54 protein-coding genes and 1 riboswitch (1 of these 55 running past the window's edge) are annotated in these 55,572 nt (G+C 68.9%); of the genes, 24 read left to right on the forward strand and 30 right to left on the reverse strand.

Annotated features, from left to right (window positions below):
- Positions 1-206 precede the first annotated feature (206 nt).
- Positions 207-1,157, reverse strand: a complete 951-nt coding sequence (locus ACFRAQ_RS21435) for an NAD-dependent epimerase/dehydratase family protein (protein ID WP_379102254.1) — start codon at positions 1,155-1,157, stop codon at positions 207-209.
- Between the two features lie 148 nt (positions 1,158-1,305).
- On the opposite strand from ACFRAQ_RS21435, the gene ACFRAQ_RS21440 reads away from it, so the two are divergent.
- On the forward strand, positions 1,306-2,007 hold the full coding sequence (locus tag ACFRAQ_RS21440; protein WP_379102256.1) for a TetR/AcrR family transcriptional regulator: 702 nt from the start codon (positions 1,306-1,308) through the stop codon (positions 2,005-2,007).
- Positions 2,008-2,371: 364 nt separating this feature from the next.
- Here ACFRAQ_RS21440 and groL read toward each other — a convergent pair whose 3' ends face one another.
- The 10 genes from groL to ACFRAQ_RS21490 form a co-directional block, all read right to left on the reverse strand.
- Positions 2,372-3,994, reverse strand: a complete 1,623-nt coding sequence (gene groL, locus ACFRAQ_RS21445; RefSeq protein WP_379102259.1) for a chaperonin GroEL — start codon at positions 3,992-3,994, stop codon at positions 2,372-2,374.
- Between the two features lie 242 nt (positions 3,995-4,236).
- Complete coding sequence (locus tag ACFRAQ_RS21450) at positions 4,237-4,539, reverse strand: hypothetical protein (protein WP_357284604.1); 303 nt, start codon at positions 4,537-4,539, stop codon at positions 4,237-4,239.
- A gap of 107 nt (positions 4,540-4,646) precedes the next feature.
- The gene (locus ACFRAQ_RS21455; RefSeq protein WP_376963869.1) at positions 4,647-5,402 is read right to left on the reverse strand and encodes a Clp protease N-terminal domain-containing protein; all 756 of its coding nucleotides are present in this window, start codon (positions 5,400-5,402) and stop codon (positions 4,647-4,649) included.
- 66 nt (positions 5,403-5,468) lie between these two features.
- A complete protein-coding gene (locus tag ACFRAQ_RS21460; RefSeq protein WP_376963866.1) occupies positions 5,469-6,551 on the reverse strand; it encodes an NAD(P)/FAD-dependent oxidoreductase in 1,083 nt (360 codons plus the stop codon).
- Positions 6,552-6,643: 92 nt separating this feature from the next.
- Positions 6,644-7,522, reverse strand: coding sequence for an RNA polymerase sigma-70 factor (locus ACFRAQ_RS21465; RefSeq protein WP_379102262.1), 879 nt, complete (start codon positions 7,520-7,522; stop codon positions 6,644-6,646).
- Between the two features lie 32 nt (positions 7,523-7,554).
- The gene (locus ACFRAQ_RS21470; RefSeq protein WP_376963860.1) at positions 7,555-8,010 is read right to left on the reverse strand and encodes a hypothetical protein; all 456 of its coding nucleotides are present in this window, start codon (positions 8,008-8,010) and stop codon (positions 7,555-7,557) included.
- A gap of 132 nt (positions 8,011-8,142) precedes the next feature.
- Positions 8,143-8,496, reverse strand: coding sequence for a UBP-type zinc finger domain-containing protein (locus ACFRAQ_RS21475; RefSeq protein ID WP_376963857.1), 354 nt, complete (start codon positions 8,494-8,496; stop codon positions 8,143-8,145).
- Entirely contained in the window at positions 8,496-9,977 is a 1,482-nt protein-coding gene (locus tag ACFRAQ_RS21480; RefSeq protein ID WP_379102265.1) for an ATP-binding protein, read from the reverse strand. The genes ACFRAQ_RS21475 and ACFRAQ_RS21480 overlap by 1 nt, the downstream gene beginning before the upstream one ends.
- A gap of 12 nt (positions 9,978-9,989) precedes the next feature.
- Positions 9,990-11,663 (reverse strand): FAD-dependent oxidoreductase, encoded by a 1,674-nt coding sequence (locus ACFRAQ_RS21485; RefSeq protein ID WP_376963851.1) that lies wholly within the window; start codon positions 11,661-11,663, stop codon positions 9,990-9,992.
- An 18-nt stretch (positions 11,664-11,681) separates the two neighbouring features.
- Positions 11,682-11,882, reverse strand: a complete 201-nt coding sequence (locus ACFRAQ_RS21490; RefSeq protein WP_379102268.1) for a hypothetical protein — start codon at positions 11,880-11,882, stop codon at positions 11,682-11,684.
- A 261-nt stretch (positions 11,883-12,143) separates the two neighbouring features.
- Between ACFRAQ_RS21490 and ACFRAQ_RS21495 the strand changes: the two genes are divergently transcribed.
- A complete protein-coding gene (locus ACFRAQ_RS21495) occupies positions 12,144-12,602 on the forward strand; it encodes an SRPBCC family protein (protein ID WP_376963845.1) in 459 nt (152 codons plus the stop codon).
- 15 nt (positions 12,603-12,617) lie between these two features.
- Positions 12,618-13,316 carry an SIMPL domain-containing protein gene (locus ACFRAQ_RS21500; protein ID WP_376963842.1) on the forward strand — a complete coding sequence of 233 codons (699 nt, stop codon included), beginning with the start codon at positions 12,618-12,620 and terminating at the stop codon, positions 13,314-13,316.
- A 4-nt stretch (positions 13,317-13,320) separates the two neighbouring features.
- Here the strand turns inward: ACFRAQ_RS21500 and ACFRAQ_RS21505 are convergent, their stop codons facing one another.
- Positions 13,321-14,349, reverse strand: a complete 1,029-nt coding sequence (locus ACFRAQ_RS21505) for a beta-ketoacyl-ACP synthase III (protein ID WP_379102271.1) — start codon at positions 14,347-14,349, stop codon at positions 13,321-13,323.
- Between the two features lie 288 nt (positions 14,350-14,637).
- Between ACFRAQ_RS21505 and ACFRAQ_RS21510 the strand changes: the two genes are divergently transcribed.
- From ACFRAQ_RS21510 to ACFRAQ_RS21525, 4 genes are all read left to right on the forward strand, one after another.
- On the forward strand, positions 14,638-15,354 hold the full coding sequence (locus tag ACFRAQ_RS21510; protein WP_379103678.1) for a phosphatidylserine decarboxylase: 717 nt from the start codon (positions 14,638-14,640) through the stop codon (positions 15,352-15,354).
- Positions 15,351-16,241 (forward strand): CDP-diacylglycerol--serine O-phosphatidyltransferase, encoded by an 891-nt coding sequence (gene pssA / locus ACFRAQ_RS21515; protein ID WP_376963833.1) that lies wholly within the window; start codon positions 15,351-15,353, stop codon positions 16,239-16,241. Before ACFRAQ_RS21510 ends, pssA begins: the two co-directional genes overlap by 4 nt.
- Positions 16,242-16,294: 53 nt before the next feature.
- Positions 16,295-18,565 carry an AAA family ATPase gene (locus tag ACFRAQ_RS21520; RefSeq protein ID WP_379102273.1) on the forward strand — a complete coding sequence of 757 codons (2,271 nt, stop codon included), beginning with the start codon at positions 16,295-16,297 and terminating at the stop codon, positions 18,563-18,565.
- A 140-nt stretch (positions 18,566-18,705) separates the two neighbouring features.
- Positions 18,706-20,046, forward strand: a complete 1,341-nt coding sequence (locus ACFRAQ_RS21525; protein WP_379102276.1) for a hypothetical protein — start codon at positions 18,706-18,708, stop codon at positions 20,044-20,046.
- Between the two features lie 12 nt (positions 20,047-20,058).
- On the opposite strand, the gene ACFRAQ_RS21530 is transcribed toward ACFRAQ_RS21525, so the two are convergent.
- The 5 genes from ACFRAQ_RS21530 to ACFRAQ_RS21550 all read right to left on the reverse strand — a co-directional run bounded on the left by ACFRAQ_RS21530 (position 20,059) and on the right by ACFRAQ_RS21550 (position 24,580).
- Positions 20,059-21,423, reverse strand: a complete 1,365-nt coding sequence (locus ACFRAQ_RS21530; RefSeq protein ID WP_379102278.1) for a DUF5933 domain-containing protein — start codon at positions 21,421-21,423, stop codon at positions 20,059-20,061.
- Between the two features lie 185 nt (positions 21,424-21,608).
- Positions 21,609-22,757 (reverse strand): glutamate--cysteine ligase, encoded by a 1,149-nt coding sequence (locus ACFRAQ_RS21535; protein WP_379102281.1) that lies wholly within the window; start codon positions 22,755-22,757, stop codon positions 21,609-21,611.
- A gap of 16 nt (positions 22,758-22,773) precedes the next feature.
- Complete coding sequence (locus ACFRAQ_RS21540; protein ID WP_379102284.1) at positions 22,774-23,451, reverse strand: superoxide dismutase family protein; 678 nt, start codon at positions 23,449-23,451, stop codon at positions 22,774-22,776.
- A gap of 150 nt (positions 23,452-23,601) precedes the next feature.
- Complete coding sequence (locus tag ACFRAQ_RS21545) at positions 23,602-24,171, reverse strand: LytR C-terminal domain-containing protein (RefSeq protein WP_379102286.1); 570 nt, start codon at positions 24,169-24,171, stop codon at positions 23,602-23,604.
- 91 nt (positions 24,172-24,262) lie between these two features.
- Positions 24,263-24,580: a DUF3263 domain-containing protein gene (locus ACFRAQ_RS21550; protein ID WP_379102288.1), complete on the reverse strand. Its 318-nt coding sequence runs from the start codon at positions 24,578-24,580 to the stop codon at positions 24,263-24,265.
- A gap of 205 nt (positions 24,581-24,785) precedes the next feature.
- Between ACFRAQ_RS21550 and ACFRAQ_RS21555 the strand changes: the two genes are divergently transcribed.
- From ACFRAQ_RS21555 to ACFRAQ_RS21565, 3 genes are read left to right on the forward strand one after another with little or no spacing between them, the layout of a single operon-like run.
- Positions 24,786-25,412, forward strand: coding sequence for a peptide deformylase (locus tag ACFRAQ_RS21555; protein WP_379102290.1), 627 nt, complete (start codon positions 24,786-24,788; stop codon positions 25,410-25,412).
- 6 nt (positions 25,413-25,418) lie between these two features.
- A complete protein-coding gene (locus ACFRAQ_RS21560; RefSeq protein ID WP_379102293.1) occupies positions 25,419-26,393 on the forward strand; it encodes a GNAT family N-acetyltransferase in 975 nt (324 codons plus the stop codon).
- A gap of 50 nt (positions 26,394-26,443) precedes the next feature.
- Entirely contained in the window at positions 26,444-27,259 is an 816-nt protein-coding gene (locus tag ACFRAQ_RS21565) for an exodeoxyribonuclease III (RefSeq protein ID WP_379102295.1), read from the forward strand.
- A 17-nt stretch (positions 27,260-27,276) separates the two neighbouring features.
- Here the strand turns inward: ACFRAQ_RS21565 and ACFRAQ_RS21570 are convergent, their stop codons facing one another.
- From ACFRAQ_RS21570 to ACFRAQ_RS21585, 4 genes are all read right to left on the reverse strand, one after another.
- Complete coding sequence (locus ACFRAQ_RS21570; RefSeq protein ID WP_357284658.1) at positions 27,277-27,915, reverse strand: hypothetical protein; 639 nt, start codon at positions 27,913-27,915, stop codon at positions 27,277-27,279.
- A gap of 138 nt (positions 27,916-28,053) precedes the next feature.
- The gene (locus ACFRAQ_RS21575; protein ID WP_379102298.1) at positions 28,054-29,880 is read right to left on the reverse strand and encodes an acyl-CoA dehydrogenase; all 1,827 of its coding nucleotides are present in this window, start codon (positions 29,878-29,880) and stop codon (positions 28,054-28,056) included.
- A 164-nt stretch (positions 29,881-30,044) separates the two neighbouring features.
- Positions 30,045-30,221 carry a hypothetical protein gene (locus tag ACFRAQ_RS21580; RefSeq protein WP_379102300.1) on the reverse strand — a complete coding sequence of 59 codons (177 nt, stop codon included), beginning with the start codon at positions 30,219-30,221 and terminating at the stop codon, positions 30,045-30,047.
- 164 nt (positions 30,222-30,385) lie between these two features.
- A complete protein-coding gene (locus ACFRAQ_RS21585; RefSeq protein ID WP_379102302.1) occupies positions 30,386-32,305 on the reverse strand; it encodes an acyl-CoA dehydrogenase family protein in 1,920 nt (639 codons plus the stop codon).
- A gap of 124 nt (positions 32,306-32,429) precedes the next feature.
- Here ACFRAQ_RS21585 and ACFRAQ_RS21590 point away from each other — a divergent pair, with 124 nt between their 5' ends.
- The 4 genes from ACFRAQ_RS21590 (at position 32,430) to ACFRAQ_RS21605 (ending at position 37,848) form a co-directional block, all read left to right on the forward strand.
- Entirely contained in the window at positions 32,430-33,056 is a 627-nt protein-coding gene (locus ACFRAQ_RS21590) for a TetR/AcrR family transcriptional regulator (protein WP_379102304.1), read from the forward strand.
- Between the two features lie 39 nt (positions 33,057-33,095).
- Positions 33,096-34,301, forward strand: coding sequence for a homogentisate 1,2-dioxygenase (locus tag ACFRAQ_RS21595; protein ID WP_379102306.1), 1,206 nt, complete (start codon positions 33,096-33,098; stop codon positions 34,299-34,301).
- Position 34,302: 1 nt separating this feature from the next.
- On the forward strand, positions 34,303-35,481 hold the full coding sequence (gene fahA / locus ACFRAQ_RS21600; protein WP_379102308.1) for a fumarylacetoacetase: 1,179 nt from the start codon (positions 34,303-34,305) through the stop codon (positions 35,479-35,481).
- A 102-nt stretch (positions 35,482-35,583) separates the two neighbouring features.
- On the forward strand, positions 35,584-37,848 hold the full coding sequence (locus ACFRAQ_RS21605) for an MMPL family transporter (RefSeq protein WP_379102310.1): 2,265 nt from the start codon (positions 35,584-35,586) through the stop codon (positions 37,846-37,848).
- Here ACFRAQ_RS21605 and ACFRAQ_RS21610 read toward each other — a convergent pair.
- Positions 37,845-38,519, reverse strand: a complete 675-nt coding sequence (locus ACFRAQ_RS21610) for a TetR/AcrR family transcriptional regulator (protein WP_379102312.1) — start codon at positions 38,517-38,519, stop codon at positions 37,845-37,847. The genes ACFRAQ_RS21605 and ACFRAQ_RS21610 overlap by 4 nt on opposite strands.
- A gap of 333 nt (positions 38,520-38,852) precedes the next feature.
- Positions 38,853-38,963, forward strand: a riboswitch (TPP riboswitch).
- Between ACFRAQ_RS21610 and thiC the strand changes: the two genes are divergently transcribed.
- Positions 38,956-40,617, forward strand: a complete 1,662-nt coding sequence (gene thiC / locus ACFRAQ_RS21615) for a phosphomethylpyrimidine synthase ThiC (protein WP_379102314.1) — start codon at positions 38,956-38,958, stop codon at positions 40,615-40,617. Its footprint overlaps the riboswitch before it by 8 nt.
- Positions 40,618-40,671: 54 nt before the next feature.
- Here the strand turns inward: thiC and ACFRAQ_RS21620 are convergent, their stop codons facing one another.
- The 3 genes from ACFRAQ_RS21620 to ACFRAQ_RS21630 form a co-directional block, all read right to left on the reverse strand.
- Positions 40,672-41,076: a VOC family protein gene (locus ACFRAQ_RS21620; protein ID WP_379102316.1), complete on the reverse strand. Its 405-nt coding sequence runs from the start codon at positions 41,074-41,076 to the stop codon at positions 40,672-40,674.
- Positions 41,077-41,170: 94 nt separating this feature from the next.
- On the reverse strand, positions 41,171-41,626 hold the full coding sequence (locus ACFRAQ_RS21625; RefSeq protein ID WP_379102318.1) for a hypothetical protein: 456 nt from the start codon (positions 41,624-41,626) through the stop codon (positions 41,171-41,173).
- An 87-nt stretch (positions 41,627-41,713) separates the two neighbouring features.
- The gene (locus ACFRAQ_RS21630) at positions 41,714-42,364 is read right to left on the reverse strand and encodes a TetR/AcrR family transcriptional regulator (protein ID WP_379102320.1); all 651 of its coding nucleotides are present in this window, start codon (positions 42,362-42,364) and stop codon (positions 41,714-41,716) included.
- A gap of 86 nt (positions 42,365-42,450) precedes the next feature.
- Here ACFRAQ_RS21630 and ACFRAQ_RS21635 point away from each other — a divergent pair, with 86 nt between their 5' ends.
- Positions 42,451-43,602 (forward strand): epoxide hydrolase family protein, encoded by a 1,152-nt coding sequence (locus ACFRAQ_RS21635; RefSeq protein ID WP_379102322.1) that lies wholly within the window; start codon positions 42,451-42,453, stop codon positions 43,600-43,602.
- 154 nt (positions 43,603-43,756) lie between these two features.
- Complete coding sequence (locus tag ACFRAQ_RS21640; protein ID WP_379102324.1) at positions 43,757-44,380, forward strand: NAD(P)-dependent oxidoreductase; 624 nt, start codon at positions 43,757-43,759, stop codon at positions 44,378-44,380.
- 5 nt (positions 44,381-44,385) lie between these two features.
- Here ACFRAQ_RS21640 and ACFRAQ_RS21645 read toward each other — a convergent pair whose 3' ends face one another.
- Both ACFRAQ_RS21645 and ACFRAQ_RS21650 read right to left on the reverse strand, forming a co-directional pair.
- Positions 44,386-45,534, reverse strand: a complete 1,149-nt coding sequence (locus ACFRAQ_RS21645) for a GTP-binding protein (protein WP_379102326.1) — start codon at positions 45,532-45,534, stop codon at positions 44,386-44,388.
- A 132-nt stretch (positions 45,535-45,666) separates the two neighbouring features.
- On the reverse strand, positions 45,667-47,418 hold the full coding sequence (locus tag ACFRAQ_RS21650) for an Ig-like domain repeat protein (RefSeq protein ID WP_379102327.1): 1,752 nt from the start codon (positions 47,416-47,418) through the stop codon (positions 45,667-45,669).
- 190 nt (positions 47,419-47,608) lie between these two features.
- On the opposite strand from ACFRAQ_RS21650, the gene thiD reads away from it, so the two are divergent.
- The 6 genes from thiD (at position 47,609) to ACFRAQ_RS21680 (ending at position 53,046) form a co-directional block, all read left to right on the forward strand.
- Positions 47,609-48,451 (forward strand): bifunctional hydroxymethylpyrimidine kinase/phosphomethylpyrimidine kinase, encoded by an 843-nt coding sequence (gene thiD, locus ACFRAQ_RS21655; protein WP_379102329.1) that lies wholly within the window; start codon positions 47,609-47,611, stop codon positions 48,449-48,451.
- Between the two features lie 86 nt (positions 48,452-48,537).
- Positions 48,538-49,782 carry a glycosyltransferase gene (locus tag ACFRAQ_RS21660; protein ID WP_379102331.1) on the forward strand — a complete coding sequence of 415 codons (1,245 nt, stop codon included), beginning with the start codon at positions 48,538-48,540 and terminating at the stop codon, positions 49,780-49,782.
- On the forward strand, positions 49,779-49,940 hold the full coding sequence (locus ACFRAQ_RS21665; protein ID WP_379102333.1) for a hypothetical protein: 162 nt from the start codon (positions 49,779-49,781) through the stop codon (positions 49,938-49,940). The genes ACFRAQ_RS21660 and ACFRAQ_RS21665 overlap by 4 nt, the downstream gene beginning before the upstream one ends.
- Positions 49,937-52,027, forward strand: coding sequence for a glycosyltransferase family 39 protein (locus tag ACFRAQ_RS21670; RefSeq protein ID WP_379102335.1), 2,091 nt, complete (start codon positions 49,937-49,939; stop codon positions 52,025-52,027). Before ACFRAQ_RS21665 ends, ACFRAQ_RS21670 begins: the two co-directional genes overlap by 4 nt.
- Before the next feature lie 133 nt (positions 52,028-52,160).
- Positions 52,161-52,313 carry a hypothetical protein gene (locus ACFRAQ_RS21675; protein WP_379102337.1) on the forward strand — a complete coding sequence of 51 codons (153 nt, stop codon included), beginning with the start codon at positions 52,161-52,163 and terminating at the stop codon, positions 52,311-52,313.
- A gap of 316 nt (positions 52,314-52,629) precedes the next feature.
- The gene (locus ACFRAQ_RS21680) at positions 52,630-53,046 is read left to right on the forward strand and encodes a hypothetical protein (RefSeq protein ID WP_379102339.1); all 417 of its coding nucleotides are present in this window, start codon (positions 52,630-52,632) and stop codon (positions 53,044-53,046) included.
- Positions 53,047-53,095: 49 nt separating this feature from the next.
- On the opposite strand, the gene ACFRAQ_RS21685 is transcribed toward ACFRAQ_RS21680, so the two are convergent.
- A complete protein-coding gene (locus tag ACFRAQ_RS21685; protein WP_379102341.1) occupies positions 53,096-53,959 on the reverse strand; it encodes an alpha/beta fold hydrolase in 864 nt (287 codons plus the stop codon).
- A 211-nt stretch (positions 53,960-54,170) separates the two neighbouring features.
- Between ACFRAQ_RS21685 and ACFRAQ_RS21690 the strand changes: the two genes are divergently transcribed.
- Positions 54,171-54,458 (forward strand): hypothetical protein, encoded by a 288-nt coding sequence (locus ACFRAQ_RS21690; RefSeq protein WP_379102343.1) that lies wholly within the window; start codon positions 54,171-54,173, stop codon positions 54,456-54,458.
- A 38-nt stretch (positions 54,459-54,496) separates the two neighbouring features.
- Here ACFRAQ_RS21690 and ACFRAQ_RS21695 read toward each other — a convergent pair whose 3' ends face one another.
- The gene (locus tag ACFRAQ_RS21695; protein ID WP_357284725.1) at positions 54,497-55,111 is read right to left on the reverse strand and encodes a TetR/AcrR family transcriptional regulator; all 615 of its coding nucleotides are present in this window, start codon (positions 55,109-55,111) and stop codon (positions 54,497-54,499) included.
- 6 nt (positions 55,112-55,117) lie between these two features.
- Positions 55,118-55,572, reverse strand: the 3' portion of a protein-coding gene (locus ACFRAQ_RS21700; RefSeq protein WP_379102346.1) for an enoyl-CoA hydratase family protein. It continues 340 nt past the right edge of the window; only the last 455 of its 795 coding nucleotides appear in the window; its start codon lies beyond the right edge, outside the window — the gene reads right to left on this strand; it ends in the stop codon at positions 55,118-55,120.

A 55,572-nucleotide genomic window follows, 5' to 3' on the forward strand; every position in this document is an offset into this window, starting at 1 on the left:
CTCAGTGCTCGCGATCCGGGCGGTAGCGGGCACACCGTCAGTGCTCGCGATCCGGGCGGTAGCGGGCACACCGTCAGTGCTCGCGATCCGGGCGGTAGCGGGCACACCGTCAGTGCTCGCGATCCGGGCGGTGGCGGACGCAGAGGTGCTCGTCGGGTCGGGAGCGCCGGGCGAGACGGAATCGCGCATCGGAGACATGGCGGGGACTACCTTTTCGCGGCGGTATGGGCGGGAACGCCGCCGGGAAGTCCGTCGAGCGTGGCGCGCAGGGTGTCCTCGAGCGGCGTAGGCGCGAGCCCGAAACGGCTGGTGGCGGCGGAGGAGTCCAGGACGAAGGGGCGGTCGAACTGATAGCGCAGCTCACGCATTTCGCGGGCGTCGCGGTTGAACACGCCCGCCGCCCAGAGCAGTGCGGCGGGCAGGTGGCCGATGCGGGCGGGCGGCGCGCCGGCCACCGACGCGGTCAGGTCGGCGAGGGCTCGGATCGACAGCGGCGGCGCGGTGGGCACGTGCCAGGCTCGGCCCCAGGCGGTTTCGTCGCCGGCGACCGCGACCAGCAGGCGGGCGACGTCCGCGGTCGCGGTCCAGCTGTGCGGGGCATCCAGGTCCGCGGGGGCCAGGGCCCGCTTGCCCGCGAGCACGGCGGGCAACACCATGACGGTGAAAGCCGAGGTCGCGGCCGGGCCGAGGTAGTCCGAGCCGCGCACCTCGGCGGTGCGGATGCGCTCGGATCGGTGGGCGGCCAACTGCTCGGACCACATGTCCGCGCGAACTCTGCCCTTCACCGAGTTCGGGCGCAGCGGGTGGGACTCGGACACCGGGCCGTCGAATTCGCCGTAGGCGTACAGGTTTCCGACAGTGATCAGGGGCGCGCCGGAGCGTTCGGCCACCGTCAGGACGGCGTGGTGCAGGGTCGGGAAATCCTGTGACCAGCGGTGATAGGCGGGCTGGGCGCACTGGTAGAGAGCCGCCGCGCCCTGGCAGTGGGTGAGCAGCGCCCGCAGGTCGGTGGCGTCGGCGGTGATCCGGTCGATGTTCGGGTGCTCGGGGCCGGAGCCGCTGCGGGTGACGATGCGGACGTGGTCGCCCCGGGCGGCGAGCAGCCGCGCGGTGGCCGTGCCCACCGGACCCGCTCCTATGACGACGTGCAGGGACATGAGGTCCTCGATCCTGTCGGATGGGTATTCCGAGAACACTGTTCTCGCACTCTCGACGGTAGGAGTGCACACCGTTTCCTGTCAAGAACACTGTTCTCTCAGTCGCCTACCGTTCTCTCAACGGTTTCCTGTTCTCTACACTGCGACCATGTCCGCCGGATCCCTGCGCGCCCGCGTCCGCACCGAGATGATCGAGGAGATCAAGGCCACCGCCCGCACGCGGCTGGCCACCGACGGCGCCAATCTGTCGCTGCGCGGCGTCGCCCGCGACCTCGGCATCGTCGCCTCCGCGCTGTACCGCTACTTCCCCAGCCGCGACGACCTGCTCACCGCGCTCATCCTGGACGGCTACCGCTCCCTCGGCGCGGCCGCCACCGCCGCCCACGACGCTGCTGATGCGAATGACACACGCGCGCAATGGCTTTCGGTCTGCACCGCCGTCCGCGACTGGGCTCTCGCCAACCCCACCGAATACGGCCTGCTCTACGGCAGTCCCATCCCCGGCTACGACGCGCCGAAGGACACCGTCGGCCCCGCCGCCACCGTCGTCCTGCTGCTCGCGGGCATCGCCACCCGGGCCGCCGCCGCCGGCCAACTCACCCCCGCCGCTCTGCCCACTCCCCTACCGGCCCCCGTCCGCGCGGACCTCCGCGCTCTCATCGAACAACAGTCCGCCGACCTGCCCGAAGAGGCCCTCGATCGCGTATTCGTCGGCTGGACACAGCTTTTCGGCCTGGTCACCTTCGAGATCTTCGGCCGCCTCGACGGCACCATCGAAGCCGTCGCCGACTACTTCCACCACCACATGAATCTGATGGCCGATCTCGTCGGCCTCCCCACGACCGACTGACTCCAACCCGCCACCCGACCGGCCTCGGCCCGCCACCCGACGATCTCGGCCCACACCCGACGATCTCCGAGTTCAACACCGGCGTGGACGAGCGCCCGGACCTGCCGGTCATGCTGCCGCCTGTGCCCAGCGCCGTCGACCTACCGGCGCCACCGTGCTGGTCACATGCGATGCCCGCCCGCCTCGGAGCGGCTCACCAGGTGGGCCCGCCGCTCGCCGATTCCGGCCCGGCATCCGCGGTTTCCCACCGGGGCCCGGGGTCAGAGTGTTTTCGGCGCCGAACCTCACCACACACAGCACTGAGCCCGGTCACCGTGAGGTGACCGGGCTCAGCTCGATCAAATTCCGTTGCCGGAACGGCGGACTAGAAGTCCATGCCGCCCATGCCGCCGGTCGGGTCGCCCGCGGGGGCGGCCTTCTCCGGCTTGTCGGCGACGACGGCCTCAGTGGTCAGGAACAGGGCCGCGATGGAGGCCGCGTTCTGCAGGGCCGAGCGGGTGACCTTGACCGGGTCGGCAACGCCGGCGGCCAGCAGGTCGACGTACTCGCCGGAGTCGGCGTTCAGGCCGTGGCCGTCGGGGAGGTTCGAGACCTTCTCGGCGACGACGCCGGGCTCCAGGCCCGCGTTGAAGGCGATCTGCTTCAGCGGCGCGGACAGCGCGACGCGAACGATGTTCGCACCGGTGGCCTCGTCACCCGACAGGGTCAGCGCTTCCAGGGCCGGAGCCGACTGCAGCAGGGCCACGCCACCACCGGCGACGATGCCCTCTTCGACGGCGGCCTTCGCGTTGCGGACGGCGTCCTCGATGCGGTGCTTGCGCTCCTTGAGCTCGACCTCGGTGGCCGCGCCCGCCTTGATGACCGCGACACCGCCGGCCAGCTTGGCCAGACGCTCCTGCAGCTTCTCACGGTCGTAGTCCGAGTCCGAGTTCTCGATCTCGGTGCGGATCTGCTGCACGCGGCCCTTGATGGCCTCCGCGTCGCCCGCGCCCTCGACGATGGTGGTCTCGTCCTTGGTGATGACGACCTTGCGGGCCTGGCCCAGCAGCTCGAGGCCGGCGGTCTCCAGCGAGAGGCCGACCTCTTCGCTGATGACCTCGCCACCGGTCAGGATGGCGATGTCGGCCAGCATGGCCTTGCGACGGTCACCGAAGCCCGGGGCCTTGACGGCGATGGACTTGAAGGTGCCGCGGATCTTGTTCACGACCAGGGTCGACAGGGCCTCGCCCTCGACGTCCTCGGCGATGATCAGCAGCGGCTTGCCGGCCTGGATGACCTTCTCCAGCAGCGGCAGCAGGTCCTTGACGGTCGAGATCTTCGAGCCGACGAGCAGGATGTACGGGTCCTCGAGGACCGCTTCCTGACGCTCCGGGTCGGTCACGAAGTAACCGGAGATGTAGCCCTTGTCGAAGCGCATGCCCTCGGTGAGCTCCAGCTGGAGACCGAAGGTGTTGCTCTCCTCGACGGTGATGACGCCTTCCTTGCCGACCTTGTCCATGGCCTCGGCGATCAGCTCACCGATGGACGAGTCGCCGGCCGAGATACCGGCGGTGGCGGCGATCTGCTCCTTGGTCTCGACCTCCTTGGCGGTGTCGAGCAGCTTGGCGGTGACGGCCTCGACGGCCTTCTCGATGCCGCGCTTCAGGCCGAGCGGGTTGGCGCCGGCGGCCACGTTGCGCAGGCCCTCACGGACCAGCGCCTGGGCCAGCACGGTGGCGGTGGTGGTGCCGTCACCCGCGACGTCGTCGGTCTTCTTCGCAACTTCCTTGACGAGCTCCGCGCCGATCTTCTCGTACGGGTCCTCGAGCTCGATTTCCTTCGCGATGGAGACACCGTCGTTGGTGATGGTGGGGGCGCCCCACTTCTTCTCCAGCACGACGTTGCGGCCCTTCGGGCCCAGGGTCACCTTGACGGCGTCAGCGAGGGCGTTCAGACCACGCTCGAGACCGCGGCGAGCCTCTTCGTCGTACGCAATTGTCTTGGCCATTGCGTTGAGATCCTCCAGATCTGGGGATTGACAGTGTTCTGGCCAGGCATGGTGCCCGCGACGGACGACCGAGGAGCTTGTTAACCAGCCCGGCCTCACCGCCCCGACCTAGCACTCACAGGTATGGAGTGCCAAACCCATTTCTAGCACTCACCCCTTGCGACTGCAAGGTTGGGGCCGGGCCCCGAAACGCGCGGAAGACCGCACGAGTCGCCTCGTGCGGTTCGGTCGCCCGCCCGGCACTACGAGAAGTGCGAGCGGTCGTCGACCCGCAGCAGCAGGGCGATCAGCGCATCGGTGCGGCGCTCCTCGGGAGTGCGGGGCTCGCCGTGCTCGATGGTGACGAGTTCGGCGTCCTGCAGCAGGAGTTCGGCTTCGATACGCATGATCGCCCGAATGAACGGAGGAGCGACCTCGGGTGGGAGGTCTCCGTTCACGATGTAGCCGCCGTCGGGCGTGTCCTCTGTGGAGACATAGCTGAGCGCGCGCAGCAGGTCAGCGCGCTGCTCCCCCGCAACTAGGTCGGAACCCTCGTCGTCCGCCATTCCACAATCGTATCTGCCGCAACATGCTCCCCAGGGGATCCGGCGCGAGGACACCGGTCCCGGGGCTTACATCACCAGGTCGGCAGCGGGGCGGAACGACACGCGGACTACTGCGTGTCCTCGGTGCCCGCCGGTGCGGCGGGCGCGGTCAGCGACGCCAGCAGGCCCGCGACGTCGGCCTGGACCGCGTCCTTGTCCAGGCCCAGACCGGACAGGATGCCCACGCCGTGTTCCAGATCGAGCAGGGCGAGCAGCAGGTGCTCGGTGCCGACGTAGTTGTGGCCGAGCCGCAGCGCCTCGCGGAAGGTCAACTCGAGGGCCTTGCGGGCCTGCGCGTCGAAGGGGATGAGCGGCGGGACCGGGTCACCGGTGGCGGCGGGCAGCGCGGCGGCGGCCACCCGGCGGACGGCGTCGGCGGAGATGCCCTTGGCCTCGATCACCTTGACCGCGAGTGATTCCGGCTCCGAGAGCAGGCCGAGGATCAGGTGTTCGGGGCGGGTTTCCAGATTGCCGACGGCCCGGGCCTCCTCCTGGGCGGCCATCACCACCTGGCGGGCGCGCGGGGTGAAGCGAGCGAAACCGGCATTGGGGTCGAGAGCCGCCGCCTGTCCGGCGTCGGCGGGGGTCTTGGGGACGAAGCGCTTCTGGGCGGCCTGCTTGGTGACGCCCATGCTCTGGCCGATATCGGTCCAGGACGCGCCGGAGCGGCGGGCCTGGTCGACGAAGTGGCCGATCAGATGGTCGGCCACCTCGCCGATGTGGTTGCCCAGCACCACGGCGTCGGAGAGCTGCTCGAGCACGTCGTCGGGGCGGGCCTTCTTGATGCCGTCGATCAGATCGTCGAGGCGGATCGAGTTCGTCATTCGTCAACTGTAGGTTGACCAAGCCAACTTGGTCAACCATTGGTTGACGATTCGTCGGCGTGTCGGTCAGAGCTTCGCCGCCCGGCCCACCGCGCCCACGATCTGCTCCTTGATCCACGCCGCCGTGCGGCCGGTCAGCGCGATGCTGCCGTTCGAGTCGTCGGCCTTCATGAACTGGACCAGACCATCCCGGCGACCCAGGCTCATGCAGGTCAGGACGAAGCGCGGAGTGAAGGGCCCCGGCTGCCTGCCGCGCAGCCGGGCCGCGACGGCCGCACCCAGGTACTTGCCCGCAGGCTGCGCCGCCTGGCACGACATCCGGGCCTCGCGGCCGTTGTGCCCGATCATCACCGCCGCGTCACCGACCGCGTACACATCGGCGAGCCCGCGCACCCGCAGCCGGTCGTCGACCAGCACCCGTTCGCGTCCGTCCACCGGCAGACCCGAGCGGGCAGCCACCTCGGGCACCGTGAAACCCGTTGTCCAGAGCACGATGTCGGCGTCGACGTGGTCGCCGTCCACCAGATCGAGGCCGGTGGCGGTCACCGCCGCCACCTTGGCCACCCGCACCTGGACGCCGAGCCGATCCAGGACGGTGCGAATGTGCGCGACGGCCTTGGGGATCAGCCAGCCGCCCGGCTCGTCCGAGCTGACCAGCACCACCTCGAGGCCGGGGTTGCTCTCGGCCAGTTCGGTGGCGGTCTCGAGGCCGGTCGCACCGCCGCCGACCACGGCGACCCGGCCGGTGAGGGCGGGAATCCGGCGCACATCCTCCGAGGTGGCCACGGTGTGCGCGAATTCGGCCGCGCCGGGCACCATCGAGAGATCGGCGCGGCTGCCCAGGGCGTAGATCAGCGAGTCGTACGCGATCGCCTCGCCGGTGGCCAGTTCGACGCGGCGAGCCTCGGTGTCGATGCGCTCGGCGCGGCCGTTGACGAACTCGATCCCCTTGGCCGCCAAGGTCTTCCGCAGTTCCCAACGGGCCACGTCCTGCCCGGCGGCGACCTGGTGCAGCCGCACCCGGTCCACGAATTCGGTGTGCAGGTCGATCACGGTGACGTGCGCGCCCTTGGCCTTGATCGCTTCCCGCGCCGCGGCCAGTCCCGCGTAGCCCGCGCCCAGAACGACGATTCGATGCTGCCCGGTCATGAGAGTGCTCCTTTTCCGGCCCCGCTCGGTAGCCGACACCCTCTAGACCGGACAGCCCCGCGATCCCTGACAGAATCCGGGTGTGTCCTGCGTCACACGCGATCGTGCGACGCGAAATAGGTCAGCTTGTCCGGGTTCACCACGAGCTGGACCGAGGCGATCGAGTCGCCGTCGAAGCCGACGGAGATGGTGCCGAGCACGGCCCCGTCCGCGCGCACCACGAAGGCCGGCGCGGCATTGACCTCTTCGATCGCGACGCTGATGTCGGCGCCGAAACTCGGGATCTTGCCGAACAGACCCAGCAGGTAGCGGGCCACCTTCTCCGCGCCGACGATCGGCCGCTTCGCGGCATTGACCTTCGAACCGCCGTCGGCCAGCGCCACGATATCGGCGGTGAACATGGACTCGAGCGCGGCGAGATCACCGGATTGCGCTGCGCTGAGGAACTTTTCGACCAGTTCCCGCGCGTGCGCCGGGGCCGATTCGAAGCGCGGCTTCTCCTCGTGCACCCGGTGCGCGGCGCGGCGATACACCTGTTGCGCATTGGATTCGGTGAGACCGAGCATGTCGGCGATCTCGCGGTGCGCGTAGCCGAAGGCCTCGCGCAGCACGAAGACCGCGCGTTCGGTGGGGCTGAGCCGTTCGGCCAGCGCCAGGAACGCCATCGACACCAGTTCCCGCTGTTCCGCCGATTCCAGCGGGCCGAGTTGGCCGTGGCCGGTGGGGACCGGTTCGGGCAGCCAAGGCCCGACGTAGGTCTCGCGGCGGGCGCGGGCCGAATCCAGCCAGCTGCGGCAGAGATTCACCAGGATGGTGGTCAGCCAGGCTTCGACCGAACGGATGTCGGTGCGATCGGTGCCGTGCCAGCGCAGGTAGGTCTCCTGGACGGCATCCTCGGCCTCGGCGGCGGATCCGAGCATGCGGTACGCGAGCGCGAAGAGACGCGGCCGGTGCCGTTCGAATTCCACCACGTGTGCCGCCTCCCGGAAATTCTCCCGTGAGACTACTTGGGCGCCACCCGGATCGCGACGGCGACCGGGGTGTTGGCGTAACTTCCGGACATGCAGGCGAGTTTCGCCGTACTCAGCGCGGCATTGGGGCTGCCGTCCAGGAAGGACCCCGGGTGCGCGGCCAATACCTGCTGGATCACCTGCCGTTCGGCGTCCTCGGTGAGGTCGCGGAAGTCGGCGCAGGTGGTCTGCGCGCCGTTGGGGGCACTGGTCTTCTTGGCCACCGTCGCGGCGGTGGGGACCGCGGCGGGGGCGTCGACGGGCGACTCGGCCGGGATCGCGGCCGTGGTCGGGGCGGCGCCGGTGGTTCTGGCCGCCGCGGTGGTGGTCTCGGCCTGTTTCAGGCCATTACTGCCACCGGCTTTGTCCGAACCACAGCCGGTGAGAGCCGCGCCCAAGGTGAGGGCCATCGCACCTGCGGTGAGGGCGACCATCGAAAGACGCTTCATACCCTGCTTTCCGAACTTTCCCGAGAGTGCCGAAGCGCCGGACCGGCCCGGCGCTCGCAGCAGCGTACCCGGCTCCGCCGGAGCCGGAAAGGAAAAGTCTGGTCCGCCGGTTTTTACCGGCCGGAGAGCGGGTCAGTTCAGACGCTGCTGCCAGTCCGCGGGCACCCGCTCACGCGGACCCGGCACGCCCTGATCGGCCGGATGCGAGGTCGGGCCCGCCAGGTCGGGACCGCCGCTGTACATGTCCTCGGTCTCGAAGTTGTAGAACCAGTCCTCACCGGGCTCATAGCTCTGGATGAAGGGATGCCCGGTCTCCCGGAAGTGCTTGGTGCCGTGCTGACTCGGCGAGTTGTCACAACAACCGATATGGCCGCACTCCGCGCAGCGCCGCAGATGAAACCACCAGCCGCCCGCGGCGTCGCATTCCAGACAGCCCGCCCCACTGGGCGGAACGCTCGGATCGATGCCCTTGATCTGCTCGGTCATCAGTTGCCTCCTGTCGTAGCCGGTTCCGCGTCGGCCTCCGCCGAGGCCGGGTTCGCCACCTCCAGCGGCAGCCGCACGATGAAACGCGTGTTCCCGGGCTCGGATTCGACCCGGATATCGCCGTGATGCTTGTTCACCACGATCCGGAAGGAGATGTCCAGGCCCAGCCCCGTGCCCTCGCCGACCGGTTTGGTGGTGAAGAACGGTTCGAAGATCCGGGTACGGATCTCGTCCGGCACACCCGGCCCGGTATCGCTGATTTCCACTGCCGCGCACTCGTTCTCGCGATAGGTACGAACGGTGAGCGTACCGCGCCCGCCCATCGCGGACACGGCGTTGTCGATCAGATTCGTCCACACCTGGTTGAGTTCGGCCGCGTAGCACGGCACCGGCGGCAGCGCCGGGTCGTACTCCTTGACCACCGTGATGTCGTCGCCGATCTTGCGGGCCAGCATGACCAGCGTGCTGTCCAGCAGTTCGTGCAGATCCACCACCTGGAACGGGGCCCGGTCCATCTGCGAGTACTGCTTGGCCGCGTGCACCAGCGAGGAGATCCGGTTGGTCGAGTCGGTGATCTCGTTCATCAGCAACTCGGTCTCGACGGTGTAATTGAGCCAGCGCATGGCCGCCTCGAAAACGTCACCGCCGCAACCGGACAGGGTGCCGTGCACCTTCTCCATCCAGTCCACATCGAAACCGGCCTGCACGAAGTTGGGCGCGATGTCCCAGCTGTTGCCGACCCCGTGGTCCTCGAGCCAGTCGCCCAGCTCGTCCTCGCGGTCGGCGGCCTCCAGCGGCGTCAGCACCGGGGCCTTGGCGACCTGTGCGGCCGCCTCCTCCTGCAACTGGGCCAGCGCCTCGAGGGTCTCGGAGTTGAACTTGCCGTGCGCCATCATCTTCAGCTTGTGCCGCATCCCGGCCACCCGCTCGCGCAGTGAGGAGGTGGCGCGCACGGCGGCGGCGGCCGGATTGTTCAGCTCGTGGGTCAGGCCCGCCGACAGCGAGCCCAGCGCCAGCAGCCGTTCCCGCTGGCCGATGCGCTCATTGGCATTGCGGTTGCCGAAGAAGACGCCCTCCAGCAGGTGCAGCGCCATCGGGAACCAGTCCTGCATCATCTTCGCGAAGGTGCCCGCGTCGAGGACGAAGAACTTCGACGGCCGGGTCACGTAGAACGACGCCGTGTAGGTCTGCTCGACCTTGTCGCCCATGTAGGCGGTCCACGCGCCCGAGTACGAGCCGACATGCTCGGTGCGGACGAGTTCGATCTCCTCGCCGCCCGACATCTTGGTCAGCCGGACCTCACCGTCCATGAGGACGTAGAAGCAGGTGGCCGGGTCGCCCTCGCGGAAAACCAGTCCGGGCTCGAACATCTCGACGCGGCCGTCGCGGCACAGCCAGGCCAGCTGCTCGTCGTCGAGCTTCTCGAACAGGAACAGGTGCCGCAGTTCGTTCGGGTCGCAGATCAATCGGGTGTTCCCCATGTACGCCTACTCCTACTGTTTCGCGAGCCAGCGGTGGACCAGCATGACGGCCATCGCGCCCTCGCCGACCGCGGAGGCCACCCGCTTGGCCGATTCCGAACGCACGTCACCGGCGACGAAGACGCCGGGCACGCTGGTCTCCAGATGCTGTGGGGGACGCGGCAGTTCCCAGCCCGCGGGCCGTTCGCCGTCCACCATGAGATCGGGTCCGGCCAGCACGTAGCCGGCGTCGTCGCGTTTGACGATGCCGTCGAGCCAGTCGGTTTCCGGTGCGGCGCCGATGAACAGGAACAACCGTTCGGCGTCCACCTTTTCTTCCGTCCCGGAGGCGTTGTCGCGCAGCACGATCCGCTCCAGGTGGTCGTCGCCGTCGGCGGACACCACCTCGGTGCGGGTGTGCACCTTGATGTTCGGGATCTGCGCGATCTGCTGGATCAGGTAGTGCGACATGGACGCTTCGAGCGATTCACCGCGCACCAGGATGTGCACGGTGCGGGCGCGCCGGGACAGGAACACCGCGGCCTGACCCGCCGAGTTCGCGCCGCCCACGATGTAGACGTCCTTGCCGGCGCAGTCGCTGGCCTCGGTCATGGCGGAGCCGTAGTAGACGCCGCGGCCGGTGTACTCGTCGACGCCGGGGGCCGGGTGGTGGCGGTAGTTGACGCCGGTGGCGATCAGCACCGAATGCGCGGCGACGCTGCCGCCGTCGGCGAACTTCACCACGCGCGCCGAACCGCAGGCCTCCAGCGCCACCACCTCGCGGGCGGTGATCAGTTCGGCCCCGAACTTCACGGCCTGGCGGCGGGCGCGGTCGGCGAGCTGGGCGCCGGACAGGCCGTCGGGGAAGCCGAGGTAGTTCTCGATGCGGGAGCTCTGCCCGGCCTGGCCGCCGGTGGCGGTGCGTTCGACGAGCACCGTGCGCAGGCCCTCGGAGGCGCCGTAGACGGCCGCGCCCAGCCCGGCGGGCCCGCCGCCGACCACGATCAGGTCGTAGAAGTCGCTGGAGGCGTCGGTATTGAGGCCGACGCCCTCGGCGAGCTGCGCGTCGGTCGGCATGATCAGCACGTCGCCGCTGGGGTTGATGATGACCGGGCACTGGTCCTCGGTGGCGTTCGCCGCGGTCAGCAGGCGCGCGCCCTCCGGCTCGTCGACCTGGTACCAGCGATACGGCAACTGGTTGCGCGCCAGGAACTCCCGCACCTCCGAGCAGCGGGCCGACCAGCGGTGGCCCACCACCTTGGTCTCGGTCACCGGCTTGTGCTCGTCGCCGCGCCAGGCCTCCAGCAGGGCGTCGACGACCGGGTAGAGCTTCTCCTCCGGCGGGTCCCACGGTTTGAGCAGGTAGTGGTCGAGGTCCACCACATTGATGGCCTCGATGGCGGCATTGGTGTCCGCGTAGGCGGTGAGCAGCACCCGGCGGGCGTAGGGGTGCAGGTCCATGGCTTGTTCGAGAAATTCGACGCCGTTCATCCCGGGCATCCGGTAGTCGGCGATCAGCACCGCGGCCGGCTGGCCGCGCAGTTTCATCTCACGCAGGGCATCGAGGGCGTCCGCGCCGGACTCCGCCCGCAGAATCCGGTAATCCGCCCCGTACCGGCGGCGCAGATCGCGCACGACGGCCCGCGAGACGCCGGGGTCGTCGTCGACGCTGAGAATGGCCGGCTTGACGGCAGAGGGTGAAGTCACCTGACCAGTATCGCGGACTCAAATTCGGTGATGCTGAATGAGATCCATCTCGGTCGGGGTCAGTAATCGCTCGAGGCGTTCCTCGAGCGCCCGATTCGCCTTGCGGCCGGACGTGCCGGGTGGATTGGATTCGGCGGAATCCGCATCGGTTCCGGACTCGTCGGCGGGGAGGAGCGGGACGGTCTTGCTCTCCAGATGCAGAAGCGAACGCAGGTTCACGGCCGATCACCTCACGTTTCCCAATCGGAAGCAGGTGGCTGTGTCTGTAACTTCGTTTATCTCACATTGTGCGCCAGTCATTACATTTCGGACATCAACACCCCAACAATGTGACCCAAGCGATCTGGTCGCCGGGAAGTACCCCGAGGTCGCATTTCATACGTCCAGGTCGGGCGGGTGATCCACGCCACGGCCACCCGGTGACCCAGGCCACGCGAACTAGGATGCCCGTAACCGACCGTCACGTCCCCGGAGGCAGCGTTGCCGAACACCCTCGAAGCCAGCATCGACATCGCGGCCGCGCCGGACCAGGTCTGGAGCGTCGTCTCCGACCTGCAGCGGATCCGCGAGTTCAGCCCCAACACCCTGCGCATGCAGCCGCTGGGCCGCACGGTCCGCACCGGCACCTGGACGGTGAACCTCAACAAGGCCGAGGGCTACGTGTACCCGAGCACGTCGCGGATCGTGCGCTTCGAGCCGAACCACGCGCTGGCGTTCCGGATGAACGAGAACGGCACCGTCTGGAGCTACACCCTCGAGCCCACCGCGGACGGCGGCACCAAGCTGATCCAGCGCCGCGACGTGCCCAAGGGCAAGCTGCCGGGCTGGCTGCAGTTGACCGTCGACAAGGTCTTCGGCGGCGAGGCGGCCTTCGAGGGCGGGCTGGTCGACGGCATGAACGAAACCCTCGGCCGGATCAAGGAACTTCTGGAGCGCTGAGCGTAGGTTCGGCCCATGCGACGACTCACAGCGATCTGCGCCGCGGCCGCCGGTGTCGCGATTCTGGCGACCGGATGCGGTAGCTCGGACTCGGGCGACCGCACCGTGACGGTCACCGGCACCGGCAAGGTCCAGGGCACCCCGGACGTACTCAATGCCGACCTCGGCACCGAGGTCAGCGCGACCGACGTGTCCGCGGCGGTCGACCAGGCCAATGCCAAGGCGAAGGCCATCACCGACGCCATGGTCACCGCGGGCGCCAAGCGCGAGGACATCAAGACCAGCGACCTGTCCGTCCAGCCCTCTTACGGGCCGGAGGGACGCACCATCACCGGCTATCGCGCCACCAACACCATGCATGTGGCCGTGCGCGACCTGCCCAAGGCATCCGGCATCCTGTCGGCCGCGGTGCAGGCGGGCGGCAACGACACCCGCATCAGCTCGGTCGCCTTCGGGCTCGAGGACAACACCAAGCTGCTGGCCGACGCCCGCGCCCGGGCCTTCGACGACGCCAAGAGCCGCGCCCAGCAGTACGCGGACCTGTCCGGGCTGAAGCTGAAGAAGGTCAAGACCATCAGCGAGAACGGCAGCGGGCCCACTCCGACGCCGATGTACAAGGACGCCCTGCCCTCCGGGGCCGCGCCCACCATCAACCTCGAGCCAGGCCAGCAGACGGTCACGTTCACCGTGACCGCCGCCTGGGATATGGACTGACCGGCTACTTCCAGTTCGGCAGCTGGACCACCTGGGCCGCGTAGGACAGGCCCGCGCCGAAGGCGATGAGCAGGGCGGTGCCGCCGGGTTTGGCGTCGCCCTTGCGCATCATGGCCTCCATGGCCAGCGGAATCGAGGCGGCGGAGGTGTTGCCGGCCTCCTCGATGTCATTGGCCAGGGCGCAGTCCTTCGGAAGCTTCAGCACCCGGGCCATGATCTCGATGATCCGGCCGTTGGCCTGGTGCGGAACCATGGCGTCCAGATCGGCCGGGGTCAGCCCGGCCACTTCGATGGCGTCGCGGCAGACCTTCTCCAAAGAGTGTGCGGCCCAGCGGAACACGGCCGTACCCTCCATGGCGAGATAGGGCCGGACGGCGTCGAGACCGCGTTCCTCGATCTCGGCGAAGAACTCCATCCAGTCCTTGTCCTGGCGGATGGCGCGGTGCTGGGTGCCGTCCGAGCCCCACACGGTGGGCCCGATCCCGGCTTCGTCGGACGGGCCGATCACCACGGCGCCCGCGCCGTCGGCGAACAGGAAAGCCGTGCCACGGTCCTTCGGGTTGACCGTGGTGGTGAGCTTCTCCACGCCGATGACCAGGGCATTGCGGGCGGTACCGCCCTTGACCAGATCCGAGGCCAACGCGACCGCGTGGCAGAAGCCCGCACACCCGGCCGAGACGTCGAAGGCGGCCACATTCTGCAGGCCGAGTTCGGTGGCGATCTGCGGAGCCGCGGCAGGCGTCAGCAAGAGCCAGGTAGAGGTCGCGACGATGAGACAGTCGATCGTGGCGGGATCGACTTCCGCGGCGTCGATGGCGTCGCGGGCGGCCGCGGCGCTCATGCTGATGATCGTCTCCTCGGGGGAGGCGAAGCGCCGGGTACGGATGCCGGACCGGGTCCGGATCCATTCGTCGCTGGAATCTATCGGCCCCGCCACCTCGTCATTGGTGACGATTCGCTCCGGCCGGTACACGCCGAGCCCGAGCATTGCCGTGTGCTCTGCCCCGCTGATCGAGGCAATTCGAGCAGACATTGGTTCTCCCTTATGTACTGCGTACTGCGCGTCGAACGTGACCTTCATCGAGTTCCCACCCCCGCGGCCGGAATGCCGCATACATGAGGCTCCCTCAGCTTAATCCGGACAGCTTCTCATGTATGTGCTTCCGCTCACAATTGCGCATACGGTGACCAGTGCTTCACATACCGCCGGAAGATCGTTCGCCGAGGCCTTGGGCAACCGAGAACGCGAGCGTCCGACGCCCTTCCCGTAGTGTGTGACGCGGTCTATGACCGCAACCATCCGCGCATGAAAGAGGAGCTCGTGGCCCGTCGCCCCACCCCGCCCGGCACCCCGGAAACGACCGGACTCGGTCACGTGGCCGACCTGGTCCGATCCTCCATTCCACCGCTGCACCCGGCCGGCCTGCCGTTCGTGGCGGCGCCGCTGGCGGTGGCCGCGCTGGGCTTCCGCCGGAAGTGGGTGCGGCGCACCGGACTGGCCGCCGCCGCGGCCTGTGCCACCTTCTTCCGGCACCCGCACCGGGTGCCGCCGAACCGCCCCGGCGTGGTGGTCGCGCCCGCCGACGGCGAGGTCGCCCTGGTCGACACCGCGGTGCCGCCGGCCGAGCTCGGCCTGGGTGACGCCCCGCTGCCGCGGGTGAGCATCTTCCTGTCGGTGCTGGACGTACACGTGCAGCGGGTGCCGGTGAGCGGCCTGGTGGAGCAGATCGCCTACCAGAAGGGCCACTTCCTCTCGGCCGACCTGCCCGAGGCCAGCGACCGCAACGAGCGCAACAGCATGGTCATCGAGACCGAGTCGGGGCAGCGGATCGTGGTCGTGCAGATCGCCGGTCTGCTGGCGCGCCGCATCGTGTGCGAGGCCAAGGCCGGCGACAAGCTGAGCATCGGCGACACCTACGGCCTGATTCGGTTCGGATCGCGCGTCGACACCTACTTCCCGGCCGGGACCAAGCCGTTGGTCACCCCCGGGCAGCGCACCATCGGTGCGGAAACGGTACTGGCCGAACTGGATTCATGATGGAGCAACTCGCGCCCGCGCCGTCTGCGCGCCGCCGCAACCGCACCATCCGGCTGCTGCCCAGCATGGTCACCGTGCTCGGCCTGTGCTCGGGCCTGTCGGCGGTGAAGTTCGCCATCCAGGGGCAGCTGGGGTTCGCGCTGGCGCTGGTCGGCGCGGCCGCGGTGTTCGACATGCTGGACGGCCGAATCGCCCGCATGCTGGACGCCACCTCCAAGATGGGCGCGGAACTGGATTCGCTGTCGGACGCCATCGCGTTCGGCGTCACGCCCGCCCTGGTGCTGTACGTGACCTTCCTGCACGCCGACAGCATCGGCTGGGTGCTGGCCTTGATGTTCGCGGTCTGCATGGTGTTGCGCCTGGCCCGGTTCAACACCCTGATGGACGACGACAACCGGCCGGACTGGCAGCGGGAGTACTTCGTCGGGGTGCCCGCGCCCGCGGGCGCCTTGATCGTGCTGACGCCCATCGCGCTGTCGGAGCAGTTCGGCGACGGCTGGTGGGTGAGCTTCCCGATGGTGGCGGTGTGGACCGTGCTGACGGGTCTGCTGTGCGTGAGCACGCTGCCGACGCTGGCCGTCAAGTCGGTGTCGGTGGCCCCGCGGACCGCGCCGATCCTGCTGGTGCTGGTCGCCCTGGCGGCCGCGCTGCTGGTCACCTATCCGCTGATCCTGATGATGGCGCTGGTGGTGCTGTACCTGGGCCACATCCCGTTCGCGGTGCACTCCGCGCGCTGGGTGGCCGCCCGGCCGGAGACCTGGAACCACAAGCCCGCCGAGCGCCGCGCCCAGCGCAAGGCCCAGCGCCGCGAGCGGCCGCTGGCCGGACGGGTGCCTCGGGTGTCGACGGCGCGGCTGCGGCTGCGCCGTCCGGGCCAGCGCGAATGACCGGCCCGCGCGGATAGTCACCGGCGGCCGGTTCCCGCGGGCAGAATTGACGGGTGCCGGAATTCACGCTGACCGCGCAACGCAACTCCTCGGGCGGCGACGCCCGCTGGGGGCTGGTGCGCTTGCACCCCGAAGTCCTGATGGCGCTGGCCCTGCATCCGGGGCAGGGAGTCACCCTGACCGGCGGGCGGCGCACCACGGCCGTGGTGGGGACGTTCAAGCCGTCGCAGGGCTTCGGCACCGGCGTCGCCCTGCTCGACGAGGTGACGCTGTCGAACGCGAAAGTGCGCGACGGCGGTGACGTCACCATCGCCCCGGCCACCGAGACCGACGCCCGCCGCGTCTCGGTGACGGGTTCATCGCTGGCCATGGCCGCGATTCCGGAGTCGACGCTGCGGCAGGCGCTGCTGGGGAAGATCGTCACCGTCGGCGACACCGTCACCCTGCTGCCGCGTGACCTGCTGCCCAGCGACAATCCGGCCGCGGCCCGGAAGGCATTGAAGGGCTTGGGGATCGCCTGGACCTCCGAGGTGCTGACGGTGGTGGCCACCGAGCCGTATCCGGGCCCGGTCACCATCCTGCCGAGCACGGCGGTGACGCTGGGCACGACCTTCGGCTCGACCGACGCCCCGCTCGGCCTGCTCGACGACGTCCCCCTCGACGGTTCGCCGCTCGTCGCCGCCGAGCGCCCGGTGACGGCCGCCCCGACCTCGGCGGTGGCGGTCGCCGATCTGGCCGGGGTGCAGGCCCAGGCCGCGAAGCTGCGGGAGTGGCTGAACCTGGCGTTGGACGAGCCCGAGCTGTTGAAGGCGCTGGGCGCGAGTTCGCAGCTGGGCGTGCTGATCACGGGCCCGGCGGGCGTCGGCAAGGCGACGCTGGCGCGGGCGGTGGTGGGGTCGCGGCGGCTGGTGGAACTGGACGGCCCGGCGGTCGGCGCGACCGAGAGCGGCAAGCGTTTCCGCGATGTCGGCGACAAGATGCAGGAGATCGGTTCCGGCGCGGGCGGAGTCCTGCTGATCACCGATATCGACGCGCTGCTGCCGGCCGAGGCCGAGCCGGTGGCCACCATGATCCTGGATCAGCTGCGCCGGGTGATCGCGGTGCCCGCGGTGGCGGTGCTGGCGACCACCTCCAATCCACTGGGCCTGGACGCGCGGCTGCGCGGTCCCGACCTGTTCGACCGGCAGGTGTCGCTGCCGCTGCCGACCGCCGCGGTGCGGGCCGCGCTGCTCGAGCAGTTGTTGCGGAAGGCCCCGACCGAGGGCCTCGCGGTCGACGAGATCGCGCTGCGGACACCGGGATTCGTGGTGTCGGATCTGGCGGCGCTGGTCCGTGAGGCGGCGCTGCGGGCGGCGGCCCGGGCCAGCCGCGAACACCACGACAGCGGTCAGGACGTGGATCCGGTACTTCGGCAGGAGGATCTGGCCGGGGCACTGGAGGTGATCCGCCCGTTGTCGCGGTCCGGGTCGGAGGAATTGTCCATCGGCAACCTGAGTCTCGACGATGTCGGCGACATGGTGGAGACCAAGCAGGCGTTGACCGAGGCGGTGCTGTGGCCGCTGAAGCATCCGGATTCGTTCGCGCGCCTGGGGATCGAGCCGCCGCGCGGGGTGCTGCTCTACGGGCCGCCGGGCTGCGGCAAGACCTTCCTGGTGCGGGCGCTGGCCGGGTCCGGGCAGTTGAGCGTGCACTCGGTGAAGGGCGCGGAGCTGATGGACAAGTGGGTCGGCTCCTCGGAACGGGCGGTCCGCGAGTTGTTCCAGCGCGCCCGCGATTCCGCGCCGTCGCTGATCTTCCTCGACGAGGTGGACGCGCTGGCACCGCAGCGCGGGCAGTCCTCGGATTCCGGGGTGTCGGATCGGGTGGTGGCGGCGCTGCTCACCGAGTTGGACGGGGTGGAGCCGCTGCGGGACGTGGTGGTGGTCGGCGCGACCAACCGCCCGGATCTGATCGACACGGCGCTGACCCGGCCGGGCCGGTTGGAGCGGCTGGTGTTCGTGCCGCCGCCGGACGCCGACGCCCGGGCCGAGATCCTGCGCACCGCGGCCAAGTCGGTGCCGCTGGCCAAGGACGTGAATCTGCGGCGGCTGGCCCGTGAGCTGGACGGCTACTCGGCGGCGGACTGTTCGGCCCTGTTGCGGGAGGCGGCGCTGGCCGCCATGCGCCGCGATGTGGAGGCCGGGGAGGTGACGGCGTCGGATGTGGCGTCCGCGCGCAAGGCGGTGCGGCCGTCGCTGGATCCGGTACAGGTGGAGTCGTTGCGCTTGTTCGCGGCGAAGCGGGAGATGTCGGGTCCGCCGGGCGACCCGTCGGGCTATGTCTGATCGAGTCGGGCCATGTCCGATTTGATGCGCCCGGTCTGATTCCTCCGCCTACGCCCGAATGTGGCCGTAAGTTCGCCAAAAATCTACAAAGTAAGCGAGTCGGACCGATCGACACGCCGTGGGCCGGTACTTTTGCGCAGGTGAGGTCGTACAAGGTCGCTACCGAAACGATCACCGCGCTGGTCGCAGCACTGGTTGCTGGCCTCGCGCTGACCTTGCCCATCGACTTCGGCTGGACCTCGCAAAGTTCCGCCCTGCAACTGGATCTGCTCGCCTACAGCCTGCCCCGCGCCATCGCGGCCGGCGTGCTCATCGCCATGATCGTGGCGGTGCTGATCACCACCATGGGCAGCCCGTCGGTGGCCTGGTCGACCACGGTGGGCGGGCTGCTGGTGCTGGTCGCCAATCACACGCTGGGACACGCGGGCGACCCGAATGCCTCGCTGTCGACCATGAACTTCATCGACTCGCTGTCGGGCGGCGTGATCCTGGGCGCGCTCGGGGCGGCGGTGCTGCATCACAGGCTGCCCGCCTTCGCCTGGACGCTGGGCGTTCTGATCAGTCTGCTGCTGGGTTCGGTGAATCCGGTACCGCGGGTGGGCGGCAGCATCACCGACAACCTGCGGGACCACTGGCACGCCTCCGACATCCCGCCCATGTGGATGGTGCTGCTGGCCTTCGCGCTGGCCGTGTTCTCGCTACTGATCAATCGGAAGGGACCGGCCGCGCAGCGGCTGTCCATCGAGCTGCCGCTGGCCCCCATCCTGGCGGGCACGCTGATGGTGCTGATCACCCTGTTCAGCGCGGAGTGGCTGGCCCGGCACGGCGGCAGCGTGGCGGGCATCGTGCTCGCCGTGGTGACCTCGGTCGGCACCGCCATGATCGCGTCCATGCTGCTGCCGGGGCGGGACGGGGAGGTCGTGCTGGTCGCGGTGGGCGTCGGCGCGGTGGGCGCGGCCACCATCGCGGCGGAGATGCCGGCCTGGACGATTCCGCTGCTGGTGGCGGTGAGCGCGTTCGGCATGTGGGCGGGCAGTCAGGTGTCCGCGCCGATGCCGGCCCTGTGGCTGTCCATGCTGGTCGGGGTGTCGACGGCGCTCACCGGTGACACCGCCAAGGCGTGGCTGATCGTGGGCGGCGCGGCGCTGGTGTCCTGGCTGATCGGTTTCGGCCTGCTGGCGGCCCGGCCGCGGTATGTGCCGAGCCGGGTGCTGGGGACCGCCATGTTGTTCGTGCCGTCGGCGGTGCTGGGCATGCGGGATTTCGTCGCGCGCGGCGATTACGCGATGCAGTCGGGCAATTCGGGGATGTGCACGGTCAGCTCGGGTTCCACGGCGACGCCCGGCTGGACCTCGGTGCTGGTGGCGGGCGGGTGTCTGGCGGGCATGTTCCTGCTGCGGCGGTTGCGGCCGCTGCCGGTGCCGTCCGCGGCGGCGGCCACCCCGCCCGAGGGATCGTCGAACGGGGGCGCCGCCGGCTAGACCGGGGAACGGTCAGGCGCGGGCGGCGAGGTCCAGTTCCGCGGCCGGAGCGATGGCGGGTTCGGCGAACCAGGTCCGGTAGAAGGCCGTCACGTAGGCGGCGGACAGGCCGATCACGAGGACGCCCGCCGGGACCGGGTGCTCGGCGAATTCGACCGACAGGTACCGGTAGGACAGCAGGAGTCCGGTGAACAGCGCGGCCCCCGCGCCGACCAGCTGGACGCGAGCGCGGTCCCAGCCGCGTTCGGGTGCGCGCAGCGCCGATTCGATGGCCAGGCACAGCACCGCGCCCGCCACCAGGTCCGCGCCGTAGTGGTACCCGAAGCCCAGCGTGGCCCCGATGGTGGCGAGCAGCCAGAAGGTTCCGCCCCAGCGCAGCCAGGTCGGTGCGGGCGCGCCGGTCAGCGGGTCGCGGCGGGAGTGGACGAAGATCGACAGCGCCCACGCGGTGTGCAGCGACGGCATGCAGTTGCGCGGGGCGAATCGGTCGAAGGCGATCGAGCCGGGCGTGAGGTCCACCGTCGGCACCACATTCGGCCAGTAGTTGCCGAGCGAGAAGGCGTGTCCTTCCGTGCCGTAGGCGAAGATCGGTCCGACGACCGGGAAGATGACGTAGAAGAGCGGTCCGATCAGCCCGATCACCAGGAAGGTCCGCACCAGGTAGTGCCCCGGCCACACCCCGGTCTTCACGACGTTGCGCAGCTGCCAGATGGTCACGATCATCGCGCCGACGGGCAGTTCGATGTAAACCCAGTGCAGGACAGCGGAAGCCACCGGTCCCAGCCACTCGAGCAGTTGCCCGGCCATCCAGGAGGGGTCGCCGAGGGCGTGGTCCACCAACACGATGTGCTCGTCGAGGACGCGGGGTCCGGCGAGCACGGTGATGCCGAGCCAGACGTCGGCGACCTTGCTGGACAGCACCAGCAGGATGCCGAGCGCGGCGGCGTGCAGCGCGTTGGAGCGATCCTTGCCCTGCCACCGCCAGAGGGCGAGCCCGAGGATGCCGAGCAGCACCAGCACCGGCCCGTTGCCCATGGCCAGCGGACCGCCGGAGAGGCTGCGAATCGACTGGTAGGCGACGTCGATGCCGAGCGCCGTGCCGACGGCCACGCAGCGCCGCCGCCAGTCCAGTCCGATGAGCGCGAGCCCGAGTCCGGCCCACGGCACGGTGAAAGATTTGGCGTTGCCGACGAAGTCGTCCCGGATGCTCTCCAGCGGACCGGTGAAGTGGTGCTGGGAGGCGACGACCTGCAGGGCGAGGAGCGCGAGTGCGCCGACGGTCAGCACGGCCGTCATCCGGACGCGCGGCGACGGCATCCGCATCCCTGATCGGCGTGCTGCGCCGCCGGTCTGGGAACGCGGATCGTCGAGCAACATCCAGCCATAGTAAACGCCGTGTGAACGCCGACCCCATACCCAGTTGAACGCCGCATCCCACCCCGGATGAACAGCCCCCGGTCAGCGTGGTATCGCCGCTGGCCACGGCGTACAGCGGCCGCAGAATCGCGTAACTGAAATCACAGCAAGGGAACTCGCGCCGGTGAGCCGTACCGGCCCCGCCGTCACTGCTCGAGTTCGTGGACCAGCGAGTCGACCACCGACACCAGATCGCCCTGCGCGGCCGCGGCCACCCGGCGCTGTCGCTGATAGGACGCGCCGCGCTTGGGAATGTCGGCGACCATGGCGAGCTCGTTCTCGCAGCCGAGGCTCTTGGCGGTCGGCTCGAGCCGGTTGAGCAGGTCCATGAGGTCGTCGGTGACGAGCCGCTCATTGCTGTCGGCGTCGGTGATGATGATGGCGTCGAGCCCGTATCGCGCTGCGCGCCACTTGTTCTCCTGCACGTGCCAGGGCGGCAGGATGGCGGGCAGGGCTTCGCCGTTCTCCACCCGCCGGTCGAGATCGACCACGAGGGAGTGGATCAGGGCCACGATGGCGGCCAGTTCGGCCTTGGTGGGGATGCCGTCGCAGATGCGCACCTCGATGGTGCCCCATTTGGGTGCGGGCCGGATGTCCCAGTGCATGCCGCCGATCTGTTCGATCACACCGGTTTTCATCTGGTCGTGCACGAAACCCTCGAACTGGCCCCAATTGTCGAATTGGAAGGGCAGTCCAGCGGTGGGTAGCTGCTGGAACATGAGCGCCCGGTTGCTGGCGTAGCCGGTGTCGACGCCCGCCCACATCGGTGAGGAGGCGGACAGCGCCAGCAGGTGTGGGTACGACGGCAGCATGGCGTTGAGAATCGGGAAAACCTTGTCCGGGTGCGAGATTCCCACGTGCACGTGCACGCCCCAGATCAGCATCTGGCGGCCCCACCACTGGGTGCGCTCGATGAGTTCGTCGTAATGCGCACTGCGCGTGAGCTGTTGGGTGGACCATTGCGCGAACGGGTGGGTGCCCGCGCAGAACAGGTCGACGCCGACCTGGTCGGCGGCGCGGCGCACGGCGTCCTGGGTGGCGCGCAGTTCGTCGACGACCTCGCTCACGGTGTCGTGCTTGCCGGAGACCAGTTCGACGGTGTTCTTCAGGAGTTCCTTGGTGATCTGCGGGGTGCCGTCCCAGGCGCGCAGGTCACCGCAGGCTTCGAAAACGGCGGCGGCGGTATTGGACAGGTCACGCGTCGTCTTGTCGACGAGCGCGACCTCCCATTCCACGCCGAGCGTGGGCCGGGGCGATGAATTGAAGGGGACCTTCGAAATGCCTGCCCCGGCCATGCTCACCTCAAGGGGTTCAGGCGACGACGCCGCAGGCGACCCGTGCACCCGCGTCGCCGGTCGCGAGGGTGTCCGCATCCGGTGCGGGCGCGTACCGGGTGGGAATGTTGCCGAAGTTGTCGGCGCCGGCGTGGATGATCAGGGCCTTGCCCTTGATCTCCTCCAGGGTGACGGCGTCGGTGGTGGTGACCAGCTTGGCGGTGCCGTCCTTGAGCACCTGGAGCGAGTCCAGGTCGCCGCTGGCGGGGTGCGCGTTCTGCTCACCGACCTGCAGGTGGCCGCCGGCGGACAGGAAGTCGCCGGGCGCGCCGCCGGAGGGGGCGGTGGAGTTGGTCTCGCACTTGCCGAACTGGTGGATGTGCAGGCCGTGGAAGCCGGGCTTGAGGCCGTGGGCTTCGACGGTGATCTCGAGGTGGTTGCCCACCTTCACGATGGACGCGGTGCCGACGGTGCCACCGCTGGGGTCCTTCAGGGTGACGGCGGTGGACTCCCGGGGGGCGTTGGTGTCGCCCTCGGTGCCGTGGCCGGTCGCTCCGCCCGCGGGAGCGGGCGAGCTGGTGAACACCGGCGGGGTCGTCCCCTTGACGTCACTCGATTCCTGGCTGTTGGAGCAGGCGGTGAGTCCCAGGGCCGCGACCGCGAGCACCGGAGCAACAGTCCACCAGGACGGGCGACGAGTTGAGGACGAGGCCATCGGGGAACTCCTTTACGAGTCCGAGTTTATCGGGAAAGCAGGGTGGACATACTTCGTACCGGACAAGATGATGCCAGAGCCGTGCCCGTGTCCCGTGGAGGGGCCGCACGGTTTCTTTCGGGCGTCGGCCGGGCCGTCGACGAACAGCGATCAGTTGCCGGTGACGATGACGATGACACCGGTGGGCGAATCCGAGATCCCGGGGAAGCGGGGTTCGGCGGCGCAGCCCAGTTCCGCGGCGATGGCCTTGGCCAGCGCCTGCTCCTTGGGCGAACTGCCGTAGTACACGGTGGTTTTCGGGATGACGCCGCCGGGATAGTTGCCGACCTCGGTGATGTTGTAACCCTCACCGCTGAGCTGGTCGCCGGTCTTCTTGGCCAGTCCGGCGACGGTGCCGTTGTTGTAGACCCGGACCGGGAGGGACTTGTCGATGCCCGCGGCACCGGAGGTGGTCGGCGCGGCGGTCGTGGTGGGCGCGGTCGTCGTGGTCGTGGGTGCGATGGAGCCGGGCACCACCGGCGGGGTGCCCGCCGCGGTCGAATTCTGCTGCGCCGCAGTGGTGGTGGCGGCCTCGGAGGTCGATCCGGCGCTGCTGTCCGAGGAGTCCGAACTCGACAGGGACATCGCGCCGATCCCGGCGAACACGATGGCCAGCGCGATCAGGACCATCGCCAGGGCCCGCAGCGGCGGACCGCCGGCCGGCGAATTCGGGTTGCTCACGGCGTCGAGCCTAATGGGTGCAGGGCCGCCCGCGCGGGATCAAGCGCGGACGCGGGCCGGGTGGAGACCTGGCTCACGGTCGCGGCGCGGCTCACACCTGGAAACCGAGACGGCGTGCGGCCCTGGTCTTCTGGCGGCTGGCGCGCAGCCGCCGCAGGCGCTTGACCAGCATCGGGTCCGCCGCCAGCGCTTCAGGCTTGTCGACGACCGCGTTCAGGACCTGGTAATAGCGGGTTGCCGAGAGGTCGAACAGTTCGCGGATGGCTTCTTCCTTCGCACCGGCGTACTTCCACCATTTGCGCTCGAAGTCGAGAATCTCGAGCTCACGGCGGGAAAGCCCGTGCGCGCCATCCTCGTCGGAAGGACCGTCCTCGCTTGCGGGCATGTCGCGTGCCGCTGCGCTGTCCATAGTGCTCCCTCGCCGAGTGGTCACCAGACGAATATGGTGCTTGTGCGTCGGTGCCATTCAACCACGCGCCGCAGACAACGCGATGCGTACCGATCGGCGTGTTTTGTGACGTGAGCCCCGGCGTGTCGGGGGTTCCGGGCAGCGATCCGGACACGTCCCCAGGGTGTGATCACCCCGGTAAACACCGCACTATAGGGTGCTGAGCATGGCTATTCTCCCGATTCGCATTGTCGGCGACCCGGTTCTGCACCGCGCGACCACTCCGGTCACGCAGACCCCGGAAGAGCTGGCGCAGCTGATCGCGGACATGTACGAGACGATGGACGCCGCGCACGGGGTGGGTCTGGCCGCCAATCAGGTGATCATCGCCGACGAGGACGAGCTGTCGCCGCGCGTCTTCGTCTACGACTGCCCGGACGAGACCGAGGGCGGCAAGACCGTCCGCCGCCGCGGCTGCGTGGTGAATCCGGTGCTGGAGACCTCCGAGATCCCCGAATCCATGCCGGATCCCGACGATGACGAGGAGGGCTGCCTGTCGGTCCCCGGCGAGCAGTTCCCGACCGGCCGCGCCGACTGGGCCAAGGTCACCGGCACCGACGAGCACGGCGAGCCGGTCGAGCTGGAGGGCCACGGCTTCTTCGCCCGCATGCTGCAGCACGAGACCGGCCACCTGGACGGCTTCCTCTATGTGGACGTGCTGATCGGCCGCAATGCCCGCGCCGCGAAGAAGGCGATCAAGCGAAACGGCTGGGGCAAGCCGGGTTTGAACTGGGTCCCGGGCACCGTCCCGGACCCCTTCGGACACGACGACGACGACGATCTCGACGACTGATCGGTCATGACCGACTCCGAGCCCGGCACCGACGGCGCCGGGGCGCTCCCGCCGCTCGGCAAGCGGGTGGTGGTGCGCTACCGGCTGCCCGCGGGTTACCCACAGCCGTTGACGGATGTGATCGGCGAGCTGATCGCCGCCGACCCGCTGACCGTGCGCACCGCCGACGGCCAGGTGGTGTCGGTCGCCCGGGATCAGGTGGTGGCCTGGAAACCGCTCGGCCCCAGACCCATTCGGACCAGTGAGATCCGGTCCCTGGAAGCGGCGGCCGCGGACGGCTGGCCGGGCCTGATGCGATCCTGGATCGACGGCTGGCTGCTGCGGGCCGGGGACGGCTACACCTTTCGCGCGAATTCCGCGGTGCCGCTGGGTGGTACGGACGGACCGGCGCTGATGAACACCGAGACCCTGCACCGCATCGGCGAGTGGTACACCGCGCACGGCCTGCCGCTGCAACTGCAGCTGCCGGACCGGCTGGCGACCCGGCCCGCGGAGTGGCGGACCTGGCACGAGACCCGGGTGCTGGCGGTCGACATCGAGACCATGCCGCTGCCGTCGGGCCCGTCCATGGTGCGGTTCACGCCCGAACCGGACGGGGCGTGGCTGTCCATGCACCGGCATCGGGGCGGGGACACCGACGTCGGCTCGAGCCCGGTGGTGGACGTGCTGACCGCGGTCCGCGACGGTGAGCTCACCTTCGCCACACTGGGTTTGCCCGCGCCGATCGCCATCGGCCGGGCCGCGGTGACCACGGCTCCCGACGGCCGCCGCTGGGTGGGCCTGACCTGTGTGACGGTGGCGTCCGGGCATCGGCGGCACGGGCTGGGCGCGCTGGTGTGCGCGGAGATGATCCGCTGGGGCCGCACGCACGGGGCCACCCACGCCTATGTTCAGGTGTCGGACGAGAATGACGCGGCGCTGGCGTTGTACCAGGAGATGGGCTTCGTCGAGCATCACAGCTACCGGTACGCCGCGCCCTGATCGCGTGCCGCCCGCTCGCGTAAGACACTAGTTCCGAAAGGTTTACCGCTGTGCGTATCGCCACCTGGAATGTGAACTCGATCCGCACCCGGCAGGATCGGGTGCTGGCGTGGCTGGACCGCGCCGATATCGACGTGCTGGCCATGCAGGAAACCAAGTGCAAGGACGAGCAGTTCCCGTTCGAGGCGTTCGAGGCGGCCGGGTACGAGGTCGCGCACGTGGGCCTGAATCAGTGGAACGGCGTGGCCATCGCCTCCCGGGTGGGCCTGGACGATGTCGAGATCCACTTGCCGGATCAGCCCGGTTTCGACAAGGACGCGGGCGAATCCCTGTTGAGCACACCGGTGGTGGAGGCCCGCGCGATCGGCGCGACCTGCGGCGGGGTGCGGGTGTGGAGCCTGTACGTGCCGAATGGCCGCGCGCTCGACGACCCGCACTACGCCTACAAGCTGGAGTGGCTGGCGGCGCTGCGGTCCGCGGGCGCCAAGTGGCTGTCGGAGGATCCGGACGCGCAGATCGCGCTGGTGGGTGACTGGAATATCGCGCCGACCGATCTGGATGTGTGGTCGCCGGAGTTCTTCGAGGGCAAAACCCATGTGTCCGAACCGGAACGGGATGCCTTCGACGCGTTCGGCGAGACCGGTTTCACCGACGTGATGCGGCCCTTCCACCCGGGCCCCGGCGTCTACACCTACTGGGACTACACACAGCTGCGCTTCCCCCGCAAGGAGGGCATGCGCATCGACTTCATCCTGGCCTCCCCCGCCCTGGCCGCGCGCGTGACCGACGCGAACGTGGACCGGGAGGAGCGAAAGGGCAAGGGCGCCAGCGATCACGCGCCCGTGACGGCCGTCCTCGCGGACTAGTTCGGCCGGGCCCGGCTTCAGACCGGCCGGGCCTTGATGGCGTCGCGGGAGATGAAGACGTCGTAGGTGCCCGGGACGGCGATGACGGCGTTGCCGTTGGTCGAGCGCACGAAAGGCCTGGTGTACCAGGTCTTGTCCTTCATGTCCTGGAAGAAGTCGGCGTCGCTGCCGTTGAGGAAGATCTGGTTCTGTTTGGTGGCGACACCGTCGAGACGCTGGCCGTAGAGCCGGGTCACCTTGTATCCGGCGTTGAAGCCGAGCGCGTTCACCCACGCCTCGAGTTCCACGATATTGGCCTGCAGCACCCACATGTCGCCCTCGACCTGGTACGTCTTGTGCTGGTCGCCGTGGCCCTCGTCGCCGTAGAGGGTGAGGTTCACATCCAGCAGGTGTTCCTGCCCCGCAACGGGTTTGACCTCGACGTGCGCGGCCTTCACTTCGCCGGTGAGTCCGAGGAAGGCCTGCAGGAGCGTGGTGATCCACAGGATCACCACCGCGACGAACGCCAGACCCGCCGCGCCCATGCCGCGTCCGACCAGCACACGCCAGCCGACCGTGCGGGCTTTCAGCACGGCCGAGACCAGTAGTCCGATGGCCGCGATGCCCAGCACCAACAGCACCATCTGGATCCAGCCGAAGGTAACCGGGAAGACCATGCCGTAGTTGTACCCGTTCGGCACGACACGTATCGGCGGGTCAGCAATGAAGTGTGCGTGTCATGACGGTGTGTCACCTGATCCCCCAACGAGATCCGGCCCCGCACCACGGGTGCGGGGCCGGAGTTCGACTGCGAATCAGAAGGCCGCTTCGTCCAGCTTCATGATGTCGTTGTCGAGGTTCTCGATCACCGAACGCGAGGCGCTGAGCAGCGGTAGCTTGTTCTTGGCGAACCAGGACGCCACGCCGACCTTGCCGATGTAGAAGTTCTTGTCCTTCTCGGCCGCGCCCGCGTCCAGCGCCGCCTGGGCGATGGCGGCGTGCTCGAGCAGTCGCCACGAGATGACGAGATCGCCCACGGCGTACAGGAATCGGACCGAGCCGAGGCCGACCTTGTAGAGCTCGTCGACCTGCTGCTGCGAGGCCATCAGGAAGCCGGTGAGCGCGGCCGCCATGGCCTGCACATCGGCCAGGGCCGCGCCGAGCAGTCCGCGCTCGATCTTGAACTGGTCGGGGCCGCCGTCGACGAACTGCTGGATCAGGCCCGCGACGTGTCCGAGCGCCACGCCCTTGTCACGAATGATCTTGCGGAAGAAGAAGTCCTGCGCCTGGATGGCGGTGGTGCCCTCGTACAGCGAGTCGATCTTGCAGTCGCGGATGTACTGCTCGATCGGGTAGTCCTGCAGGTAGCCGGAGCCGCCGAGGGTCTGCAGCGATTCGGTCAGCGACTCGTAGGCGCGGTCGGAGCCACAGCCCTTCACGATCGGCAGCAGCAGGTCGTTGACCCGCTCGGCCAGTTCGGCGTCGGCGCCGTAATTGGCCTGCGCCACATCGGCGTTCTGGTAGGAGGCGCAGTACATGTAGAGCGCGCGCAGGCCCTCCGCGTACGCCTTCTGGGTGGCCAGCGAGCGGCGCACGTCCGGGTGGTGGGTGATGGTGACGCGCGGGGCGGCCTTGTCGGTCATCTGGGTCAGGTCCGCGCCCTGGACGCGCTGCTTGGCGTACTCGAGGGCGTTGAGGTAGCCGGTGGACAGCGCGCCGGTGGCCTTGGTGCCCACCATCATGCGGGCGTTCTCGATGACCTTGAACATCTGCGCGATGCCGTTGTGCGCCCCGCCGACCAGGTAGCCGACGGCGGGGATGTCGCCGCCGAAGGTGATCTCACAGGTGGGCGAGGACTTGATGCCCATCTTGTGCTCGACGCCGGTGACCAGCGCGCCGTTCTTGGCGCCGAGTTCCATGGTCTCCGAGTCGAACAGGAAGCGCGGCACCATGAACAGCGACAGGCCCTTGGTGCCGGGTCCGGCGCCCTCGGGGCGGGCCAGCACCAGGTGGAAGATGTTGTCGGCGGTGTCGCCGACGTCGCCGCCGGAGATGAAGCGCTTCACGCCCTCGACGTGCCAGGTGCCGTCGGCCTGTTCGATGGCCTTGGTGCGGCCCATGCCGACGTCGGAGCCGGCGTCGGGCTCGGTGAGCACCATGGTGCCGCCCCAGCGGTTCTCCCAGGCGTGCGCGGCCCAGCGCTTCTGTTCGTCGGTGCCCTCGTCGAAGAGGACCTTGTGCATGAGCGGGCCCATGTTGAAGAAGGAGGCCGAGTTGTTGGCGGCGACCAGCATTTCCTGGATGGCCCAGATGAGCGCGTTGGGGGCGGCCACGCCGCCCATCTCCTCGGCCATACCCAGACCGGAGTAGCCGGCCTCGTTGACCGCGGCCACGGTCTTCTTCAGCGATTCGGGCACCGTGATGGTGTGCTGGTCGGGCAGGAACTCGACCGGGTTGCGGTCGGCGTCGGCGAAGGAGTCCGCGATCGGGCCTTCCGCGAGGCGCTTGGCCTCGGCGAGCATCTCCCGCGCGGTGTCGCCGTCGAGGTCGCCGTAGGCGCCGCTGTCCAGCAATTCCCCGATCCCCAGTACTTCGAACAAGTTGAACTCGATGTCTCGTAGGTTCGCCTTGTAATGGGACACGGAAGGGCCTCCTCGGCTGAAGTGTGCGACGCGGTTCTGAGATCAGAATCTGAGATCAAGCCGAAGGCTGCCGTACGCCTGTCCCCTTACGCAACCGTAGGCAGACGTCTTAACCGGCCGGGCCCCCGACAACCGGGCCCGATCGCGATAAGTTAACCGCGCCGTTATGCGCTCGAGCTGGAACTGCGACCGTACAACTCCTTGGCCTGCTGCGGAGTGACGGTGACGGGATTCACGGGAACCCCGGCTCGCATATGCTCCTCGAGCAGCCGGCCCGTCGTGGGCCCGATGAAGTTCTTGGCCACCCGCAGTTCCAGCCGGTCCCTCCGCAAGGCGGTCATGGCAGCCCGCACGGCCGCCGGTCTCCCGCATCCACCGGGGCAGCGTGGCGATGGCGGCCGGGGCCGCCAGCCGGCCGCCCGCCCAGAGCTTCACGGCCTTGTCACGCGGAGTGAACAGCCGGTAGTGGATGCCGCGGCGAGTGCGGTTTCGGTGCGGTGTCGGATCAGGGGGTCATCTCGTAGGCTCCGGCCAGGGCGCGGACCTGGGTGAGAACGTTCTCGAAGCGGGTCGGGTCGGCGACCGGGCGGCGGACCAGGTCCAGGGCGCGGACCTGCTGGGCCTTGGTGGCGGTCGGCTTGGTGTGCAAAGTCAGTGCGTGCTTGGAGAATTCGCGCACGAACAGGTCGAAGAGCTGGTCGAGGACGGCCTCGTCGGCGCCCGCGATCTCGGCCTGTTCGAGGATGAGCTGCGCGTACGGGAGGGTGGTGAACAGCTCGCCGAGGCCGAAGAGGAAGTCGACGTCCTGCTGCTGTTCGGCGGTCGGAGTCGCCGCGGCCAGCAGGGTTTGGAGGGCCAGGGCCTGCTCGAGGAAGACCGCGACGTTCGGGATGTGCGCGAACTTCTCGAACACCGGCCGCCAGTCGGCGAAGCGGATTTTGCCCAGCCCGCTGCTCGGGCCCTGCCGGAACAGGAATTCGTCGTCGGCGGCATCGCGGCGGGTGGGCACGGGAGCGTGTGCGGCGCGGGCGAATTCGGTCTTCAGCGCGGGCACGGCCTTGGCGGCCGGACCGGTGGCGCGGCGGCTGGTCCAGCTCAGCGCGCCGGACACCGCGCGCACCGCACCCTTGGGGGCGAGGCCCGCGCCGGGCAGGTACCGCAGCGCGGCCAGGCCCGCGTCGGCGGGATGGAACATGTAGTTGGGCAGGAACTTCAGCGACAGCGCCATGTTCACGTGCACGGTGCCTTCGAGCCGCGGCAGCCCGAACATGCCGACCATGGCCATGGGGAAGTACATGTCGTTCTCGAATCCGCGGGCGGCGATCACGTCGGCGAGGTCCTCGTACAGCTGCTGGCCGTGGCGGGTGACCGACATCTTCTCGATGGCGTTGAACAGCAGGTAGCGCCGGTCGTTCTCGTCCGCCGAGCGCAGGTAGTCGATGGCGCGCTCGCTGTAGAGCTTCATGCCGATCAGGCGCGCGTAGCTGTCCGCGAGCAGCGATTTCACCTGCGGGAACTCGGTCACGCGGTGCCCGAACAGGATTCGGTTCTCGGCGTGGGTGACCGCCTCGAACATGGCGTGCTCGCACGCCCCGACCGCGCCGAAGCCGAGGTTGAACTTGCCGACGTTGACGGTGTTCATGGCGGCGTCGAAGGCGGCGCGGCCGGTGTGCAGGATGTCGGATTCGGCGACCGGGTACTCGTCGAGATCGAAGGCGGCGACGTACATCTGGGAGTCGACGACGTTCTTGCGCAGCTTGTAGTTCTTGTGCCGGGAGTCGGCGGCGAAGAACAGGTAGCCGGAGTACTCCTCGTCGCTCATCTTCCGCAGGAAGTCGGACGAGTCGATGATCGGTTTGTCGGCGCGGCGACCGAAGACCGACACCATGCCGGCGAGGTTGCCGTTGCCGATGTAGTACTTGCCGCCGGTGGCGGTGTAGCCGCCGCCCGGTGTCGGCTCGAGCACCATGTCGGTGGCGTAGATGTCGGCGCCGTGGTCGCGTTCGGAGAGGCCGAAGGCGAAGATCTCGCCGGATTCCAGCAGTCCGGCGGCGCGGGCCTTGGCCTCGGCGTTGGCGCTCTGCCAGATCGGGCCCAGGCCCAGGATCGTCACCTGCCAGACGTACCAGTACTGCATGCCGTAGAAGCCGAGGATCTTGCTCATCATGGCGATGCGGGCGGTGTCCCAGCGCTTGTGCGGGTCGCCGCCGGCCTGCGCGGCCGGGGTCAGGAAGGTGGCGAAGACCCGTTCGCGCTTGATGAAGTCGAGGAAGTCGGCGTACCAGACGCGGTCGCGGTTCTCGGCCAGCAGCCGGACCTTGCCGAACGCCTCGAAGTAGTCGACGGTGGCCCGCAGCAGTCGCCGGGTCTCCGCGTCGAATTCGGTGAATTCGCAGGTCTTCGGGTTGAACAGGGTCTGACTCATCGGTCTTCGTCTCCTCCGGCCGTGGGCTCGCCCGGCTCCGCCGGGTGCTTTCATTCGTGAATGTAGCATTTTTGTTCGTGGCTGTAGGAAAGGCTCGCCGGGGCCGCTGCTATCGTCGGTGCGCATGGGCACCGATTCGGCGACACGACCACGCCAGCGCGCGCGGCATCTGGGTCCCGAACGCCGTCGCCCGCAGGTCCTCGACACCGCTCTGGAGATCGCCGTCGCCGACGGCATCGCGGCGGTCACCGTCGCCGCGGTGGCCGACCGCATGAAGGTCACCCGCCCCGTCGTCTACGCCTGCTTCGCCGATCGGGTCGAGCTGCTCGAGGCGCTCATCCGGCGCGAGGAGGACTACCTCGTGCAGGGCGTGCTGGAGACGCTGCCCCGCCGCCGGGTGGAAGCCGACGAGGCGGTGTTCGTGGAGGGCTTCCGCGCCCTGCTGCACACCGTCTCCCGGCGCCCCGACACCTGGCGGCTGCTGTACGGCAATCCCGATCCGGCCGTGGCGGATTCGTTCGGCAAGGGCCGGCTGCTGGCGGTGGAACGCTGCACCCGGCGACTACGCCCGACCCTGGCGGCCTGGGGCACCGCCGACGCCGAACACAAGCTCCCGGCCCTGGTCGAGTTGTGGGTGTCGGCCGGTGAGGGCGCGGTCCGCACGCTGCTGACCGAGCCGGGCGACTGGAATCCCGACACTCTCGGAGAGTTCGTCGGCGCGGCGGTCTACCGCGCCCTGCGTCACGCCTGACTACGATGGAAATCGACCATCGGTCAGCGGGAGGACGCCATGACGTTCTATCGGCAGGTTGGTTCGGTGCCGCCCAAGCGGCACACGCAGCATCGAGATGAGAGCGGCCGGCTCTATTACGAAGAGCTGATGGGAGAAGAGGGCTTCTCCGGCGATTCCTCGCTGCTCTATCACCGCGGACTACCCCCGGCCATCGTGGATTCGTCGGTGTGGGTGCTGCCGCAGCAGCGGCTGTTCCCGAATCATCCACTGCGGCACCGGCATCTGAAACTGCACGAACTGTTCCTGGGCGACAAACCGGGCGACAGTGATGTGGTGACCGGGCGGCGGTTGCTGCTCGGCAATGCCGACGTGCGCATCTCCTATGTGGCGGCGCTGCGCGAATCGGCGCTGTACCGCAATGCCATCGGCGACGAGCTGGCCTATATCGAATCCGGTTCGGGGCGAGTGGAAACCGTGTTCGGCACGCTGCCGGTGCGGCAGGGTCATCAGGTGCTGCTGCCGCGCGCCACCACCCACCGCTGGGTTCCGGCCGGCCCGGAACCGTTGCGCGCCTACATCATCGAGGGCTCCGGCCATATCACCCCGCCGAAGCGGTATCTCTCGAAATACGGTCAGTTCCTGGAGAGTTCGCCCTACTGCGAGCGCGATCTCCACGCGCCGACCGAGCCGGTCCAGGTCGACGGTGAGAATGTGGAGGTGCTGGTCAAGCACCGTCCCGCCGGTGAGATCGTCGGCACCAGCATGGTTTACGCCACCCATCCCTTCGACGTGGTGGGCTGGGATGGCTGCCTGTACCCGTTCGCCTTCGATATCGCCGATTTCGAGCCGATCACCGGCCGGGTGCACCAGCCGCCGCCGGTGCATCAGGCGTTCGAGGGCCAGAACTTCGTGATCTGCGATTTCGTGCCGCGCAAGGTGGACTACCACCCGCTCTCGATCCCGGTGCCCTATTACCACTCGAACGTGGACTCCGACGAGATCATGTTCTACTGCGGCGGAAATTACGAGGCGCGCAAGGGATCCGGGATCGACCTGGGTTCGGTGTCGGTGCATCCGGGCGGGTACGCGCACGGTCCGCAGCCGGGAGCCTACGAGCGCAGCATCGGAATCGACTTCTTCGACGAACTGGCGGTCATGGTGGACACCTTCCATCCGTTGCAGCTGGGTGAGGGCGCGCTGGCGTGCGAGGACCCGCGCTACGCGTGGACCTGGTCGGGTAAGGGGCCGTCGGAATGGATCTGAATTGAGCAGCCGGGTGCGTATCGAGGTCCCCGCGGATTCCGGTTTCGGCCTGGACCACCTGCCGTACTGCGTATTCCGACCCTCCGGCCGGGAACCCCGGGTGGGCGCCCGGCTGGGCGACACCGTGATCGATCTGGCGGTGGCGCTCGATGATCCGATGTTCCATCAGCCCAGCTTGAACGCTTTCATGACCCAGGGGCCGCGGTGCTGGCGCGAGATCCGGGAGCGGGTGCGGACCGCCGCCGAGGCGGAACTCCCCGCGGCCGCCGTGCACGAGGTGCGCGCGGTCCGCCTGGATCTGCCGATCGAGATCGGCGACTACGTCGACTTCTACGCCAGCCTCGATCACGCCACCGCCCTGGGCCGCATGCTGCGCCCGGACGGTGAACCGCTGCTGCCGAATTGGCGGCATCTGCCGGTGGGCTATCACGGCCGCGCGGGCACCGTGGTGGTGTCGGGCACCGATGTCATCCGGCCGCACGGGCAGCGCCGGACCGACTCCGGCACACCGGATTTCGGCCCGAGCCGCCGCCTCGACATCGAGGCCGAACTGGGTTTCGTGGTGGGCGCGGGCTCGGCGCTCGGCACGCCGATCGGTACCGGCGAGTTCGCCGACCACGTTTTCGGGGTGGCTCTGGTCAACGATTGGTCGGCGCGCGATATCCAGGCGTGGGAGGGTCAGCCGCTGGGCCCGTTCCTGGGCAAGTCCTTCGCAACCAGCCTGTCGGCGTGGGTGACCCCGCTCGACGCCCTGGCCGCGGCCCGCATTCCGCTGCCGCCGCAGCATCCCGAGCCGCTGCCGTATCTGCGTGACGCCGCGGCCTGGGGTCTGGACATCGCGGTTCGGGTGGCCTGGAACGGGCAGCTGGTCTCCACTCCCCCGTACCGGCGCATGTACTGGTCACCGGCGCAGATGCTGGCGCACCTGACGGCGAACGGGGCCTCGACCCGCACCGGGGACCTGTTCGCGTCCGGCACGATCTCGGGCGCGGATCGCGGCGAGCGCGGGTCGCTGATGGAGATCAGCTGGGGTGGCGCCGAGCCCCTCGAATTGAACGGCGCGCAGCGGACGTTCCTGCAGGACGGCGATGAGGTGGTGCTCACGGCAACCGCCCCGGCGGTCGGCGGCGGGCGGCTGGAGCTGGGCGAAGTCCGCGGGCGGATCGCGAAAGCCGAGTAATAGCCAGCTGGTATGGCCATGAGCATGGTCACTGAACCTACCGGTCGGTCGATCAGGGAAAGTACCGTTCCGAAAGTTTGCGACTTTCGGAGGGCGGCGTCGATGTTGACCACTTCTGCCCGGTTCGCCATGGCGCGCCCGCGCGCCGTGCTGGTGGCCGCGCTGCTGCTGATGCTGGTGTGCGGCGGCTTCGGGGCCACCGTCAAATCGCACATGGTCGGCGGCGGATATCTGACCGGCTCGCTGGAGTCGGTGCGGGCCAACGACTTCATCACGAAGAGCTTCCCCGGCGGCAATCCGAACCTCATCGTCATGGTGAGCGGTGACGGCGGCGTCAACAGTCCGCAGGTGCGCGCGGAGGCGCAGCGCATCACCGACACGTTGAGCCACGACTCGACGGTCACCGGCGTCCAGTCCTATTGGGCCAACAGCGCGGCCCGGCCCGACCTGGCCGCCGCGCTGAAGAGCAAGGACGGGCAACGTGGGCTGATCATGGCCACGGTGACCGGCACCGACACCGAGGTGCAGAACCGGGCCGCGGACCTGTCCACCGAGCTCAATGGCGACCGCGACGGCGTCCAGGTGCGGGTGGGCGGCATGGCCGGATCGTTCGCCGATATCAATCACCAGGTCGAGAAGGATCTGCTGCTGGCCGAGGCCATCGCGGTGCCGGTGTCGGCGCTGCTGCTGGTGCTGGTGTTCGGCAGCGTGATCGCGGCCCTGCTGCCGGTGGGCGTGGGGCTGTTCGCGATCGCCGCCACCCTCGGCATCCTGCGCGCCATGACCACGTTCATGGACGTGTCGATCTTCGCGCTGAACATGACCAGCGCGCTGGGCCTGGCGCTGGCCATCGACTACAGCCTGTTCATCGTCAGCCGGTACCGGGAGGAGCTGGCCAATGGGCGCGATACCCGGGCGGCGATCCTGCGGTCGGTGCAGACGGCCGGGCGGACCGTGGTGTTCTCCGGCCTGACCGTCGCGCTGGCGCTGGCGGCGCTGGCGGTGTTCCCGCAGCCGTTCTTCAAGTCCTTCGCCTACGCCGGTGTCGCCGTTGTGGTCGCGGCCGTGGGTGCGTCGGCACTGCTGTTGCCCGCCGCGCTGATGCTGCTCGGCGATCGCGTCAATGCCTGGGATCTGCGGAAGCCGGTGCGCCGCTTGCTGGGTCGCGGTGAGCCCGCGCCGAAGCAGCCGGAGGAGACCTTCTGGTACAAGCTGGTCACCGGTGTCATGCGGCGGGCGCTGCCGATCGCCGTGGTCACCGCGGCGGTGCTGCTCGCGCTCGGATCCCCGTTCCTGAAGGCGCATTTCGGTACGCCGGACGACCGGGTGATCGGCGCCTTCGCCTCGAGCCGTCAGGTCGGTGACGCGCTGCGGCACGACTTCGGTGCCGATATGGCCTCCAGCGCGGTGGTGGCGCTGCCCGGATTCCACGGCGACACCAAGGAGATCGGCGCGTACGCCGCCCGCCTGTCGCAGGTGCCGGGGGTTCCGGCGGTGCTGTCCAGTGACGGCGTCTACGTGAACGGCGCGAAGATGGCTCCCGGCGTGCAGCAGATGGCCGGGCCCGACGGCGCGTACTTGTCGGTCGGCACCCGGATCGCCCCGTACTCCGCGGAGGGCAAGCAGCAGCTCGCCGATCTCCGCGCGTTGCCCGCCCCCGGCGACGTCCTCTTCGGCGGCGCGGCCGCCCTGAACGAGGACACCATGGATTCGGTGATCACCCGGCTGCCCTTGGCGGGCGCGATCATCGCGATCATCACCCTGATCCTGCTGTTCCTGTTCACCGGCAGCGTGGTGCTCCCGGTGAAGGCGCTCCTGCTGAACCTGCTGTCGCTGACCGCCACCTTCGGCGCCATGATCTGGGTCTTCGAGCAGGGGCACGGCGCGAGCCTGCTGGGCTTCACCTCCACCGGCAGCATCGACCTGTTCATGCCGATCCTGATGATCTGCCTGGCCTTCGGCATGTCCATGGACTACGAGGTCTTCCTGCTCTCCCGCATCCGCGAGGAGTGGCTGGCCTCCGACCGTTCGCCCGAGGCCAACACCCGTTCGGTGGCGCTGGGCGTGGCCCGCACCGGCCGCATCTTCACCGCCGCCGCGGGCCTGATGGCGGTGGTGCTGCTGGCGGTGGCCACGTCCGAGGTGGCCCCCATGAAGCTGTTCGGCATCGGCCTGGCGCTGGCCGTCGTCTCCGACGCCACCGTCATCCGCGGCCTGCTGGCCCCGGCCCTCATGCGCCTGATGTCCACCGCCAACTGGTGGGCTCCCAAACCCCTTGCCGCCCTGCACAAGCGGATCGGGCTGGAGGAGGAGCCGGGCGCGGCGGCGGCCGGCGACGAGGACCGCGAGGTCGCGCTGGCCCGCTAGCGGCGGGCGGCGCGGCCCGCGTCGACGACGGCGACGAAGTTCTCCAGATCCGAGATCAGGGTGTCGACGGATTCGGGGGCGCCGCCGTCGTCGTGGTGGTGCAGCCAGTCGGCGACGAGCTCGAACATGCCGCCGATGGTGGCCAGGGCCAGCGCCGGCAAGCGGTGTTCCTCGTGCGGGTCGGCTTGCAGCCATTGGTGTTTCAGGAATTCGGCGGACCACCGGCGATTGGTACGGCGCATGCCCTCGACGGCGGGCGAGATGCCGCCCGCTTCGCCGAAGGTGACCTTCGCGAGGCGGGGGTCGTCGGCGATGGCGTGGACGAAGGCCGCGAGGACGGTGGCGCGGCGGGTGGGCCAGTCGGCGTCGGCGGTCTCGACGGCCACCTCCGCGACGCGTTGCTGGATAGCGGTGGTGATCTGTTCCAGCAGGGCGGTGTAGCACGCCTCCTTGCTGTCGAAGTGGTCGTAGAAGCCCTTGGTGCCGACGAAGGCGTGCTGGCAGATCTGTTCGATGGAGGTGCCCGAATAGCTTTGCCGGGCAAAGAGTTCGGTGGCGGCGGTGAGGAGCTGACGGCGGCGCTGGGCGCTGCGCTCGCCGGCGTCGAGGCCGCGGATGCGACGCCGGACGGGGGGCGCGCCGGTCGACGCGGCAGATTTGCTGCGGGACATACCTAAACGATAGCCAAGCCCGTTTCAGAACGACATCTTGTTGATAACCCGGGCCCGCGCTGTAACCGCTGTCGCGTCGAGGAAGGGAACGGCGAGTGGCGATCGAATTCAGGAACCGCCGCCGCACAACCGCTTCCGGTCGATCAAGACGGTCCGGACGCGCTCGTGACGCAGACCGAGATCCCGTTGAACGCCGTCTTCGGCGCGCGGGGCCGGCCGATCGGGCCGCGGGGAGAACTGACCGGCGGGACACCCGCTCGGAGCAGACCGAATCGTATATTCCACGGTCCCGGGGTTGCCGTGCCCCGGGGCCGGGTATGGTCGGCTCGGAAAAAGTTTGCCAACGGGGGCTCGCACCAGCGGGCTGAGAGGACGGCTGATGGGCCGTCGACCGTATGAACCTGACCGGGTAATGCCGGCGTAGGGAGGATCTGCAATGTCATCGAGTCGTGTCTCCAGCTCGGCCGCCCCGGTCGACACCGTGACCACCGGCCCCATCCAGGGCAGCGTCAAGCACTACGAGCAGGTCGAGGCCGACGGCACGACCCTGCGGGTTCCGGTGCGGCGCATCAACCTCACCAATGGCGAGCACTTCGACGTGTACGACACCTCCGGTCCGTACACCGACGACACCGCCACCATCGATCTCGAGGCGGGTCTGCCCAAGCTGCGCGACGGCTGGGACAAGCCGCGGGTCGACGGCCCGCCCACCCAGCTGAACTGGGCGCGCCAGGGCGTCGTCACCAGCGAGATGCACTACATCGCCGCGCGCGAAGGCGTTTCGCCCGAGCTGGTGCGCGATGAGGTGGCCGCCGGTCGCGCGGTGATCCCCGCCAACCACAAGCACCCCGAGTCCGAGCCGATGATCATCGGCAAGAAGTTCGCGGTGAAGATCAACGCGAATATCGGCAACTCGGCCGTGAGCTCCTCCATCGCCGAGGAGGTCGAGAAGATGGTGTGGGCCACCCGCTGGGGCGCCGACACCATCATGGACCTGTCCACCGGCAAGAACATTCACGAGACCCGCGAGTGGATCCTGCGCAACTCCCCGGTCCCGGTCGGCACCGTGCCGATCTACCAGGCGCTGGAGAAGGTGAACGGCGATCCCACCAAGCTCACCTGGGAGATCTACCGCGACACCGTGATCGAGCAGGCCGAGCAGGGCGTCGATTACATGACGGTGCACGCGGGCGTGCTGCTGCGCTACGTGCCGCTGGCCGCCAAGCGCGTCACCGGCATCGTGTCCCGCGGCGGGTCGATCATGGCCGCGTGGTGCCTGGCGCATCACCAGGAATCGTTCCTGTACACCAACTTCCGTGAGCTGTGCGAGATCCTGGCGAAGTACGACATCACCTTCTCCCTGGGTGACGGCCTGCGTCCGGGTTCCATCGCGGACGCCAATGACGAGGCCCAGTTCGCGGAGCTGCGCACCCTGGGTGAGCTCACCAAGATCGCGAAATCCTATGGCGTGCAGGTGATGATCGAGGGCCCCGGCCACGTGCCGATGCACAAGATCGTGGAGAACGTGCGGCTGGAGGAGGAGCTCTGCGAGGAGGCTCCGTTCTACACCCTCGGCCCGCTGGCGACCGATATCGCGCCCGCCTACGACCACATCACCTCGGCCATCGGCGCGGCGATCATCGCCCAGGCCGGTACCGCGATGCTGTGTTACGTGACCCCGAAGGAGCACCTGGGTCTGCCGAACCGCGACGACGTGAAGGTCGGCGTGATCACCTACAAGATCGCCGCCCACTCCGCCGACCTGGCCAAGCAGCACCCCCGGGCCCAGGATCGCGACAACGCGCTGTCCAAGGCGCGCTTCGAGTTCCGCTGGACCGACCAGTTCAACCTGGCGCTGGACCCCGACACCGCGCGGGAGTACCACGACGAGACCATGCCGGCCGAGCCCGCCAAGACCGCCCACTTCTGCTCCATGTGCGGTCCGAAGTTCTGCTCCATGCGCATCTCGCAGGACGTGCGCGACTACGCCGAGAAGCACGGCCTCACCGATGTGAACGCCATCGAGGCCGGAATGGCCGAGAAGTCCGCCGAATTCGCCGAGGCGGGCAACAAGGTGTACCTGCCGGTTGTGTCGTAAGGATCGAATTCGAGTCGGGGCGGGTGGCTTTCGAGCTACCCGCCCCGGATCGTCTCAGGGGCGATTCGTGATCTGCTGGACGGCCCAGCTGTTGCCATCCGGGTCGTCGAAGAACACGAACCCGCTGTTGTTCAACGGATCCCCCTCGGTGACCGGCCCCGGCAGCACCTGGATGTCACTCACCTCGACACCTCGCTCGACCAGTTCGGCGTGCGCACGCTTCAGATCGTTGACCACCAATTGCAGTCCCTTGATGCTGCCCGGCTCCATCTTCGGGACCGCGCCCTCGCCGATCACGATCGAGCACCCCGACCCCGGCGGCGTCAGCTGGCAGATCCGGATCCCCGGCGCCGGCTGGGTGTCGTGGTCGACATGGAACCCCAGCTTGCGGGCGTAGAAGTCCTTGGCGCGGTCCACGTCCGACACCGGGACGATGACCACTTCGAGTGTCCAATTCACGGCGGATCCTTCCGAATCGAGTGTTTCTCCCAGTAGTCGGAGCGACAGCACGGAAATCATCGTGAACGCTACCCAGGTGTATCGCCCGCGGGGGTCACTCCGGCGAGTAGAACGTGCCCTTGCCCGCGATGTGGGGGAGGTCGGTGTCGATGGTGACCTCGACCCGCCCGGGACCGGTCGGCAGCGTCTCCGGCACCCACAGCGCGTTGCTCGGCCCGAACGGCGTGCCGTCGCCCAGCGGAACCGGCGGGAAGCTGCCGCTCGCGCCGGTATCGAGATTGCGCCAGCTCAGGGTCGCCGTCGCGCCGCAGCCCGGGTTCGGGATGGGCAGGAACGTGAATTCGGCGCGCACCCAGACGGTTTGCTTGCCGTAGTAGGTGTTCTGGGGATCGTGGAACGCCTGGATCTGGCCGAAGCAGGGGAAGGCCCCCGATCCGGCGGTGTAGGCGGGGGTGAAGGTGGTGATCGGGTCGGCGGCGGCGGTGCCGGTGGCCGCGAACAGCGCGGCCGCGGCGAGCGGCAGGGCGAACAGGGGACGAATCCAGCGCATCGCGACTCCTCGAATTGATTACGGGGACAAACGAATGTCGGCGAGAACCCCGCCAACGCTACCGTTCACTGGTCACGGCGCTACCGGTCACTGGTCACGACGCTGCCAGCGGTGCGCGAATTCGCCCGGGGCGGGCGGCGGGCCGGGCAGGTCGCCGGTGGCGGTGAGGCCGTCGACGAGCAGGGCCAGCACCCGGCGGCGCAGCTGGGCGGTGCGTTCGGTATCCGGCAGCGTGACGGCGGCGCAGGCCTCGAGGATCAGGCCCAGATCGGCGACGGTGACCTCCGGGCGCAAGGTGCCGGATTCCCGTGCGCGGCGCAGGAGTTCGTCATTGAGCTCGGCGCTGCGCAGCACATCGGGAAGGATCGAGTCGTCGGCGGTGAAGGTGCCGGCCAGGTGCACCGCCAGCGAGTGGACGTCGGCGTCGACGACACTGCGCAGGAACTCCACCAGCGCCGCCCAGCCGTCCGGATTCTCCAGGGCCGCTTCGGCTTCCGCGTTGTAGCGACGCAACCCGCTGTAGCAGAGGGTGCGCAGCAGGTCCTCCTTGCTCGGATAGCGGCGGTACAGGGCGCTGATGCCGACGCCCGCACGCTCGGCGACGGCCGAGATCGGGGCCTTGGGTTCGGCGAGGAACACGTCGCGGGCGGCGGCCAGGATGAGTTCGTCATTGCGCGCGGCCTGGGCCTTGCGGCCGGGCAGGGCCCGCTGAGCTGTGCTTTCGGCTGTTTTCGACATGAATCGAGAATACCACTTGAACGGAATGATCCGTTCCGTTATGGTTTAAACAGAACGAAGCATTCCGTTCCACAAAGGAGAGAATGATGAACACCCAGCCCACCACCGCCATCCGCCCGTTCCGCATCGACGTCCCCCAGGCCCAGCTGGACGAGCTGGCCGACCGCCTGCGCAAGACCCTGTGGCCGAACGAGCTCCCCGGCGTCGCCGATGCCTACGGCGTCACCAACGACCGGGTGCGCGGGCTGGCGACGTACTGGCTGGAGGAGTTCGACTGGCGGGCGCTGGAAGCCAAGCTCAACGCCTACCCGCAGTTCACGACCGAGATCGAGGGCGAGGACATCCACTTCCTGCACGTGCGGTCCTCGCGGGCGGACGCCACCCCGGTCATCCTCACCCACGGCTGGCCCGGCTCGGTCCTGGAGTACCTGGACGTGATCACCCCGCTCACCGAGCCCGAGGACGCCGAGGCGCCCGCCTTCCACGTGGTCATCCCCTCGCTGCCGGGCTTCGGCTTCTCCGGCCCGACCCGGTCCGCCGGCTGGAGCCGCTACCGCACCGCCAGCGCCTGGGTGGAGCTGATGGACCGGCTCGGGTACGAGCGTTTCGGCGCGATCGGCAATGACGGCGGCTCGATGGTCTCCCCCGAGATCGGCCGCATCGCCCCCGATCAGGTGGTCGGAGTCCATGTGACGCAACTGTTCTCGTTCCCGTCCGGCGATCCGGCCGAGATGGCCGACCTGTCCGAGGAGGACATGGCGGCGCTGGCGCATCTGCAGTGGTTCTACGAGAACAAGATGGCCTTCAACACCCTGCACAGCCAGCAGCCGCAGACCATCGCGTTCGCGCTCGCGGATTCGCCGGTGGGCCTGCTGGGTTGGAACGCGCAGCTGTTCAGCGAGGGCCTGGACGATGACTTCGTCATCGGCAACACGGCCATCTACTGGCTGACCGGCACCGCCGGGTCGTCGCTGCGCTTCTACTACGAGGACGCGCACGCCGAGCAGCCGCAGGGCCCGACCACGGTGCCCACCGGGCTGGCCATGTTCAAGGGTGACTTCCAGTCCATTCGCCGCTTCGCCGAGCGGGATCACAAGAACATCGTGAGCTGGCATGCGTACGACGTGAATTCGTCCACGTCGACGAGCGCCAATGACGCCGCCGGGCACTACGCCGCGCACGAGGCGACCGACGTGCTGGTCGCCGACATCCGTGGATTCTTCGCCGGTTTGCGCTGATTCGCCTGCGACGGGCCCGCACCCTCGGGGTGCGGGCCCGTCGCATGCCTGGACCCTCCCGCATGTTCGCGAGACGCGCGGCGATGTTCCCCGACGGCTCCCGTTGATGTACTTGATTCACCTTCGCAACAACGAATAACCCGAGGTGAGAGACATGAACATCGCCCTTTTCGGAGCCACCGGAACCGTCGGCCGCCACGCGGTCACCCAGGCCCTCGCGGCCGGACATCAGGTCACCGTCCTGGTCCGCGATCCGGCCAAACTGACCGTCACCCACGAGCGGCTGCGGGTCGTCACCGGTGACGTCCTGGACCCGGCCGCCGTCGAGCGGGCCGTCATCGGACAGGACGCGGTGATCGTCGCGCTCGGCGCGGGCCGTAAGGGCGTGGTGCGCGCCGAGGGCACCCGCCACGTCATCGAGGCCATGAACCGGACCGGGGTGAAGCGGCTGATCTGCCAGTCCTCGCTCGGCGTCGGCGACAGCGCGGGCAACCTGAACTTCGTCTGGAAGTACATCATGTTCGGCATGCTGCTGCGCCCGGCCTTCGCCGACCACGTGCGGCAGGAGGAGTACGTGCTGGCCAGCGATCTGGACTGGACCATCGTGCGGCCCAGCGCCTTCACCGACGGCCCGGCCACCGGCGATTACCGCCGCGGCTTCCCGGGCACGGAATCCGGTCTGAAGCTGAAGATCTCGCGCGCCGACGTGGCCGGGTTCCTGGTCGAGCAGCTCGACGACACCTCGTATGTGTGTCGTACGCCGGGCATTTCGCACTGATCAGGTCAGGCGTGCTCGTGCATGTCACCCCAGGACGGGAAGGGATCCGGGTACCGCAGCCACGCCCGCGGCCCGGCTTCCCACTCGGCGTCGGTGAGCAGCGCGGCCGTCAGCAGGTCCCGCACGTGCGGCCGGTCGAGCTTCACACCGATGAACACGATCTCCTGTCCCGGAGCCAGATCCAGCGCGTCCCAGTGCGCGCCCGGCTCGAACGTGAGATTCGGACCGGCCTGCGACCAGATCGCCGCCAGATCCGGACGGCTGGCCAGCCAGAAGGAGCCCTTGCTGCGCAGCAGTCGTTCCAGCTGGGAGAGGGCCGCGTCGAGACGCTGCGGATGGAAGGGCCGATCGGCGGTGAAGGTGAGGCTGCCGATGCCGTACTCCTCGGTCTCGGGGGTGTGCCCGCCCGCCAATTCCTCCGTCCAGCCGTCGAATTGGGCCGCCAGGTCCGGGTTGTAGCGCCCGGTGTCGAGCACCTCGGCGAGATCGACCACGCCGCGCGCGGACCGCACGATGCGCGCACCCGGATTCAGTCGCCGCACGGTCGCCTCCACCGTGCCCACCGCGTTCGCGCTCACCAGGTCGGTCTTGTTGAGTACCAGCACATTCGCGAACTCGACCTGTTCGATGAGCAGGTCGGCGATGGTGCGCGCATCGCCCTCACCCGCCTCCAGATTCCGTTCCGCCAGCGCCTGCCCCTTGACGACTTCGGCGAGGAAGGTGGAGCAGTCGACGACGGTCACCATGGTGTCCAGTCGCGCGAGTTCGCCGAGCCGGAAGCCGTCCTCGAACTCCCACTCGAAGGTGGCGGCCACCGGCATGGGCTCGGAGATGCCGGTGGATTCGATGACCAGCTGATCGAAACGCCCCTCGCGGGCGAGCGTGCCCACCGATTCGATGAGGTCCTCGCGCAGCGTGCAGCAGATGCAGCCGTTGGTGAGCTCGACCAGCTTCTCCTCGGTCCGGTCCAGGTGCCCCTGGCCCGCGACCAGGGCCGCGTCGATGTTCACCTCGCTCATGTCGTTGACGATGACCGCCACCCGGCGACCCTCCCGATTGGCCAGGATGTGGTTGAGCAGGGTCGTCTTACCCGCGCCGAGGAAGCCGGACAGCACGGTCACGGGCAGGGGCTGGGTCTGCGGATCGGAAGTCATGGCTTTAATGGTAACGGTTTTCATTTGCAGCTTGGCATCCGAGCCCGGGAAAAGCGAAACGCCCGGCCGGAACAAGTCCGGCCGGGCGTTCGGCGTTCGATCAGCTCAGTGTTCGATCAGCTCAGCGTTCGATCACTTGCCCAGGGAGCCCGTGGGCAGACCGGGCAGGCCGAAGGAACCGCCGCCCCCGCCGGGCGTGGTGGCGTCCTTGACGTTCAGGGTCGAGGGCGCGGAGGTCGAGCCCTTGTACCCGGTGCCGCCGGTGTAGACCGCGGTGATGACCCGGTTGCCGGTCTGGCCGACGGTGTACTGCAGGGTCGCCTTGCCATTGACCACGGTCACCGCGTCGCCGATCGGGGTGCCGCCGTCCATGAATCGGACGGTGCCCGAGGTGACGGCCGCACCGGCCTCGGTCTTGACCTCGGCGGTGAAGGCCACCGCGTCACCCTTGGTGGCCGAGGCCGGAACCGTCAGGGTGGTCGTGGTGTTCAACTCGACGGGAGCCGGATCGCTGACCGTCACGGTCGCGGCCGCACCGGTCGACGGGTTGAAGCCCTCCGCACCCGAGTAGACCGCCGAAATCGCGTGGGCGCCCGCGGCATTGAAGGTGTAGGTCAGCTTCGCGCCGCCGGAGGCGAGAGCGATCGGGCCGCCGATGTCGGCGCCGCCGTCCTTGAACTGCACGGTGCCGCCCACGGCGGGCACATTGCCGGGAGCGTTCACGGTCGCCCACAGATCCGTCGCCTGACCGGTCGTCGCGGTGCTCGGGACATTCATCGTGGTGGTGGTGTCGACGATCGCGGCGGTGACCGAGACGACCGAGGCCGCCGACGTCGACGGCTGGTTCTTCGAGTCACCGCTGTAGACGGCGGTGATCGAATGCGCGCCCGCGGTGGTGAAGGTCTGCGAGAGGGTCGCCGTGCCGTTGTTCAGCGGAACGGCCGCACCGAGATTGGCGTCGCCGTCCTTGAACTGGACGGTGCCGGTGGCGGCGGCCGGGGCCACCGTGGCGCTCAAGGTGACCGCCTGGCCGGTGGTCGCGGTCGCCGGAGCGGTCAGGGTAGTCGTGGTGGAGTTGTTGACCGGCCCGGTGACGGTGATGGTGGCCAGCGGGCCCGCGCCCGCGTTGAGGGTGCTCTTGTCGTCGCTGGGAATGCAGCGGGTCGGGGCCCACTGGGTGCCGAGCAGCGAGGCCTTGGCCAGCGAGGTGCTGAAGTTCTGGTCGTTGCCGTAGCTGGCGGCGCTGCCCGCGGTCCGCACCTTCGGGGTGATCACGCCGGCCGCGACGGCCGTGACGGTGACGTCGACGGCGGGCAGCCGGTACCAGGATTCGCCCGCGGAGTTGGCGGTGCCGTCGAGGTTCTTCTTCAGCTTCGGCGCGCGAATGCCGCCCTCGGAATTGGTGCTACTGGTCGGGCTGTTGCCGACGACCTCGTTATTGCCCGACAGCCGCAGGATGCCACCGGCGTTGTCGACGGCGCCGGAGTCGTTGACGCGCAGCACGTTCGGGGCCACATTGTCGATATTGACGGCGGTGCCCGGCACGATCGCCGCGCTGACGAAGGTCGTGTTGTCGGGAATCGCGTAGTCGTACTTGATGCGCGACAGGTTGGTGGTGGTCGCGCCGGAGTCCTTGTCCGGATACGAGGACGCGTTGGGCTGGATGCGATAGGTGAAGGTCTCCCCCGCCGCGACCGAGGCGGGCGCGGTGACGCTCATGGTGGCGGCGACGGACTTGTCGACCGTGATGATCGATTTCGCCTGACACGAGCTGGTGAAGCTGGTGTCGCCGGCGCTCGCTGTACCCGGGGTGAGCAGCACCCCGGCGAGCATGGCCGCGCCGGTGACAGGCACGACGGCGAGCCGCTTGGACGAATGGTTCACAGGGACTCCTTACGCCCGGTCACATCGACGGAACCGGACAATCCGAACTAAACGCCGCCAGTATGCATGGTCTGACTAGAACGTGTTTTAGTTTTGATCATTTCATTCGGAAGGAATTTCCGGACGGCGAACGACCGGCCGCGGAGGACGGGAAGACGAGGTCCGCGGGGGTATCGGTAGGGTCTGTGACGTGCAGTTCCTACCGCTTGCCCCGAATGGCACCACCCCGGTTCGCGCCCTCACCATCGCGGGCACCGACTCCGGCGGCGGCGCGGGCATCCAGGCCGACTCCCGCACCATGGCCCTGTGCGGCGTGCACGCGTGCGTGGCCGTCGCCGCGGTGACCGTGCAGAACACCCTGGGCGTCAGCGGGTTCCACGAGATCCCGCCGCAGATCGTCGCCGACCAGGTGCGAACCGTGGTCGGCGACATCGGGATCGGGGCGGCCAAGACCGGCATGCTGGCCTCCACCGCCATCATCGAGGCGGTCGCCGAGGTGTGCCGCGAGGTCGGCATCGGGCGGCAGGGCGGCATCCCCCTGGTCGTGGATCCGGTCGCGGCCTCCATGCACGGCGACGCGCTGCTGCACGCCGAGGCGCTGGACGCGGTGCGGCACACGCTGATTCCACTGGCCACCGTCGTCACGCCGAACCTGGACGAGGTCCGGCTCATCACCGGCATCGAGGTGGTCGACGACCGGTCCGCGCGCAAGGCCGCCGAGGCGCTGATCGCGCTCGGCCCGCAATGGGCCATCGTCAAGGGCGGGCACCTGCGCACCTCCGAGCAGTCCACCGACCTGCTCTTCGACGGCGACACCTTCCACGAACTCCCGGCCCGGCGGCTGACCACCGGCAACGACCACGGCGGCGGCGACACCCTGGCCGCGGCCATCTGCTGCGCGCTCGCCCACGGGTACTCGGTGCCCGACGCGGTCGCCTTCGCCAAGGAGTGGACCTTCCGCTGCCTGGAAGCCTCCTACGACCTGGGCGCGGGGCACGGACCGGTGTCGCCGCTGTGGCGGCTGCACGTCTGAGCTCGCCGGTTGGCGGAATCCCGCTCCCAGGAACCTCCCAGGCAGGGCGCAGACTGATGTGAGTCTGGTGATCGAGATTGGTCACCATGAACGACACCGTGACCGCCGTCCGGGCGGCGGAACCCACTGCAGCAGTGACCGCGCCCGTCGTGGACGTGGTCGTTCCCGTCTACAACGAAGAGGTCGACCTCGGCCCCTGCGTGCGCCGGCTGCACGCCTTCCTGACCCTGAACTTCCCGTTCACGGCGCGAATCACCATCGCCGACAACGCCTCCACCGATTCCACCCTCACGGTGGCGCGGCAGCTGGCCGCCCAGCTGGACGGCGTGCGCGTGGCGCACCTGGACCGCAAGGGCCGCGGCCGGGCGCTGCGCGAGGTGTGGCAGGCGTCCGACGCGCAGGTCGTCGCCTACATGGACGTGGACCTCTCCACCGACCTGAACGCGCTGCTGCCGCTGGTCGCGCCGCTGGTGTCCGGGCACTCCGACGTGGCCATCGGCACCCGGCTGGCCTCCCAGTCCCGGGTGGTCCGCGGACCCAAGCGCGAGATCATCTCCCGCTGCTACAACCTCATCCTGCGGACCTCCCTGCAGGCCAAGTTCTCCGACGCGCAGTGCGGGTTCAAGGCCATGCGCTCCCAGGTGGCCAAACTGGTGCTGCCGCTGGTGGAGGACGGCGAATGGTTCTTCGACACCGAACTGCTGGTGCTGGCCGAGAAGATCGGGCTGCGCATCCACGAGGTGCCGGTGGACTGGATCGACGACCCGGACTCGCGGGTGGACATCGTCGACACCGCCCGCAAGGACCTGCTCGGCATCTGGCGGGTGGGGCGGGCGCTGACCACCGGGCGGCTGCCGATCAACGAACTGCGGGCGGCCATCGGGCGTGAGCCGCTGGTCGAGGGCGTACCGCTGGGGATGGTCGGGCAGCTGGTGCGGTTCGGCATCGTGGGTGTCACCTCGACACTGGCGTATCTGCTGCTCTATGTACTGCTGCAAGGGATTACGGGGGCGCAGGCCGCCAACTTCCTGGCGCTGCTGATCACCGCGGTCGGTAACACCGCGGCCAATCGGGCCTTCACGTTCGGGGTGCGCGGATCCAGTCAGGCTGTGTCGCATCACTTCCAGGGACTGGCCATCTTCGGTGTCGGACTGGCGTTGACCTCCGGCTCACTGTTCGCTTTGCACCATTGGGCTCCCGACGCGGCCGTCCATCTGGAACTGGTGGTGCTGGTTGTGGCCAACCTGGTCGCCACGCTGCTGCGGTTCGTCGGACTGCGCTGGGTGTTCCGCAATGCCGGGAAGCACGCCATGCCCGAGGTGACGCGTTGACCTCCTTCTCCCGTGCGCAGCAAGGACTTCCGGACGATTTCCGGCTCGCCGCCGTCGACTTCCCGCACCGTCACCGCCCCGAACACGGCGAACTGCCGTTCTGGACCATCCCCGACGATCCCCGGACCGATCGAAACAGCCGAGGAGGCGACCGATGACCGCGACACTGACCGAGACCCGGGTCGCCCCGGCCCCGGCCGAGCCGCCCGCGGCGCGCGGCGACCGCCGGGAGTACCTGGCCCTGGCCGCCCTGCTGGTCGGCACGGCCGTCGCCTACCTGTGGAACCTGTCCGCCAACGGCTGGGCCAACTCCTTCTATTCGGCCGCGGTGCAGGCGGGTTCGGTGTCGTGGAAGGCGTTCTTCTTCGGCTCCTCCGACGCGGCCAACTCGATCACCGTGGACAAGACGCCGCTGTCGCTGTGGCCCATGGAGATCTCGGTGCGGATCTTCGGACTGCACAGCTGGAGCATGCTGCTGCCGCAGGCGCTGCTCGGCGTGGCGTCGGTGGCGTTGCTGTGGGCGATCGTGCGCCGGAACTTCGGGGCGACCGCCGGACTGCTGGCGGGGCTGGCGCTCGCGCTGACTCCCATCGCGGCCGTGATGTTCCGCTTCAACAACCCCGACGCGATGCTGGTGTTCCTCATGCTGGCGGCGGCCTGGGCGATGACCCGCGCGGTCGCCGATGGACGGTGGCGCTGGCTGGTGCTGACCGGCGCGTTCATCGGATTGGGCTTCCTGGCCAAACAATTGCAGGTGCTGCTGGTGGTGCCCGCGCTGGCGCTGACCTACCTGATCGCCGGACCGCCCGCGCTGGGCAAGCGGATCGCGCAGCTGGTCGCGGCGGGCGCGGCCATGGTCGCCGGTGCGGGCTGGTGGGTGCTGCTCGCCGAGCTGTGGCCCGCCGCGGACCGGCCGTACTTCGGTGGCTCGCAGCATAATTCGATCATCGAACTGACCCTCGGCTACAACGGCCTGGGCCGGTTGAACGGTGAGGAGCGCGGGAGCGTCGGCGGTTTCGGCGGCGACATGCCGAACGGCGGGGGTGGCATGTGGGGCACGCCCGGCATCGGGCGACTGTTCGAGCCGCAGCAGGCGGGTCAGATCGCCTGGCTCATCCCGGCGGCGCTGGTACTGCTCGTGACCGGAATCGTCTTGCGCGGCAAGCTGACCCGCACCGATCCGCAACGCGCCACACTCATCCTGTTCGGCGGCTGGCTGGTCGGCACCGGACTGGTGTTCAGCTTCATGAAGGGCATCTTCCACCCGTACTACACGGTGGCGCTGGCCCCCGGTGTGGCCGCGTTGATCGGCGCGGGCTCGGTGCTCGCCTGGCGGCACCGCGACCAGCCCTGGGTGCGGCCGGCCGTGGTCGCGGCCATGGGCCTGACCACCGCCACCGCGTGGATCATCCTGTCCCGCAGCACGTCCTTCGTGCCGTGGCTGCGCTGGACGGTCCTGGTCGGCGGCATCGCCGTCACGCTGCTACTGCTCCTCCGCCTGCCCCGCAAGGCCGGATTGTCCGTCGCGGCGGCAGCGGTGATCCTCGGCTTGGCGGCGCCCACCGCCTACGCCGTGGACGGGATCGCCACCGCGCACCAGGGACCGATGCCCTCGGCCGGTCCGGCGGTCCGCGGCGGCTGGGGTCCGGGCGGACCGCGCGGCGGTGACCGTCCTGACGGGTTCACCGGCAACGTTTTCGGCGAAGGGAACGGATTCGCGCCCGGCAACGGCGGCAATGGCGGCCCGCGCAACGGCGCTCCGGGCGGTCAGCCCGGCGGCAGCCAGCACGGCGCGGGCATGAACCACGGCGGTTCGACGAACGGCGGCCCGGGCGGAACCACCGGCGGGCCTGAGGGATTCGGCGGCGCGGCGGGCAACATGATGATGGCGAGCCGCCCCAGCGCCAAGGTCACCGACCTGTTGAAGGCGAGCGGCTCCGAGTACACCTGGGTGGCGGCCACCGTCAGCTCGAACTCGGCGGCCGGATTCCAGCTGGCGACGGAACTCCCGGTCATGCCCATCGGCGGCTTCAACGGCAGCGACCCCTCCCCCACCCTCGCCCAGTTCCAGGAGTACGTCCAGGTGGGCCGCATCCACTACTTCATCGCGGGCAGCCAGATGGGCGGCGAACGCGGCGGCAACGGCACCAGCTCCCAGATCACCGCCTGGGTGAAGGACCACTTCACCGCCGAGGAAGTGGACGGCATCACCCTCTACGACCTCACCGCCCCCAAAACCAACTGACCGGCGGGCTTGCCCCCGCCACGACAGGACCGAGCGCCCGCACCCCTCCGGATGCGGGCGCTCGGTTCTTCATTGCGCCCCACCACAACCCGATAAACTGACTGTGACGGCCGTCACGATCCAGGGAATCCGCATGAGCAAGCCGCATCCCCTCCCCGATGAGCATCGAGAAGCCTTCTGGCGCAGGGCCGGATGGGATCCGTTCCTCCCCGACATCGAACGCGAGCGCATCGAACGCCGCTGGGACGACGAATCGATCGAATTGGCAGAAGTTTTCGGCTTCTGATCAGTGCGGGCTGTTCATGTAGGCAGACCCATTGGTCACGATTCCGAACGCCTGCGACAGCAGAGTGAAGAGAACCCCGAGAACGCCCATGTCGACTTCCGTTTCCTAACTTCCGATGGGCACGAAAAGCTCCCGCCCCCAAGAAATACGTCCATGCGAGCCTATCGCGAATGGCCAACCATTCAACCCGCACCACAGCACACGACCGATAGGGCTACCGATACCGAAAACAATGATCGGTGCCGCCCAGGGAGCCGCCGCCGGCCACCGTTGTCCCGCTGAGTGGACGAGGTCGGGTGAAGGGGCTGTGGGGCGGATGGGGGCTGCTAGGTTCCGCAGCATTCCCGTCTACGCCCGGACCGTCATCGCTGACGTGCTTCGCGGCAAGTACGGCATGACCGATGTCGTCGCTATCGCCGCCGATCAGCAGGCCGATGGCACGCTCACCTACCTGTCCACCGATGGCGTGGCGAAAAAGGTTGCGGCACTGCGTGGTACCTCCCAGGCCACCGATGTCGCCGGTGTCATCGCGTTCAAGGATCACCTGTGGCGCGCGACCTACACGACTCGCGACAACGGACTGCATGCCTACGCGCCCGCCGGGATCACCATGCCCAGCCACTACGATGCGCAATCCGGTCAAGCCTGGACCACCAGCGCCACGACCTACCTCCCGGTGGACATGGCGGCCCGAATCCCCCTGCTGCTCAACGGCACCGGCAGCAGTCGCTGACCTCGGCAGTCCTCGAACACCCCCGGCCGAGTAGCCGCACGCGGGGCGGCTACCGGGCGAGCATGGCGGCGGCGGTCCGGTCGGCCACGGTGCGGGACAAGGCGGTACCCACGCCGTCGAGGACCAGTAGTCGCGCCCCAGGGATTTCGGCGGCGAGGACCTCGGCGTTGCCGAGCGGAAAGAACGGGTTGGCGCGGCCGTGCACCACGAGCGTGGGTACGGCGAGGCGGCCGAGCCGGTCCCGCCAGCGCGGGGTGCAGTCGATGCGGGCGAACGTCATCCCGAGCTGGTTCGCCTGGTGCACCGCGGGATCGGTCGACGGCGTGCGATCCCAGATTCGGGCAGCGGTCGCCCGCGCGTCCTCAGGATCGTTGCCCAACAGCGCGGCCCCCGCGGCGGCGAACTCCGCGACCGCGCCTCGGTCGGTCCAGTCCGGCAGCGGGTGGGCGAACAACGCGCCCATCACAGCGGGGTCATGGTCGGGCAGGTCGTCGTCGACCGGACCCGGCGCTACCGGCCGGGTGTTGACCAGGGTCAGTGCGGTGAAGACGTCCGGGTGGTCCAGCGCGGCGACCTGAGCGACCATCCCGCCGACGCCCACCCCACCGAGGTGCGCGGTCCCGGCACCGAGCGCCTTGACCAACGCAACCGCGTCCGCGACAAGATCCCGCAGGTCGTAGCCCAGATTTTCGGGGTCGATGGTCGTCGACGCACCGGAGTCGCGCAGGTCGTAGCGGACCACGCGCCGACCGGCCGATGCGAGCCGCTCGCACAGCTCGTCGGGCCAGGACAGCATCGTCGGGCTGCCGACCAGCAAGACGAGGGGATCGTCCGCCCGGCCGAAGCCCTCGACGCCGAGGTCCACACCGTTGGCCCGCACCGAGGTCACGCCCCTCCGAATCGGTCCCTTCATGCCGAACTCCTGTCTGTCGGTTCACCCCCGATATACCCGACGACGAATCGACCGGAAAGTCATCGGTGTGGCCGCGACAGCGGATGTCAGGCGTGCCATCCGGCGCGTCCGCCCGCTTCCTTCTATTCGGCGAAAGTCCAGCTAGGCCGGATCTACGCTCGACCCAGGGCCTGACACCCGCGTCGGGCCGCTATCGCGAAAGGAGATCATCATGGCCGTCGCCGTCATCGTCGAACTCGACGACACAACGGTTGAGGAGTACGACTCGATTCTCGAGATCTTGGGATTCGCGCCGGGCGGCCCCATGGCTACGGGTGGCCTGTTCCACTGGGCGACCACCACGGACAGGGGGCTCCGCGTCACCGACGTCTGGAGCTCCCCCGAAGATTTCCAGCGCTTCGCCAACGAACGACTGGCCCCGGCGCTCCAAAAAGCTGGAATAACCAGCGAGCCCCGCATCTCGTTCGAACCGGTGCACAGCTATCTGATCGCCGGCTGACCGGAGCCGCGCCGTCTCGGCACCCGCTGGCCGGGAGGTCAGCGGGCTGCTTCGAGGGCGGTGTGGAGGGTGGCGGCCCACTGCTGGACGATTTCCTTGCGGCGCAAGGAGTCATCGGTCAGGACGTCGGCGAGGCCGAGGCCGCGGGCCAGGTCGAGGGTGGCCTGGACCAAGTGGTGGGTCACCGGATCGGTGTCGTCCACACCCAGGGCTTCGATGGCCATGCGGTGGGAGATGCGGCCGAAGCGGGCTTCCATGGGGACGATGCGTTCGCGGAGGACCGGGTCGGCGGCGGCGTGGGTCCAGACCTGGAGGGCCGCTTTGAAGATGGGGGCGGTGTAGGACTCGACCAAGCCCGCGACCACGGCCTCGGTGCGGGCGACGCCCTGCGCGACCTCGGCGACCGCCAGGGCGTCCGCCTTGGCCTGGGCCATCCGGGTTTCGAACATGTACTCGAGGGCGGCGGTGATCAGATCCTCACGGGTGGGGAAATGATGCTGGGCGGCACCGCGCGACACCCCGGCGCGTTCGGCGACGACGGCGACCGTGGCGGCTGCCCAGCCCATCTGGGACAGGCAGTCGATGGTCGCCTCCAGCAGCCGCTGCCGGGTGGCCCGGCTGCGGTCCTGCTTGGGTTCGTGGGGTGTCGCCATGGTGACCTATTGTGCCCAGCTCGGTGGACGGCGCTGCAGGAAGGCCGTCATGCCTTCGATCACCTCGGGGGTGCCGAAGTAGCTCGCGGAGCGTTTGGCCAGTTCCTCGGCCCGCTGGTCGAAGACCTCGAGCAGGTCGGTGTTGACCAGACGCTTGGCCTCGGCCAGGCCCTGGGGCGAGCCCTTCCGGAGTTCGGCGCGCAGGCGGGCCACCTCGGCGGCGGGGTCGTCGGCGGCCACGGTGATCAGGCCGTTGCGCTCGGCCTCGGCGGCGTCGAAGGTCTCGCCGGTGGAGAAGTAGCGGGCGGCCGCGCGGGCGGACATGCGCGGCAGCAGAGTCAGGGAGATCATGAACGGGGCCAGGCCGATCCGTACCTCGGTGAGGCCGAAACTGCTGTCACGGCCCGCGACGGCCAGGTCGCACGCGCCGACGATGCCCATGCCGCCCGCGCGCACATTGC

Origin of the sequence: Nocardia sp. NPDC056611 (assembly GCF_042792755.1) — a bacterium.
In the GTDB taxonomy this organism is placed as follows: domain Bacteria; phylum Actinomycetota; class Actinomycetes; order Mycobacteriales; family Mycobacteriaceae; genus Nocardia.

What these genes read in the sequence shown, in the direction of transcription:
- ACFRAQ_RS21625 (WP_379102318.1), bottom strand. Translation starts at nt 41,626, where the DNA reads ATGCGCTGGATTCGTCCCCTGTTCGCCCTGCCGCTCGCCGCGGCCGCG.
- ACFRAQ_RS21590 (WP_379102304.1), top strand. Translation starts at nt 32,430, where the DNA reads ATGGGCACCGATTCGGCGACACGACCACGCCAGCGCGCGCGGCATCTG.
- ACFRAQ_RS21500 (WP_376963842.1), top strand. Translation starts at nt 12,618, where the DNA reads ATGCGACGACTCACAGCGATCTGCGCCGCGGCCGCCGGTGTCGCGATT.
- ACFRAQ_RS21540 (WP_379102284.1), bottom strand. Translation starts at nt 23,451, where the DNA reads ATGGCCTCGTCCTCAACTCGTCGCCCGTCCTGGTGGACTGTTGCTCCG.
- ACFRAQ_RS21550 (WP_379102288.1), bottom strand. Translation starts at nt 24,580, where the DNA reads ATGGACAGCGCAGCGGCACGCGACATGCCCGCAAGCGAGGACGGTCCT.
- ACFRAQ_RS21635 (WP_379102322.1), top strand. Translation starts at nt 42,451, where the DNA reads ATGAACACCCAGCCCACCACCGCCATCCGCCCGTTCCGCATCGACGTC.
- ACFRAQ_RS21645 (WP_379102326.1), bottom strand. Translation starts at nt 45,534, where the DNA reads ATGACTTCCGATCCGCAGACCCAGCCCCTGCCCGTGACCGTGCTGTCC.
- ACFRAQ_RS21670 (WP_379102335.1), top strand. Translation starts at nt 49,937, where the DNA reads ATGACCGCGACACTGACCGAGACCCGGGTCGCCCCGGCCCCGGCCGAG.
- ACFRAQ_RS21660 (WP_379102331.1), top strand. Translation starts at nt 48,538, where the DNA reads ATGAACGACACCGTGACCGCCGTCCGGGCGGCGGAACCCACTGCAGCA.
- ACFRAQ_RS21470 (WP_376963860.1), bottom strand. Translation starts at nt 8,010, where the DNA reads ATGAAGCGTCTTTCGATGGTCGCCCTCACCGCAGGTGCGATGGCCCTC.
- ACFRAQ_RS21455 (WP_376963869.1), bottom strand. Translation starts at nt 5,402, where the DNA reads ATGACGAACTCGATCCGCCTCGACGATCTGATCGACGGCATCAAGAAG.
- ACFRAQ_RS21535 (WP_379102281.1), bottom strand. Translation starts at nt 22,757, where the DNA reads ATGGCCGGGGCAGGCATTTCGAAGGTCCCCTTCAATTCATCGCCCCGG.
- groL (WP_379102259.1), bottom strand. Translation starts at nt 3,994, where the DNA reads ATGGCCAAGACAATTGCGTACGACGAAGAGGCTCGCCGCGGTCTCGAG.
- ACFRAQ_RS21680 (WP_379102339.1), top strand. Translation starts at nt 52,630, where the DNA reads ATGGGGGCTGCTAGGTTCCGCAGCATTCCCGTCTACGCCCGGACCGTC.
- ACFRAQ_RS21555 (WP_379102290.1), top strand. Translation starts at nt 24,786, where the DNA reads ATGGCTATTCTCCCGATTCGCATTGTCGGCGACCCGGTTCTGCACCGC.
- ACFRAQ_RS21690 (WP_379102343.1), top strand. Translation starts at nt 54,171, where the DNA reads ATGGCCGTCGCCGTCATCGTCGAACTCGACGACACAACGGTTGAGGAG.
- ACFRAQ_RS21695 (WP_357284725.1), bottom strand. Translation starts at nt 55,111, where the DNA reads ATGGCGACACCCCACGAACCCAAGCAGGACCGCAGCCGGGCCACCCGG.
- ACFRAQ_RS21605 (WP_379102310.1), top strand. Translation starts at nt 35,584, where the DNA reads ATGTTGACCACTTCTGCCCGGTTCGCCATGGCGCGCCCGCGCGCCGTG.
- pssA (WP_376963833.1), top strand. Translation starts at nt 15,351, where the DNA reads ATGATGGAGCAACTCGCGCCCGCGCCGTCTGCGCGCCGCCGCAACCGC.
- ACFRAQ_RS21610 (WP_379102312.1), bottom strand. Translation starts at nt 38,519, where the DNA reads ATGTCCCGCAGCAAATCTGCCGCGTCGACCGGCGCGCCCCCCGTCCGG.
- ACFRAQ_RS21675 (WP_379102337.1), top strand. Translation starts at nt 52,161, where the DNA reads ATGAGCAAGCCGCATCCCCTCCCCGATGAGCATCGAGAAGCCTTCTGG.
- thiC (WP_379102314.1), top strand. Translation starts at nt 38,956, where the DNA reads ATGTCATCGAGTCGTGTCTCCAGCTCGGCCGCCCCGGTCGACACCGTG.
- ACFRAQ_RS21475 (WP_376963857.1), bottom strand. Translation starts at nt 8,496, where the DNA reads ATGACCGAGCAGATCAAGGGCATCGATCCGAGCGTTCCGCCCAGTGGG.
- ACFRAQ_RS21580 (WP_379102300.1), bottom strand. Translation starts at nt 30,221, where the DNA reads ATGACCGCCTTGCGGAGGGACCGGCTGGAACTGCGGGTGGCCAAGAAC.
- ACFRAQ_RS21460 (WP_376963866.1), bottom strand. Translation starts at nt 6,551, where the DNA reads ATGACCGGGCAGCATCGAATCGTCGTTCTGGGCGCGGGCTACGCGGGA.
- ACFRAQ_RS21530 (WP_379102278.1), bottom strand. Translation starts at nt 21,423, where the DNA reads ATGTTGCTCGACGATCCGCGTTCCCAGACCGGCGGCGCAGCACGCCGA.
- ACFRAQ_RS21505 (WP_379102271.1), bottom strand. Translation starts at nt 14,349, where the DNA reads ATGTCTGCTCGAATTGCCTCGATCAGCGGGGCAGAGCACACGGCAATG.
- ACFRAQ_RS21435 (WP_379102254.1), bottom strand. Translation starts at nt 1,157, where the DNA reads ATGTCCCTGCACGTCGTCATAGGAGCGGGTCCGGTGGGCACGGCCACC.
- ACFRAQ_RS21450 (WP_357284604.1), bottom strand. Translation starts at nt 4,539, where the DNA reads ATGGCGGACGACGAGGGTTCCGACCTAGTTGCGGGGGAGCAGCGCGCT.
- ACFRAQ_RS21595 (WP_379102306.1), top strand. Translation starts at nt 33,096, where the DNA reads ATGACGTTCTATCGGCAGGTTGGTTCGGTGCCGCCCAAGCGGCACACG.
- ACFRAQ_RS21685 (WP_379102341.1), bottom strand. Translation starts at nt 53,959, where the DNA reads ATGAAGGGACCGATTCGGAGGGGCGTGACCTCGGTGCGGGCCAACGGT.
- ACFRAQ_RS21630 (WP_379102320.1), bottom strand. Translation starts at nt 42,364, where the DNA reads ATGTCGAAAACAGCCGAAAGCACAGCTCAGCGGGCCCTGCCCGGCCGC.
- ACFRAQ_RS21560 (WP_379102293.1), top strand. Translation starts at nt 25,419, where the DNA reads ATGACCGACTCCGAGCCCGGCACCGACGGCGCCGGGGCGCTCCCGCCG.
- ACFRAQ_RS21480 (WP_379102265.1), bottom strand. Translation starts at nt 9,977, where the DNA reads ATGGGGAACACCCGATTGATCTGCGACCCGAACGAACTGCGGCACCTG.
- ACFRAQ_RS21570 (WP_357284658.1), bottom strand. Translation starts at nt 27,915, where the DNA reads ATGGTCTTCCCGGTTACCTTCGGCTGGATCCAGATGGTGCTGTTGGTG.
- ACFRAQ_RS21585 (WP_379102302.1), bottom strand. Translation starts at nt 32,305, where the DNA reads ATGAGTCAGACCCTGTTCAACCCGAAGACCTGCGAATTCACCGAATTC.
- ACFRAQ_RS21640 (WP_379102324.1), top strand. Translation starts at nt 43,757, where the DNA reads ATGAACATCGCCCTTTTCGGAGCCACCGGAACCGTCGGCCGCCACGCG.
- ACFRAQ_RS21440 (WP_379102256.1), top strand. Translation starts at nt 1,306, where the DNA reads ATGTCCGCCGGATCCCTGCGCGCCCGCGTCCGCACCGAGATGATCGAG.